Source organism: Streptomyces sp. NPDC087310, assembly GCF_044744405.1.
Taxonomy (GTDB): domain Bacteria; phylum Actinomycetota; class Actinomycetes; order Streptomycetales; family Streptomycetaceae; genus Streptomyces.
Genome location: NZ_JBIUYF010000003.1, coordinates 914,640 through 972,310, shown reverse-complemented (window position 1 = coordinate 972,310; position 57,671 = coordinate 914,640). Strand labels below are relative to the sequence as shown.

43 protein-coding genes (2 of these 43 cut by a window edge) are annotated in these 57,671 nt (G+C 72.1%); 18 read left to right on the top strand and 25 right to left on the bottom strand.

All coding sequences use genetic code 11. The features are described 5' to 3' along the window. Positions 1-606, bottom strand: the 5' portion of a protein-coding gene (locus ACIO3P_RS14800) for an alpha/beta hydrolase-fold protein (RefSeq protein WP_329822200.1). Its footprint begins 507 nt before the window's first position; the window shows 606 of its 1,113 coding nt (coding positions 1-606); it begins with the start codon at positions 604-606; its stop codon lies beyond the left edge, outside the window. Positions 607-751: 145 nt separating this feature from the next. Between ACIO3P_RS14800 and ACIO3P_RS14795 the strand changes: the two genes are divergently transcribed. From ACIO3P_RS14795 to ACIO3P_RS14770, 6 genes are all read left to right on the top strand, one after another. Then, a complete protein-coding gene (locus ACIO3P_RS14795) occupies positions 752-2,665 on the top strand; it encodes a phosphatidylglycerol lysyltransferase domain-containing protein (protein ID WP_401849492.1) in 1,914 nt (637 codons plus the stop codon). Positions 2,666-2,727: 62 nt separating this feature from the next. After that, positions 2,728-3,630 (top strand): dihydropteroate synthase, encoded by a 903-nt coding sequence (gene folP / locus ACIO3P_RS14790; RefSeq protein WP_401849491.1) that lies wholly within the window; start codon positions 2,728-2,730, stop codon positions 3,628-3,630. Positions 3,631-3,638: 8 nt separating this feature from the next. Further along, positions 3,639-4,127 carry a nuclear transport factor 2 family protein gene (locus ACIO3P_RS14785; protein WP_401792028.1) on the top strand — a complete coding sequence of 163 codons (489 nt, stop codon included), beginning with the start codon at positions 3,639-3,641 and terminating at the stop codon, positions 4,125-4,127. 193 nt (positions 4,128-4,320) lie between these two features. After that, positions 4,321-4,680, top strand: coding sequence for a dihydroneopterin aldolase (gene folB, locus ACIO3P_RS14780; protein WP_329822203.1), 360 nt, complete (start codon positions 4,321-4,323; stop codon positions 4,678-4,680). Beyond that, complete coding sequence (folK, locus tag ACIO3P_RS14775; protein ID WP_329822204.1) at positions 4,677-5,291, top strand: 2-amino-4-hydroxy-6-hydroxymethyldihydropteridine diphosphokinase; 615 nt, start codon at positions 4,677-4,679, stop codon at positions 5,289-5,291. The genes folB and folK overlap by 4 nt, the downstream gene beginning before the upstream one ends. Before the next feature lie 49 nt (positions 5,292-5,340). Beyond that, complete coding sequence (locus ACIO3P_RS14770) at positions 5,341-5,838, top strand: DUF3180 domain-containing protein (protein WP_401849490.1); 498 nt, start codon at positions 5,341-5,343, stop codon at positions 5,836-5,838. Positions 5,839-5,896: 58 nt separating this feature from the next. Here ACIO3P_RS14770 and folE read toward each other — a convergent pair whose 3' ends face one another. The 6 genes from folE to dacB form a co-directional block, all read right to left on the bottom strand. Further along, a complete protein-coding gene (gene folE / locus ACIO3P_RS14765) occupies positions 5,897-6,502 on the bottom strand; it encodes a GTP cyclohydrolase I FolE (RefSeq protein WP_329822206.1) in 606 nt (201 codons plus the stop codon). 117 nt (positions 6,503-6,619) lie between these two features. Then, positions 6,620-8,647, bottom strand: coding sequence for an ATP-dependent zinc metalloprotease FtsH (ftsH, locus tag ACIO3P_RS14760; RefSeq protein WP_329822207.1), 2,028 nt, complete (start codon positions 8,645-8,647; stop codon positions 6,620-6,622). 201 nt (positions 8,648-8,848) lie between these two features. After that, complete coding sequence (gene hpt, locus ACIO3P_RS14755; RefSeq protein ID WP_329822208.1) at positions 8,849-9,409, bottom strand: hypoxanthine phosphoribosyltransferase; 561 nt, start codon at positions 9,407-9,409, stop codon at positions 8,849-8,851. Positions 9,410-9,502: 93 nt separating this feature from the next. Beyond that, a complete protein-coding gene (tilS, locus tag ACIO3P_RS14750) occupies positions 9,503-10,555 on the bottom strand; it encodes a tRNA lysidine(34) synthetase TilS (protein ID WP_401849488.1) in 1,053 nt (350 codons plus the stop codon). A 187-nt stretch (positions 10,556-10,742) separates the two neighbouring features. Continuing rightward, positions 10,743-11,870 carry a zinc-dependent metalloprotease gene (locus ACIO3P_RS14745; protein WP_329822210.1) on the bottom strand — a complete coding sequence of 376 codons (1,128 nt, stop codon included), beginning with the start codon at positions 11,868-11,870 and terminating at the stop codon, positions 10,743-10,745. Positions 11,871-11,942: 72 nt separating this feature from the next. Further along, positions 11,943-13,409 (bottom strand): D-alanyl-D-alanine carboxypeptidase/D-alanyl-D-alanine-endopeptidase, encoded by a 1,467-nt coding sequence (gene dacB / locus ACIO3P_RS14740; protein ID WP_401849486.1) that lies wholly within the window; start codon positions 13,407-13,409, stop codon positions 11,943-11,945. A 160-nt stretch (positions 13,410-13,569) separates the two neighbouring features. Here dacB and ACIO3P_RS14735 point away from each other — a divergent pair, with 160 nt between their 5' ends. Then, positions 13,570-14,064, top strand: a complete 495-nt coding sequence (locus ACIO3P_RS14735; RefSeq protein WP_003968257.1) for an inorganic diphosphatase — start codon at positions 13,570-13,572, stop codon at positions 14,062-14,064. 266 nt (positions 14,065-14,330) lie between these two features. Next, positions 14,331-16,022, top strand: coding sequence for a threonine/serine exporter ThrE family protein (locus ACIO3P_RS14730; RefSeq protein ID WP_401849551.1), 1,692 nt, complete (start codon positions 14,331-14,333; stop codon positions 16,020-16,022). A 95-nt stretch (positions 16,023-16,117) separates the two neighbouring features. On the opposite strand, the gene ACIO3P_RS14725 is transcribed toward ACIO3P_RS14730, so the two are convergent. After that, complete coding sequence (locus tag ACIO3P_RS14725) at positions 16,118-17,395, bottom strand: DedA family protein (protein WP_401849485.1); 1,278 nt, start codon at positions 17,393-17,395, stop codon at positions 16,118-16,120. Between the two features lie 217 nt (positions 17,396-17,612). Between ACIO3P_RS14725 and ACIO3P_RS14720 the strand changes: the two genes are divergently transcribed. Then, positions 17,613-19,049 carry an ion channel protein gene (locus ACIO3P_RS14720; RefSeq protein WP_401849484.1) on the top strand — a complete coding sequence of 479 codons (1,437 nt, stop codon included), beginning with the start codon at positions 17,613-17,615 and terminating at the stop codon, positions 19,047-19,049. Between the two features lie 102 nt (positions 19,050-19,151). Then, positions 19,152-20,588: a glutamate decarboxylase gene (locus tag ACIO3P_RS14715; protein ID WP_329822214.1), complete on the top strand. Its 1,437-nt coding sequence runs from the start codon at positions 19,152-19,154 to the stop codon at positions 20,586-20,588. Between the two features lie 54 nt (positions 20,589-20,642). On the opposite strand, the gene ACIO3P_RS14710 is transcribed toward ACIO3P_RS14715, so the two are convergent. The 3 genes from ACIO3P_RS14710 to ACIO3P_RS14700 all read right to left on the bottom strand — a co-directional run bounded on the left by ACIO3P_RS14710 (position 20,643) and on the right by ACIO3P_RS14700 (position 23,754). After that, the gene (locus tag ACIO3P_RS14710; RefSeq protein WP_329822215.1) at positions 20,643-21,233 is read right to left on the bottom strand and encodes a PadR family transcriptional regulator; all 591 of its coding nucleotides are present in this window, start codon (positions 21,231-21,233) and stop codon (positions 20,643-20,645) included. Positions 21,234-21,335: 102 nt separating this feature from the next. After that, a complete protein-coding gene (locus tag ACIO3P_RS14705; RefSeq protein WP_329822216.1) occupies positions 21,336-22,802 on the bottom strand; it encodes an aldehyde dehydrogenase family protein in 1,467 nt (488 codons plus the stop codon). A gap of 70 nt (positions 22,803-22,872) precedes the next feature. After that, a complete protein-coding gene (locus ACIO3P_RS14700) occupies positions 22,873-23,754 on the bottom strand; it encodes a helix-turn-helix transcriptional regulator (protein ID WP_329822217.1) in 882 nt (293 codons plus the stop codon). Between the two features lie 317 nt (positions 23,755-24,071). Here ACIO3P_RS14700 and ACIO3P_RS14695 point away from each other — a divergent pair, with 317 nt between their 5' ends. Then, positions 24,072-24,629 carry an ATP-binding protein gene (locus ACIO3P_RS14695; RefSeq protein WP_401849483.1) on the top strand — a complete coding sequence of 186 codons (558 nt, stop codon included), beginning with the start codon at positions 24,072-24,074 and terminating at the stop codon, positions 24,627-24,629. A 219-nt stretch (positions 24,630-24,848) separates the two neighbouring features. Here ACIO3P_RS14695 and ACIO3P_RS14690 read toward each other — a convergent pair whose 3' ends face one another. From ACIO3P_RS14690 to rpmG, 4 genes are all read right to left on the bottom strand, one after another. Then, the gene (locus ACIO3P_RS14690; protein WP_329822219.1) at positions 24,849-25,091 is read right to left on the bottom strand and encodes a DUF397 domain-containing protein; all 243 of its coding nucleotides are present in this window, start codon (positions 25,089-25,091) and stop codon (positions 24,849-24,851) included. 326 nt (positions 25,092-25,417) lie between these two features. Then, positions 25,418-26,632 (bottom strand): CobW family GTP-binding protein, encoded by a 1,215-nt coding sequence (locus ACIO3P_RS14685; RefSeq protein ID WP_401849482.1) that lies wholly within the window; start codon positions 26,630-26,632, stop codon positions 25,418-25,420. Next, the gene (locus tag ACIO3P_RS14680) at positions 26,632-26,895 is read right to left on the bottom strand and encodes a type B 50S ribosomal protein L31 (protein ID WP_401849480.1); all 264 of its coding nucleotides are present in this window, start codon (positions 26,893-26,895) and stop codon (positions 26,632-26,634) included. Before ACIO3P_RS14680 ends, ACIO3P_RS14685 begins: the two co-directional genes overlap by 1 nt. Before the next feature lie 62 nt (positions 26,896-26,957). Next, positions 26,958-27,122 (bottom strand): 50S ribosomal protein L33, encoded by a 165-nt coding sequence (gene rpmG / locus ACIO3P_RS14675; protein ID WP_329822222.1) that lies wholly within the window; start codon positions 27,120-27,122, stop codon positions 26,958-26,960. A 67-nt stretch (positions 27,123-27,189) separates the two neighbouring features. On the opposite strand from rpmG, the gene rpmB reads away from it, so the two are divergent. Genes rpmB through ACIO3P_RS14660 form a run of 3 tightly spaced genes read left to right on the top strand, consistent with a single transcriptional unit; the run spans position 27,190 to position 28,305 of the window. Beyond that, complete coding sequence (gene rpmB, locus ACIO3P_RS14670; RefSeq protein WP_329822244.1) at positions 27,190-27,426, top strand: 50S ribosomal protein L28; 237 nt, start codon at positions 27,190-27,192, stop codon at positions 27,424-27,426. Then, complete coding sequence (rpsN, locus tag ACIO3P_RS14665) at positions 27,426-27,731, top strand: 30S ribosomal protein S14 (RefSeq protein WP_329822223.1); 306 nt, start codon at positions 27,426-27,428, stop codon at positions 27,729-27,731. The genes rpmB and rpsN overlap by 1 nt, the downstream gene beginning before the upstream one ends. Positions 27,732-27,786: 55 nt before the next feature. Then, positions 27,787-28,305 carry a hypothetical protein gene (locus ACIO3P_RS14660; RefSeq protein ID WP_329822224.1) on the top strand — a complete coding sequence of 173 codons (519 nt, stop codon included), beginning with the start codon at positions 27,787-27,789 and terminating at the stop codon, positions 28,303-28,305. A gap of 98 nt (positions 28,306-28,403) precedes the next feature. Here ACIO3P_RS14660 and ACIO3P_RS14655 read toward each other — a convergent pair whose 3' ends face one another. Beyond that, on the bottom strand, positions 28,404-30,668 hold the full coding sequence (locus tag ACIO3P_RS14655) for an FUSC family protein (RefSeq protein WP_401849479.1): 2,265 nt from the start codon (positions 30,666-30,668) through the stop codon (positions 28,404-28,406). Between the two features lie 79 nt (positions 30,669-30,747). Continuing rightward, positions 30,748-32,079, bottom strand: coding sequence for a DUF2786 domain-containing protein (locus ACIO3P_RS14650; protein WP_401849478.1), 1,332 nt, complete (start codon positions 32,077-32,079; stop codon positions 30,748-30,750). Positions 32,080-32,367: 288 nt separating this feature from the next. On the opposite strand from ACIO3P_RS14650, the gene ACIO3P_RS14645 reads away from it, so the two are divergent. After that, the gene (locus tag ACIO3P_RS14645; protein WP_401849477.1) at positions 32,368-32,982 is read left to right on the top strand and encodes a sugar O-acetyltransferase; all 615 of its coding nucleotides are present in this window, start codon (positions 32,368-32,370) and stop codon (positions 32,980-32,982) included. A gap of 85 nt (positions 32,983-33,067) precedes the next feature. Here ACIO3P_RS14645 and ACIO3P_RS14640 read toward each other — a convergent pair whose 3' ends face one another. After that, the gene (locus ACIO3P_RS14640) at positions 33,068-33,544 is read right to left on the bottom strand and encodes an ATP-binding protein (RefSeq protein ID WP_401791925.1); all 477 of its coding nucleotides are present in this window, start codon (positions 33,542-33,544) and stop codon (positions 33,068-33,070) included. A 138-nt stretch (positions 33,545-33,682) separates the two neighbouring features. Further along, positions 33,683-34,597: an NADP-dependent oxidoreductase gene (locus ACIO3P_RS14635; RefSeq protein ID WP_401849476.1), complete on the bottom strand. Its 915-nt coding sequence runs from the start codon at positions 34,595-34,597 to the stop codon at positions 33,683-33,685. A 297-nt stretch (positions 34,598-34,894) separates the two neighbouring features. Between ACIO3P_RS14635 and ACIO3P_RS14630 the strand changes: the two genes are divergently transcribed. Beyond that, a complete protein-coding gene (locus ACIO3P_RS14630; RefSeq protein WP_329822230.1) occupies positions 34,895-36,601 on the top strand; it encodes a bifunctional 3'-5' exonuclease/DNA polymerase in 1,707 nt (568 codons plus the stop codon). A 24-nt stretch (positions 36,602-36,625) separates the two neighbouring features. On the opposite strand, the gene ACIO3P_RS14625 is transcribed toward ACIO3P_RS14630, so the two are convergent. Further along, complete coding sequence (locus ACIO3P_RS14625) at positions 36,626-37,918, bottom strand: hypothetical protein (protein WP_401849475.1); 1,293 nt, start codon at positions 37,916-37,918, stop codon at positions 36,626-36,628. Positions 37,919-37,976: 58 nt separating this feature from the next. Then, on the bottom strand, positions 37,977-38,540 hold the full coding sequence (locus tag ACIO3P_RS14620) for a SigE family RNA polymerase sigma factor (RefSeq protein ID WP_329822232.1): 564 nt from the start codon (positions 38,538-38,540) through the stop codon (positions 37,977-37,979). Between the two features lie 297 nt (positions 38,541-38,837). Between ACIO3P_RS14620 and ACIO3P_RS14615 the strand changes: the two genes are divergently transcribed. Further along, complete coding sequence (locus ACIO3P_RS14615) at positions 38,838-39,305, top strand: cupin domain-containing protein (protein ID WP_401849474.1); 468 nt, start codon at positions 38,838-38,840, stop codon at positions 39,303-39,305. A 158-nt stretch (positions 39,306-39,463) separates the two neighbouring features. Here the strand turns inward: ACIO3P_RS14615 and ACIO3P_RS14610 are convergent, their stop codons facing one another. Continuing rightward, positions 39,464-40,201, bottom strand: a complete 738-nt coding sequence (locus tag ACIO3P_RS14610) for an NPP1 family protein (protein ID WP_401791917.1) — start codon at positions 40,199-40,201, stop codon at positions 39,464-39,466. A gap of 286 nt (positions 40,202-40,487) precedes the next feature. Here ACIO3P_RS14610 and ACIO3P_RS14605 point away from each other — a divergent pair, with 286 nt between their 5' ends. After that, on the top strand, positions 40,488-41,492 hold the full coding sequence (locus ACIO3P_RS14605) for a superoxide dismutase (protein ID WP_401849473.1): 1,005 nt from the start codon (positions 40,488-40,490) through the stop codon (positions 41,490-41,492). Between the two features lie 155 nt (positions 41,493-41,647). Here the strand turns inward: ACIO3P_RS14605 and ccrA are convergent, their stop codons facing one another. From ccrA to ACIO3P_RS14590, 3 genes are all read right to left on the bottom strand, one after another. After that, the gene (ccrA, locus tag ACIO3P_RS14600; protein WP_329822236.1) at positions 41,648-42,970 is read right to left on the bottom strand and encodes a crotonyl-CoA carboxylase/reductase; all 1,323 of its coding nucleotides are present in this window, start codon (positions 42,968-42,970) and stop codon (positions 41,648-41,650) included. Between the two features lie 101 nt (positions 42,971-43,071). Next, the gene (locus ACIO3P_RS14595; protein ID WP_329822237.1) at positions 43,072-43,287 is read right to left on the bottom strand and encodes an MbtH family protein; all 216 of its coding nucleotides are present in this window, start codon (positions 43,285-43,287) and stop codon (positions 43,072-43,074) included. Beyond that, positions 43,284-57,671, bottom strand: the 3' portion of a protein-coding gene (locus tag ACIO3P_RS14590) for an amino acid adenylation domain-containing protein (RefSeq protein WP_401849472.1). Its footprint extends 3,381 nt past the window's final position; 14,388 of the gene's 17,769 nt are visible here — the last part of the coding sequence; its start codon lies beyond the right edge, outside the window — the gene reads right to left on this strand; it ends in the stop codon at positions 43,284-43,286. The genes ACIO3P_RS14595 and ACIO3P_RS14590 overlap by 4 nt, the downstream gene beginning before the upstream one ends.

Here is a 57,671-nt window from a genome sequence, read left to right as displayed (position 1 = left end):
GGTGTCGCGCGGCGGCGCCACGGTGGGCCGCAGCATCACCAGGATCATCGGCTGCATCGCGCCGCGCCGGGCGAGCCGCCAGGCGGTCGACGGGTAGTTCAGGCCCTTGATCAGGTTCTCGGCCACCCCCGGGTAGCCGGTGAGCACCACGGCGGCCGGGAAGGTCTGCCGGGCGAACTGCGGCTGGAAGTACTCGGGCGGCAGATAGACGTACGCCGTGGAGTCGATCCCGGACGTCGTCCCCGCGACGGCGACCTTCTGGATCTGTCCCGCCGTCGCCGGCCGGCCCCCGCCGGGGACTGCCGTGCGCTGGGTGTCCATGACCGCCATGTGCGTGCCGTCCGCCGCCCGGCCGACCACGGAGCCCAGCTCCTGCTCCTGGCCGAAGAGGTCGCCCCAGGTGCCGTAGAAGAGGAAGTACTGGTTGGCCACCAGGCCCACCGCCGCGAAGATCGCCGCCTGGGTGGCGAACGTGAGTCCGATCCTGCCGAGCACGGCCCGCGCCGTACGCCGCGACAGCCGCGGCCAGAGCCAGATGGTCGCGACGAACAGGAGGACAGCCAGCAGGACGGCCAAGGCCAGGACTTTACGGCTGGTGAGACCCATGTCGACCGAGCTTTCTTCCGTGAGATTTTCCCGGATGCAGAGGAACCCTCCCCCCGAAAGCCGCGTCCTAGAGGGCGCAAAATGTCCGGCCCGCGAAGAAGAAGCGGACTCGGGCCCACACTCTCTCGCGGAGCCACGGGAAGCGATGTCTGTGACGCTAGATGGGGATAAATCGGGATCGGTTCCGGATCGTGCACGACAGTCACCCGGAACGTACTCCAACAGGTCACCGCACCGGCCGCCGTCCCTGGCCCGCCGTCTGCTCCGCGGTCCGCACCCGGAGTCCGTCCCCTCCCTCGTCGGTACGGCCTGCGCCCTCATCGGTCTCGTCGACATCGCCGCGGGCGTCTTCCCGCGCTTCCGCCACAGCCGGATGCACTCCTTCGCCGAGGTACTGCCGGGGGCGCTCGGCCCCTTCGCCGCCGCGCTCTCGCTGAGCGCCGGCGTACTCCTGCTGCTGCTCGCGCACGGGCTCAAACGGCGCAAGCGCCGCGCGTGGCGGGCCGCCGTGTTCCTGCTGCCTGCGGGCACCGTGGCCCAGTTCGCCTACCGGCACTCGGTCATCGGCGCCCTGCTCTCGCTGGGCCTGCTCGCCCTGCTGGTGCGCCACCGCGGGGAGTTCGCCGCCCTGCCCGACCCGCGCAGCCGCTGGCGGGCGCTGGCGAACTTCGTCCTCATGGGCGCGGGATCCATCGGGCTCGGCCTGGTCATCGTCAGCGCCCACCCGCACCGGACCATCGGTAACCCCAGCCTGTCGGAACGGCTCGAACATGTGCTGTACGGCCTGTTCGGCTTCGACGGCCCCATCGACTACAAGGGGATCGTCAGCGGCACCGTCGGCTACTCCCTCGGCTCGCTCGGCCTGCTCACCGCCCTCACCACCATCTACCTCGCCTTCCGCCCCGAGCACCCGGTCGCCCGGCTCACCGAGGACGACGAGCGGCGGCTGCGCGCCCTGCTCGACCGGCACGGCGGCCGCGACTCGCTGGGCCATTTCGCGCTCCGCCGCGACAAGGGCGTGGTCTTCTCCCCCAGCGGCAAGGCGGCCGTCTGCTACCGCGTCGTCTCCGGGGTGATGCTCGCCAGCGGCGACCCCATCGGCGACGTGGAGGCGTGGCCCGGCGCCATCGAACGCTTCATGGACGAGGCGAAGGCCCACTCCTGGACCCCGGCCGTGATGGGGTGCAGCGAGACCGGCGGCGAGGTCTGGACCCGCGAGACCGGGCTCGACGCGCTGGAGCTGGGCGACGAAGCGGTGGTGGACGTGCCGGATTTCTCCTTGCGCGGACGCGCGATGCGCAACGTACGCCAGATGGTGACGCGCATCGAGCGCGCCGGCTACGAAACCCGCGTACGGCGCGTCCGTGACCTCTCCGAGGGTGAGCTGGCCCGGATCCGCGACGCCGCCGACGACTGGCGCGGTACGGACACGGAGCGCGGCTTCTCCATGGCGCTCGGCCGGATCGGCGACCCCGCCGACGGTGATTCCGTGATCGCCACCGCGCACAAACCGGACGAGGCCGAACCGGGCCCGCCCGGCCCGTACGGCGACCTGAAGGCCGTCCTCCACTTCGTCCCGTGGGGGACGGACGGGATGTCCCTGGACCTGATGCGCCGCGACCGCTCCGCCGACCCGGGCATGAACGAGCTGCTGATCGTCGCCGCGCTGCACGCCGCGCCCGCGCTCGGGGTGGTGCGTGTCTCGCTCAACTTCGCGATGTTCCGCTCGGCGCTCGCCCGGGGCGAGCGGCTGGGCGCCGGCCCCGTGCTGCGCGGCTGGCGCGGAGTGCTGGTGTTCCTCTCCCGCTGGTTCCAGATCGAGTCGCTGTACCGCTTCAACGCCAAGTTCCAGCCCCGCTGGGAGCCGCGTTACGTGGTCTTCCGCTCCACCGGCGACCTGCCCCGGATCGGCTTCGCCGCGATGCAGGCGGAGGGCTTCGTCACCCTGTCGCTACCGCGCCCCCTGCGCCGCCTGGGCCGCCCCGGGCGCCACGACCGCACCGACGGCCACGCCGCCCGCACCACCGCCCCGACCGACCCCGGTGTCCGTACGGCATAGGACGCCCCCACCAGGCCCGCGAGCCCGGCGAGATCCGAACGAGAGGCCCTAGGGTGGGGCATATGAGTACGTTGCGCGGGCGGGGCACGGTTCTGGGGCTGCCGGGGTGGGACCGGTGTGCGGTCATGGGGGTCGTCAATGTGACGCCCGACTCCTTCTCCGACGGCGGTCGCTGGTTCGACACCACCGCCGCGGTCAAACGCGGCCTCGATCTCGTCGGCGCGGGCGCCGATCTGGTCGACGTCGGCGGCGAGTCGACCCGGCCCGGCGCCACACGGGTCGACGAGGACGAGGAGCTGCGGCGCGTCGTCCCCGTCGTGCGCGGCCTGGCCTCCGAGGGCGTCACCGTCTCCGTCGACACCATGCGCGCCACCGTCGCCGAGCAGGCCGTCGCCGCGGGCGCGGCCCTGGTCAACGATGTCAGCGGCGGGCTCGCCGACCCCGCGATGGTGCCCGCCGTGGCCGCCGCCGAGGTGCCGTTCGTCGTGATGCACTGGCGCGGATTCAGCCAGGACATGAACAGCCGCGCGGTCTACACGGACGTCGTCGCCGAGGTCGTCGCGGAACTGCGCGCCCGGATGGACGCCGTGATCGCCGGCGGCATCGCCCCCGAGCGCCTCGTGATCGACCCCGGTCTCGGCTTCGCCAAGCAGGCCGAGCACGACCTGGAACTCCTCGCCCACCTCCCCGAGCTGCGCTCCCTGGGCCGGCCGCTGCTGGTCGCCGCCTCCCGCAAGCGGTTCCTCGGCCATGTCCTCGCGGGCGGCGAGAGCTCCCCACCGCCCGCCCGTGAGCGCGACGCGGCCACCGCGGCGGTCTCCGCGATCGCCGCCCACCAGGGCGCCTGGGCGGTCCGGGTCCACGAGGTACGGGCGACGGCCGACGCCGTACGGGTGGCACGCGCCGTCGAGGGCGCCCGCGGCCCGGTGGAAGGCGCCCATGGCCCGGCCGGGGGAGAGCGGTGACCGCCCGGATGGAGAGCGGCGCGCCGGACGACAGCGGGCTGACGGACGGCGAGCGGGTCGAGCGGGCCAACACCACGTTCTACGAGGCGATGGAGCACGGCGACCTGGAGGCCCTGTCGGGGCTCTGGCTGGACGGCGAGGACTCCGGCGTCTCCTGCGTCCACCCGGGCTGGCCGGTGCTGAGCGGACGCGGGGAGGTGCTGCGTTCGTACGCCCTGATCATGGCGCACACGGAGTACATCCAGTTCTTCCTCACCGATGTCGAGGTCTCCGTCAGCGCCGACACCGCCCTGGTGACCTGCACCGAGAACATCCTCAGCGGCGGCCCCGCCGAGTCGGGCGGGGAGCTGGGACCGCTGGTCGGGCAGCTCGTCGTCGCGACGAACGTGTTCCGGCGTACGCCGGAGGGGTGGAAGCTCTGGTCGCACCACGGTTCCCCCGTCCTGACCGAAACCGGCGAGGAAGACACGGAAACGGACGAGGTGCCACCCACGTGAGTGGGTAATCGGTCCCTGTGGATCGGCGAAAAGAACCCGCGGGCAGGGGCGGCTGCCCGTCGCACGGCGCTCCGTCCGTCACCCCCGCGGGACAGCACTGTCGGTGCTCGCGGGTAGATTCAAATGTGGGCACCGAGCCGCCCGCGCTCGCGACCGTGTGCCCCGACGACCAACGACAGCAGGAGTGATTCGCGTGGATCGTGTCGCGCTGCGCGGCCTCAAGGCCCGCGGGCACCACGGCGTCTTCCCCCGGGAGCGCGAGGAGGGCCAGACCTTCATCGTGGATCTGGTGCTCGGCCTCGACACCCGCCCCGCGGCGGCCGACGACGACCTGGCGAAGACCGTCCATTACGGCATCGTGGCGGAAGAGGTCGTGGAGGTCGTCCAGGGCGAGCCCGTCAACCTGATCGAGACGCTGGCGGAGCGCATCGCCCGAAGCTGCCTGAAACACGACGGTGTCCAGGAGGTCGAGGTGGTCGTGCACAAACCGGACGCCCCGATCACCGTGCCCTTTGACGATGTGACCATCACCATCACCCGGAGCCGAGTATGAGTCTGTTTTCAGCGAACGGGCCGCAGAGCGACCCCACGGTCCAGCCGGTGCCCGCCTCCGTGGTCGCCCAGGTCGACGCCGCGGACAGCACGCTGTCCAACCCGCAGCGGGCCGTGGTCGCCCTCGGCTCCAATCTCGGGAACCGGCTGGAGACCATCCAGGGCGCCATCGACGCCCTGGAGGACACCCCGGGCGTCCGGGTCAAAGCGGTCTCCCCGGTGTACGAGACGGAGCCCTGGGGAGTGGACCCCGGCTCGCAGCCGTCGTACTTCAACGCGGTCGTGGTCATCAAAACGACCCTGCCGCCGTCCTCGCTGCTGGAGCGCGGCCAGGCCATCGAGGAAGCCTTCGACCGGGTCCGTGACGAGCGCTGGGGGCCGCGCACGATCGACGTGGACATCCTGGCGTACGCGGACGTCGTCTCGGACGATCCGCAGCTCACCCTCCCGCACCCCCGCGCCCACCAGCGCGCCTTCGTACTCGCCCCCTGGCACGACGTGGATCCGGAGGCCCAGGTTCCGGGCGTCGGCCCGGTGGCCGAACTGCTGACGGACGTCGGCCAGGACGGCGTACAGCCCCGGTCCGACCTGGAACTGCGCCTGCCCGAATAGTCGTTAGGCTCTGCGGATCGGTACAGCGAGGCGAAGGGCGGCTTACTCGGTGAAGCAGTTGCGGATCGGCGTCCTCGCCGGCCTGTTCGTGGTGGCAGGTGTGCTCTCCTGGGCCGCCGCCCGCCTGTGGGACTCGTTCGGGACCCTGCCGAGCGTGCCGCTCGCGGCGCCCATCGTGCTCGCCGCCATCGCCGCAGTCCTCGCCGCGACGGCCCTCTCCCTCCGCTCCCGGCTCAAGGCCCAGCGTGAGCGCCGCCCCGGCGCACAGGGCGTGGATCCGCTGATGGCGGCGCGTGCCGTGGTCTTCGGCCAGGCGAGCGCGCTGGTCGCGGCCCTGGTCTCCGGCGTGTACGGCGGTACGGGCGTCTTCCTGCTCGGCTCCCTCGACATCCCCGCCCGCCGCGACCAGGCCATCTACGCGGGCTTCTCCGTACTGGCGGGCATCGCGGTGATCGCCGCCGCGTTCTTCCTGGAGCGGGTCTGCAAGCTCCCCGAGGACGGCAACGACAACAAGAACGGCGCAGCCCCGGCCGGCCCCGCCGCCTGACGCCTGACGCCTGTCCGGCCGGGCAGGCGCCAGGCCCGTCGCGGGTCCGGGCCGGCGCTCAGCGGGACAGGATCAGGCTCATCGCCTCGGCGCGGGTCGCCGGATCGCGGAGCTGACCGCGTACGGCCGAGGTGATCGTCTTCGCCCCGGGCTTCCGCACCCCGCGCATCGACATGCACATGTGCTCGCACTCGATGACCACGATCACCCCGCGCGGCTCCAGGATCTCCATCACGGACTCGGCGATCTGCGTCGTCAGCCGCTCCTGGACCTGCGGCCGGCGGGCGTAGACGTCCACGAGGCGGGCCAGCTTCGACAGCCCGGTGATCTTTCCGTCCGTGGAGGGGATGTAGCCGACGTGCGCGACCCCGACGAACGGGACCAGATGGTGTTCACAGGTCGAGGTCACCTCGATGTCCTTCACCATGACCATTTCGTCGTGGCCCAGGTCGAACGTCGTGGTCAGCACGTCCTCCGGGTTCTGCCACAGGCCGGCGAATATCTCCCTGTACGCGCGCGCCACCCGGCCCGGCGTCGCCCGCAGCCCCTCGCGGTCCGGGTCCTCCCCGACCGCGATCAGCAGCTCGCGCACGGCATTCTCGGCCCGCTTCTCGTCGAATTCGCGGATCGGGCTCTCCCCGTCCAGCGTCACCGGGTCGGTCATGTGTGCCTCGTTCCTGTGCCGTTCTCGTGTGCGGGCATACGAATGCCGCGTCCCCCAGGCTAAAACCTGGGGGACGCGGCATCCATTCCGGGCCCTCGGAGGGGACCCGGCCCGCTGTCAGCTCTCCGGACGGTCCTCGGGAACCGCCTCGGTGGGCGTCTCGCCGGAGGTCACGGAGGGGAGCCCCCCGTTGGCACCGGCGGCGCCGTTGGTCAGCGCCAGCTCCTTGGGCGAGAGAACCGGCGGACGCGTCGACGGGGTACGGCGCGACGAGCCGGTCCACGCCGGACGGGACGGGCGCCTCACGATGGTCGAGAAGATCTCCGCGATCTGCTCCTTGTTGAGCGTCTCCTTCTCCAGGAGCGCCAGGACCAGATTGTCGAGTACGTCACGGTTCTCGACCAGGATCTCCCACGCCTCGTTGTGCGCGGTCTCGATGAGCTTCTTGACCTCTTCGTCGACCAGCGCGGCGACCTCTTCCGAGTAGTCACGCTGGTGCGCCATCTCCCGGCCGAGGAACGGTTCGGTGTTGTCGCCACCGAACTTGATCGCTCCGAGCCGCTCGGTCATGCCGTACTGCGTGACCATCGCCCGCGCCGTGGCCGTGGCCTTCTCGATGTCGTTGGCAGCGCCGGTGGTCGGGTCGTGGAAGACCAGTTCCTCCGCCGCGCGTCCGCCCATCATGTAGGCGAGCTGGTCGAGCATCTCGTTGCGCGTGGTCGAGTACTTGTCCTCGTCGGGCAGGACCATGGTGTACCCCAGGGCCCGGCCACGGGACAGGATCGTGATCTTGTGCACCGGGTCGGAGTTCGGAGACGCCGCGGCGACCAGGGCGTGACCGCCCTCGTGGTACGCGGTGATCTTCTTTTCCTTCTCGGACATGATCCGGGTCCGCTTCTGCGGGCCCGCCACGACGCGGTCGATCGCCTCGTCCAGGGCGTGGTTGTCGACGAGCTTCCCGTCGCCGCGCGCCGTCAGGAGCGCGGCCTCGTTCAGCACGTTCGCCAGGTCGGCACCGGTGAAGCCGGGCGTACGACGGGCGACGGCGCCCAGATCGACGTCCGGGGCGACCGGCTTGCCCTTCTGGTGGACCTTGAGGATCTCCAGACGGCCCTGCATGTCGGGACGGTCGACGGCGATCTGCCGGTCGAACCGGCCCGGGCGCAGCAGCGCCGGGTCGAGGATGTCCGGCCGGTTGGTGGCGGCGATCAGGATGACGCCGCCCTTCACGTCGAAGCCGTCCATCTCCACCAGGAGCTGGTTCAGCGTCTGCTCGCGCTCGTCGTGTCCGCCGCCGAGGCCCGCGCCGCGGTGCCGGCCGACGGCGTCGATCTCGTCGACGAAGACGATCGCCGGGGCGTTCGCCTTGGCCTGCTCGAAGAGGTCACGCACCCGGGAGGCACCGACACCGACGAACATCTCGACGAAGTCGGAGCCCGAGATCGAGTAGAACGGCACCCCGGCCTCGCCCGCGACGGCGCGGGCCAGCAGCGTCTTGCCCGTACCGGGCGGGCCGTAGAGCAGCACACCCTTCGGGATCTTGGCGCCGACGGCCTGGAACTTCGCCGGCTCCTGGAGGAATTCCTTGATCTCGTGGAGTTCCTCGACGGCCTCGTCGGACCCCGCCACATCGGCGAAGGTCGTCTTCGGGGTGTCCTTGGTGATGAGCTTGGCCTTGGACTTCCCGAACTGCATGACGCGGGATCCGCCGCCCTGCATCTGATTCATCAGGAACAGGAAGACCACGACGATCAGTACGAAGGGCAGCAGCGAGAACAGCACCGAGAGGAACGGGCTCTGCTTCGAAGGCGAGACCGTATAGCCCTTGGTGATGTCACCGTTCTGGAACTTCGTTTGGAGCGTTGTGGCCAGCGAGGATCCCTGAGTGCCGATGTAGCTGGCCTGGATCTTGTCGCTGCCCTTGACCTTCAGGCCGTCCTTGAGGTCGACCTTGATGATCTGGTCATCGCCGGTGGTCAGTTTGACCTGCTCGGCCTGGTTCTTGTCGATCGCCTGGACGACCTCACCGGTGTCCACCGTCTTGTAGCCGCCCGACGAGCCGACGACCTGCATCAACACGACCACGGCGAGGACGGCCAGCACGATCCACATGACCGGCCCACGGAAGTATCGCTTCACGTCCATCCATACGGAGCGAAGTCGCCCCGTCCCTCCTGCCCGTAGGTAAATGCTGCTGTGAGAAAAGACTGTTCCTGGGAAGGTACCCCAGCATCATGGCCCGCGACCGCACGGGACGGCTGACGAACCCGTCTTCCCCTGCTCCAACGGCGCGAGCCGGGCTGAGGTTCCCGTCGGCGGGCGCGGCGCCCCGGACCAGGTCCTCGGCTAACCCCCGTAGACATGGGGCGCGAGGGTACCGACAAAGGGAATGTTGCGGTACTTCTCCGCGTAATCCAGCCCGTATCCGACGACGAACTCATTGGGAATGTCGAAGCCGATCCATTTGACGTCGATCGCGACCTTTGCGGCATCCGGCTTACGGAGCAGGGTGCAGACCTCCAGCGAGGCCGGCTCCCGCGAACCGAGGTTGGACAGCAGCCACGACAGCGTCAGCCCCGAGTCGATGATGTCCTCGACGATCAGGACGTGCTTGCCCTTGATGTCCGTGTCCAGGTCCTTGAGGATCCGGACCACGCCCGAGGACTGGGTGCCCGCCCCGTACGAGGAGACGGCCATCCAGTCCATCGTCACCGGGGTGGACAGGGCGCGCGCCAGGTCCGCCATGACCATCACGGCGCCCTTGAGGACACCGACGAGAAGCAGATCCTTGCCTGCGTACTCCGCGTCGATCTTCGCGGCCAGTTCGGCCAGCTTCGCGTCGATCTCTTCCTTGGTGATGAGCACCGACTGGAGGTCGTTGCCCAAGTCCTTGTCGTCCACCCGCATCACTTTCGTTGTCGGCCAGCGGTCCGGGGCCGGACGGGACTGTTCGAACACGTCCTGGCGGCCCGGGAGACACAGCCGTAGTGCATCAGCGCTTCAGCCCTGCCGGATGACCAGTCTGCCACCCTGCCTCCTGGCCTCCACGCGGCCGGGCAGATTGATGGCTCCCTGGCCGCGCCAGCCCGTGATCAGGCGGTCGACCTCTTCGATGTGACGGGCGAACAGCGAACCGGCGGGGGCGCCCGCGGCGATGACGGCCCGGCGCAGCACCCTGCGGCGGACTGCGGGCGGCAGCGCGTACAGCCGGACGCAGGCGAGTTGCCCCGACTCGTCCCGTACGGTCGGCTCCGCGTCGGCGGCCCAGGCGTCCAGGGCGTCGGCGTCGTCGCGGGAGAGCTGTGCCGTACGGGCGAGGGCCTCGACGACGCCCTTGCCGAGAGCTTTCTCCAGGGCCGGCAGCCCTTCGTGGCGCAGCCGTGAGCGGGTGTAGGCGGGGTCGGTGTTGTGGGGGTCGTCCCAGACGGGGATGCACTGGACGAGGCATGCCTTGCGGGCGGTCTGCCGGTCGAGCTGGAGGAAGGGCCGCCGGTAGCGTCCGGCCGCCCCCGAGACGGCCGCCATGCCGGACAGCGAGCGGGTGCCGGAGCCCCGGGCGAGGCCGAGGAGGACCGTCTCCGCCTGGTCGTCGCGGGTGTGGCCGAGGAGGACGGCGGCGGCGCGGTGGCGTTCGGCCGCGGCGTCGAGGGCGGCGTAGCGCGCGTCCCTGGCGGCGGCCTCGGGTCCGCCGTCGCGCCCTACGGTGACGGCGACGGATTCGACGGGGTCGAGGCGCATGGCGCCGAGCCGGGCGACGACCTCGGCCGCGCGGAGGTCGGAGCCTGTCTGGAGGCCGTGGTCGACGGTGACGGCGCCCGCCCGTACGGAGAGCTTTGGCGCCTCGAAGGCGAGGGCGGAGGCGAGCGCCATGGAGTCGGCGCCGCCGGAGCAGGCGACGAGGACGAGCGGGGGCTCGTCGGCGGGGAGGGGGGTGTGAGCGGCGGGGGTGGTGTGCGGGGTGGTGGCGAGGAGGTCGGCGTGGTCGGTGAGGACCTCGTGGAGTACGCGGCGGACCGCCAGGCGTATCGCCGCGACCGCAGGATGGGGACCCATATCCGGTGCCCTTCGTGATGTTATTTGGGGGGTGCCTCGGTCGGAGTAAGGACGGAGAGCGTCACTCAGAGTGCGTCGATGGTGACAGAACCGAGCCATTACCCGAGCATTGCACGCCTATCCCTCACCCACGGTCCCTCGGATGGGTGATACCTGAGGCGTCCTCCTGCCAGACGTCACCTTCGGCTCATGAATCCGCCTTACGGTGCACCCGCGCGACCCAATCCGCCGGTTTGGCGATCTCCGCCTTGGTGGGGAGGGTGTTCGGCGAGGTCCAGACGCGGTTGAAGCCGTCCATCCCGACCTGGTCGACCACGGCGCGTACGAACCGCTCCCCGTCGCGGTACTGGCGCAGCTTGGCGTCGAGGCCGAGCAGCTTGCGCAGCGCGAGGTCGAGTCGGCTGGCGCCGCGGGCCCGGCGCTGCTGGAACTTCTCGCGGATCTCGGCGACGGAGGGCACGACCTGCGGTCCGACGCCGTCCATCACGAAGTCGGCGTGGCCCTCCAGGAGGGACATCACGGCGGTGAGCCGGCCCAGGATCTCCCGCTGCTCCGGGGTCTGCACCAGCTCGACGATGCTCCTGCCCTCTTCGTCCCGCTCGCCCTCGGGGCGTCCGCCCGCGAGGGACTGGGCGGCCTCGCGCAGCCGCTCGACGACGGTCATGGGGTCGACGTCGGTCTGGTCGAGGAACGACTGGATCTCGCTCTGGAGGTGGTCGCGCAGCCAGGGCACGCCGGTGAACTGCGTGCGGTGGGTCTCCTCGTGGAGCGCGACCCAGAGCCTGAAGTCGTGCGGGTCGACGTCCAGTTCCCGTTCGACGTGGACGATGTTGGGGGCGACGAGCAGCAGCCGGCCGCCGTCGGCGGCCGCCGGGAGATCGCGGGTGGCGGGCGCGAACGTCTCGTACTGGCCGAGGACCCGGGAGGACATGAAGGAGAGCAGCATGCCCACCTCGACGCCGGTGACCTTGCCGCCGACCGCGCCGATGACGGCGCCGCCGGGGCCGCCCGGGCGGCGCTCCTGCATCTTCTCGAACAGCGGCTTCAGCAGCTCGCGGAAGCCGGCCACGTTGGCCTTGACCCAGCCGGCGCGGTCGACGACCAGGACCGGGGTGTCCGGTGGCTCGTGGTCCTCGGGGATCATCCTCGTGTAGCCGCGGACGTGCTCCTCCGCCGCCTTGGCGTGCCGTCGCAGCTCGGCGACGATCTCGCGCGCCTCGTCGCGGGTGACCTCGGGTCCCGGCCGCGCGAGGCGGGTCGCGGTCGCCACCGCGAGGTTCCAGTCGACCATCTCTGCACCACCGATGCTCGTCATGCGTCAACCGTACGTGCTCGGCCCGGGGTGCGGTGAGGTGTGGGGCGCCCGGTTCTTCCCTTGGTTCGTCCCCTAGGGGGTGGCCGAGCCCCTGGCCGGGAGCGGCGCCGGGGGCGGTGCGGAGGGCGTGCGCGGGACCAGTGCGGCGGAGAGCGCGTCCAGGGCCGTACGGGCGGTGTCGGGGGCTTTCGTCGCGCCGGCCAGGAACGCGAAGGCGAGGAGCCGGCCCTCGCCGTCGACGACGGTGCCGGCCAGGGCGTCCACGCCGGTGAGCGTGCCGGTCTTGGCCCGGATGAGCCCGGCGGCGGGCGGGGCGTCCCCGTACCGGCCCCTGAGGGTGCCGGTGAACCCGGCGACGGGCAGGCCGGTGAGGACGGGGCGCAGCTCCGGGCGGTCCGGGTCGGCGGCGCGGGTCAGCAGGGCGGTCAGCAGGGCGGCGCTGGCCTTGTCCTTGCGGTTGAGTCCGCTGCCGTCGGCGAACCGCGTCCCCTTGAGGGGCAGTCGGAGCTTGGCGAGTTCCGCGCCGACGGCCCGGCCCGCGCCCGCGAAGCTCGCCGGTTCGCCCGCGGCGATCGCGGTCTGCCGGGCGAGGGACTCCGCGATGTCGTTGTCGCTCTCGGTCAGCGCGCGTTCGACCAGGTCGGCCAGGGGTGCGGAGTAGGTGCGCGCGAGCGGTTCCGCGCTCTTGGCGGGCTTGCCCGCGGCAGGGGGGTGCGCGGTGCGTACGCCGCGTTCGCGCAGCAGATGGGCGAAGGTACGGGCGGCGTCGCCCGCGGGGTTGCCGCTGCGCGGCGCGGGGCCGGTCGTGGACTTGTCGAGCCGCCCCTGTCCGGCCATCAGGGGGACCACGGGGGCGATGTTGTCGTTGGGGCCGATGGGGTGTTCCCGGGGGCCCGAGTAGAGGGAGGTGTCGTAGTGCAGCTCGACCTTGGTGATGCCGCTGTCGCGGAGCGCGCGGGCGGTGTCGCCGGCCAGGGCGCCCAGCCGTTTCCGGTCGAGGGTGGCGTCCCCGCCGCCGACCAGGGTGAGCTTCCGCTGGTCCGGGGTGGCCATGACGGTGGTGGCGATGCGGTGGTCGGGGCCGAGCGCGGAGAGCGCGGCGACCATGGTCGCGATCTTGACGGTGGAGGCCGGGGTCATCGGGGTGGCGGCGCCCTTGCCGTACAGGACCTCGCCGGTGGCCGTGTCGACGACGGACGCCGTACGGGAGGGGCCGAGCGCGTCCGCGTCGAGCAGTTTGCCGAGCGTCCGGCCGAGATCGGCGGGGTGCGCCCCGCCGGGTTCGGCCCGGGTACGCGTGGTGTCCGCGGCGGCGAGCGCGCTGAGCACCCCGGCGGCGCTGGGGGCGGGCGCGGGCGTGCGCGGCGCGGACGGATCGTGATGTGCGCCACCCGCGCGGTTCTGCGCGACCGCCCACTCCCTCTCGGCCTTACGCTGACCGGAGTCCCACGGGCCCGCCGCCACCACCGCCACGGCGGCGAGGGCGAGGCCGAGCGCGGCGGAACCCGCCGTGACCTGCCACGCTTTCGGCTCAACCACGGCTGACCAGCCCCTTTCGCGATCACACTGCTGCGTGGGGGACACTTAACCACTGCGCCTTGCCCCGAGCATGGCACCCCGGCCAGTAACGGCCTGTCAGGCCGGGGGCCGACAACGGCAGCATCACCCGGACATTGTGTTGATCATGGAGGAGCCACCCGTGGAGTTCGACGTCACCATCGAGATCCCTAAGGGTTCGCGGAACAAGTACGAGGTGGACCACGAGACCGGTCGGATCCGCCTTGACCGTCGTCTCTTCACCTCGACCAGCTACCCCGCGGACTACGGATTCGTCGAGAACACCCTGGGCGAGGACGGCGACCCGCTGGACGCGCTGGTCATCCTGGACGAGCCGACCTTCCCCGGGTGTCTCATCAAGTGCCGCGCCATCGGCATGTTCCGGATGACGGACGAGGCCGGCGGCGACGACAAGCTGCTGTGCGTCCCGGCCTCCGACCCCCGGGTGGAGCACCTGCGCGACATCCACCACGTCTCGGAGTTCGACCGCCTGGAGATCCAGCACTTCTTCGAGGTCTACAAGGACCTGGAGCCCGGCAAGTCCGTCGAGGGCGCCGACTGGGTCGGCCGCGCCGAGGCCGAGGCCGAGATCGAAGCCTCGTACAAGCGCCTTGAGGCGCAGGGCGGCGCGCACTGACGCGCGCCTCAACCGTGTGACCGGCGGACGGCCGCCGGGCGGACGACGGGCGGCGTACCCCTCGTGGGTGCGCCGCCCGTCCGCGTGTGCCCGCCCCTTTCCCGTGCACATACTGAGCGGACGGCGGACGCGGACGTGACGGGTCGTACGCCGGGGACCGTATGCCGGGACATAGGGCACGGCGACGAGCGGTACGGCGACGAGCGGGTACGAGACAGCAGCGATACGACCAAGAGCGGTTACGACAGGGAGTGAGGACGCAGACCGTGGTGGCCGAGCCGGACGGGTCCGAGGACCGAAAGCCTCCGTCGGACGAGGCACGCAGCGCCTTCACCCCACCGCTCGGGGTGGAACAGCCGCCGCTCCCCGAGGACGACCATCCGACGTCGGAGTTCGCGCTCCCCGACGGGACCAGCACGGAGCCGCCGCCCGAGCCCGAGGGCTCGGCCTTCGATCTGCCGGACGGCGCCCGCGTACCGTCGGGAACCGGTCCGGGGGCGAGCGCCGGAGGGAGCTCGGCGTTCACGCCCGCGCACGGCATCCCGCGGCTGGCGCTGAGCAAGGAGGCGCCCTGGCAGGACCGGATGCGGACGCTGCTGCGGATGCCGGTCGGGGACCGTCCCGTACCGGACATCGTGCAGCGCCACGACGACCAGGGGCCCGCCGTCCCGCGCGTCCTGGACCTGACGCTGCGCATCGGCGAGCTGCTGCTCGCGGGCGGCGAGGGCGCCGAGGACGTCGAGGCCGCGATGTTCGCGGTGAGCCGGGCGTACGGGCTCGACCGCTGCGAGCCGACCGTCACCTTCACCCTGCTGTCGATCTCCCATCAGCCGTCGCTGGTGGACGACCCGGTGACGGCCAGCAGGACGGTACGGCGGCGGGGCACCGACTACACGCGGCTGTCCGCCGTCTACACGCTCATCGACGACATCACCACCGAGGACACGGACACCACGCTGGAGGAGGCGTACCGGCGGCTCGCGGAGATCCGCCGTAACCGGCACCCGTACCCCGGCTGGGCGCTGACCGCGGCGAGCGGGCTGCTGGCCGGTTCGGCCTCGGTGCTGGTCGGCGGCAGCGTGCTGGTCTTCGTGGTCGCGGCGCTCGGCGCGATGCTCGGCGACCGGCTGGCGTGGCTCTGCGCGGGGCGCGGGCTGCCGGAGTTCTACCAGTTCGTGGTGGCGGCGATGCCGCCCGCCGCGATGGGGGTGGCGCTGACGCTGCTGGGGCCGCACCTGTCCTGGGAGGGCCGCCCCTCGGCGGTGATCACCGGTGGGCTCTTCGCGCTGCTGCCGGGGCGGGCGCTGGTGGCCGGGGTGCAGGACGGTCTGACGGGGTACTACATCACGGCGGGTGCGCGGCTGCTGGAGGTCATGTACTTCTTCATCGCGATCGTCGTCGGCGTGCTGATCGTGCTCTACCTGGGGGTCCAGCTCCACGCCGAGCTGAACCCGGAGGCGGCCCTGCACGCGGACGTACGGCCGGTGGCGCAGACCCTGGCGGCGGTGACGCTGAGTCTCGCCTTCGCGATCCTGCTCCAGCAGGAACGTTCCACCGTGCTGATGGTGTCGCTCAACGGCGGCGTCGCCTGGGTCGTCTACGCGGCGATGCACGACATCGGCAGGATCTCGCCGGTGGCCTCCACGGCGGTCGCCGCGGGGGTGGTGGGCCTGTTCGGGCAGCTCTTCTCGCGCTACCAGTTCGCGTCGGCGCTGCCGTACGTCACGGCGGCGATCGGGCCGCTGCTGCCGGGTTCCGCGACGTACTTCGGGCTGCTGGGCTTCGCGCAGAACGAGCTGGACCGCGGGCTCGCCTATCTCTCCCAGGCGGTGGCGCTGGCGCTGGCGATCGCGGTGGGGGTGAACCTCGGTGGGGAGATCTCCCGGCTGTTCCTCAAGGTGCCCGGCTCGGGACGGGCGTCGAGCCGCCGCGCGGCCAAGCGGACGCGCGGGTTCTAGGGCGGGACACGGCCTGGAACGCGAGGCACACGACTCGGCCCCGCACCGTGCAGGTGCGGGGCCGAGTCCGGGTCCGGGATCGCGGGGCGGGAGAGTCAGTGCCTGCCGTGCCGGCCATGCCGGCCGTGCGGGTCATCGGGACCGTCGGGCGCGTCGTCGGACGCGCTGGGCCCCCGGTGCGGATGCGGCGCCTGGTACGGGCCGGGGTCCTGGTAGGCACCGGGGTCGGCCTGGTACGGGCCGGGGGCCTGACCGTAACCGCCCTGCGGCGCCTGCTGTCCCTGCGGCGCCTGCTGTCCCTGTGGCGCCTGCTGCCACTGCTGGCCCTGCTGGTACGGGCCGGGGGTCTGGTTCGGGTTCTGGGCGCCCTGGTACCCACCGGGGCCCTGGTATCCGCCCTGCTGCTCCTGGTATCCGCCGGGCGCCTGGTACGGGTTGGGGTGCTGCTGGGCGGCGGGGGCCTGGTACGGGCCGGGGGCCTGGCCGTAGCCGCCCTGGGCCTGGTGGCCACCGGTCTCCGGATACGCGCCGGCCTCCTGATACGGCCCCGGAGCCTGGCCGTAACCACCCGGCGCCCGGTGCGCGCCTTCCGGGCCGGAGGCGCCGGTGATCTTCGGGAACCGCATGGTCTCCGTGCCGGGCGCACCGGGGGCGGGCGCACCGGCGGCGACGGGGGCGCCGTACCCCTCCATGGCCTCCGTTCCGGGGCCGACCAGGCCGTCGTCGACCGCGGGCTCCTGACCGGCCGACTTCTTCGACTTGGAGCGCGCCCGCAGGACCTCGATCACGATCGGCAGCACCGAGATCAGCACGATCAGGATGAGGATCATCTCGATGTGCTCGTGCACGAAGTCGATCTTGCCGAGCGCCGCGCCCAGCAGCGTGACGCCCGCGCCCCAGAGGACGCCGCCGATGATGTTGAAGGTGATGAACGAGCGGTAGTTCATCCGGCTCACACCGGCGATGATCGGCGTGAACGTACGGACGACGGGCACGAAGCGCGCCAGGACCAGCGACTTGGGGCCGTACTTCTCGAAGAAGTCGTGCGCCTTCTCCACGTTCTCCTGCTTGAAGAACTTGGAGTCCGGCCGTTTGAAGAGCGCGGGTCCGACCTTGCGGCCGAAGAGATATCCGACCTGGTCACCGGCGATCGCGGCGAGCACGATCAGCCCGCAGACGATCCAGAGCGGCGTCTTCAGGGTGCCGGCCGTGACCAGCAGGCCCGTGGTGAAGAGCAGCGAGTCACCGGGCAGGAAGAAGCCGATGAGAAGACCGGACTCGGCGAAAACGATGACCAGGACACCGATCAGCCCGAAGGTCCCGATCAGATAGTCCGGGTCCAGCCAGCTTGGTCCGAGCGCAAGGGTGGTCACGGTTTCCGGACTCCTGAGTCTTTGGTCGGTCGATCGTCGATTCGGCGTGGTCGGCCGCGCACAAGCTATCAACGGACCGGCGCTCCCCCAGGTTCCACCCATCCTCCGGCACCTGCGCTCGGGATGCACACCGGGCAGAGGGGGACAAAGCTGTGCCTGACACGGAACCGCACGGGGTCCGGGACGGAAACAGAGGGCGGAGAGGGCGGTACGCGCGATGGGCATCGGGCGCATGGCCAAGGGCACCCCGTCCGACCCCGAACCCGACCCCGACCACAGCCCCGGCTCCGGCTCCGGCTCCGGCTCCGGCTCCGACCACAATCACGACCGCGACCGCGACCAAGGCTCCGACCCCGACCACAGCCCCGAACCCGGCTCCGGCCGAGGCGCCCTCCCCGCCCCGCCCGCCTCCCTCTCCGCCCGCGCCCTGCTGCCCCTGGTCGTGCCCTCCCTGGTGATCGGGGTGGTCTCGGCGCTGGTGCTGCTCGGGGTGAGCGAGGCCGCCGGGCAACTAAAGAAGGTGCTGTGGGGGACGCTGCCCGGCGCCCTCGGCATCGGGCCGTACTCGGCGCTCTGGACGATCGTCATGCTCACGGCGACCGGACTGGCGGTGGGGATCGTCGTACGACAGGTGTACGGGCACGCCGGCCCCGACCCGGCGACCACCGGGCTGGTCGACGCCCCGATGGCGCCCGGGATCGTGCCGGGGCTGCTGGTCGTCACGGGGCTCGCGCTGGCCGGCGGGGTCAGCCTCGGCCCGGAGAACCCGATCACCGCCGCCAACATCGCCCTGGCCTACTGGCTCGGCCGCAAGGCGGCGCCGCGCGCCCCGGCCGCGCTCTGGATCTCCCTCGGCGCCGCGGGCACCATCGGGGCGCTCTTCGGCACGCCCGTGGCCGCCGCGCTGATCCTCACCGAGACGCTGGCCGCGCGGCCTGGTCCCGGCTCGCTCTGGGACAAGCTGTTCGGCCCGCTGGTCGCGGCCGGCGCGGGCGGGCTGACCACCGTACTGATCGCGCGTCCGACCTTCGACCTGGACCTGCCGCCGTACTCGGAGACCCACTGGAGCGACCTCCTGGCCGCTCTGGTGATCGCCCCGCTGGCCGCGGCGCTGGGCATGGCGGCGGTGCGGGCCTTCCCGTACGTCCACGCCCTCTTCCGGCGGATCGGGCACCCCGTGCTCGCCCTGACCGCCGGCGGGCTGGTGCTGGGGCTGCTGGGGGCGCTCGGCGGGCCTCTCACGCTCTTCAAGGGGCTGGACGAGGTGAAGACCCTGGCGAGCGACCCGGACGGCTGGTCGGCCGGTTCGTTCGCGCTGATGACGGTGGTGAAGCTGGCCGCCCTGGTCACCGCCGCCGCCTGCGGCTTCCGGGGCGGCCGGATCTTCCCCGCCGTCTTCGTCGGGGCCGCGCTCGGCCTGTGCGCGCACGCCCTCGTCCCGGCCGTCCACCCCACCGTGGGGGTGGTCTGCGGCGTGCTGGGGCTGCTGCTCGCCGTCACCCGGCAGGGCTGGCTGAGCCTGTTCACCGCGGCGGTCATGGTCTCCGACGTCACCGTGCTGCCGCTGCTCTGCGTGGCCGTGCTCCCCGCCTGGCTGCTGGTCACCGGCCGCCCGCAGATGCAGCTCCACGAGGACGGCACGTCGCTGCGGTGACGCCGGGCCACCTCCGTACCACCCGGCGGGCGGTACACGGCTTTCGTCCGTATTCTCGCGGAGGGGGCCGTCCGCACGTACCCACCCCGAGGAGATCCGCCGATGCCACTCCACCAAGGCGCGGACAGGGCAGCCGACATTCCCGAGGAGGACCGCGCCGAACTGCGGCGGCTGTCGCTCAACCCCTTCTACGGGGAGGCGGATCCGGTCAGCGAGATGACCTCGGCGCCGCCCACCCAGCGGCTTCCCGAAGGGCCGACCCCGCCGCACACCGCCTATCAGCTCGTCCACGACGAGCTGATGCTCGACGGCAACTCACGGCTCAACCTGGCGACCTTCGTCACCACCTGGATGGAGCCGCAGGCCGGGGTGCTGATGGCGGAGTGCCAGGACAAGAACATGATCGACAAGGACGAGTACCCGCGCACCGCCGAACTGGAGCGGCGCTGCGTGGCGATGCTCGCCGACCTGTGGAACGCCCCTGACCCGGCGACCGCCGTCGGCTGCTCGACCACCGGGTCCAGCGAGGCGTGCATGCTCGCCGGGCTGGCGCTCAAGCGCCGCTGGGCCAAGCGGAACGCGGCGCGCTATCCGGCGACCGCCCGGCCCAATCTGGTCATGGGCGTCAACGTCCAGGTCTGCTGGGAGAAGTTCTGCACCTTCTGGGAGGTGGAGGCGCGGCTCGTCCCCATGGAGGGCGACCGCTTCCACCTCGACCCGCAGGCCGCCGCCGACCTCTGCGACGAGGACACCATCGGGGTCGTGGCCGTCCTGGGCTCCACCTTCGACGGCTCGTACGAACCGGTCGCCGAGCTGTGCGCGGTGCTGGACGCCCTCCAGGAACGTACGGGGCTCGATGTCCCCGTCCATGTCGACGGGGCGTCGGGCGCCATGATCGCGCCCTTCCTCGACGAGGACCTCGTCTGGGACTTCCGGCTGCCGCGCGTCTCCTCCATCAACACCTCGGGCCACAAGTACGGGCTGGTGTACCCGGGCGTCGGCTGGGCGCTGTGGCGGTCGCCCGCCGAACTCCCCGAAGAGCTGGTCTTCCGCGTCAACTACCTGGGCGGCGACATGCCCACCTTCGCGCTGAACTTCTCCCGGCCGGGCGCCCAGGTCGTCGCGCAGTACTACACCTTCCTGCGGCTGGGCAGGGACGGCTACCGCGCCGTCCAGCAGACCGCGCGGGACATCGCCACGACCCTCTCCGCGCGCATCGAGCGGCTGGGCGGCTTCCGGCTGCTCACCCGCGGGGACCAACTGCCCGTGTTCGCCTTCACCACCGCCTCCGATGTGACGAACTTCGATGTCTTCGACGTCTCGCGGCGGCTGCGCGAACACGGCTGGCTGGTGCCCGCGTACACCTTCCCCGCCCACCGCGAGGACCTGTCCGTCCTGCGCGTGGTCTGCCGCAACGGCTTCTCGGCGGACCTGGCCGCGATGCTGGTGGCCGACCTGAAGCGGGTGCTGCCCGAACTGCGCGCCCAGGAGCGCCCCATGGACCGCGATCCGTCGGCCGCCACCGCCTTCCACCACTGAACGGCGCGCTGAAACGGCGCACTGAAGCGGCGCACTGAACGGCGCGGTACGCGCTCAGCCGCCGAGCACCCCCACGAAGGGCTCGCCCTCCCCCGCGAAGGTGTACGCCCCGCCCTCGACCCGCTCGATCAGGCCCCGTGTCCACTCCGCGCCCGAGTCCGCCGAGTGGACCCAGAAGTTCATGATCTCGCCGATGTGACCGAGCTGCTCGGGGCCCTCCTCGGGCACATAGGTCTCGGTCACCGCCGCCCGCCACGCCTCGATCGCGCGGACCCGCTCCTTCAGCAGCTCGACCACCTCGGCGCGCGGCAGGTCGAGCATGCAGCCGAGCCCGGCCGACAGGATGTCCATCTTCTGGTCGTACGAGGTCAGCGCGGCGCGCAGCAGCGTGAAGTACTCCGCCTGGCCGGCCTCCGTGATCTCGTACTCCGTCCGCGGCGGCCCGCCCGCCGTGCTCGGCGCGACCTCGTGCGCGAGCAGGACGCCCTGCTTCGCCAGTTGCTTCAGCGCGTGGTAGATCGAGCCCGGCTTGGCGTTGGACCACTCGTGGGCGCCCCAGTACTCCAGGTCGTTGCGGACCTGATAGCCGTGGGCCCGCCCGTGCTGACGGACCGCGGCGAGCACGAGCAAACGGATCGCTGACATGGGGCCAGGCTATGACCCCGGGGCGGCGCGCCCCCGGCGGGCCCCGCGCCGCCACCGTACGGGGGCCCGTAAGGACGGCTCAGCGGGGCCCGTACGGACCGCTCAGAGGAGGTACTCCGTGCGGCCGTGCTGCACCGAGATCCACTTCTGGGTGGTGAACGCCTCCACCGTCGAGTCCCCGTTGAGCCTGCCGAGCCCCGAGGACTTCTCCCCGCCGAAGGCCACCATCGGATCGTCCTGCACGGTCGAGCCGTTGACGTGCATCATGCCCGTGACGATCCGCTGCGCGAAGGAGACGCCCCGCTCCACGTTCGCCGTGTGCACGGCGCCGCTCAGCCCGTACGGGGTGTTGTTGGCGATCCGTACCGCCTCCTCCTCCCCGTCGAACGGGATCAGCAGCGCCACCGGGCCGAAGATCTCCTGCCCCAGCAGCGCCGAGTCGTCCGGCAGCCCGGTCAGCACGGTCGGCTCCACGAGATTGCCCCGCGTGCGCCCCCGTACGAGCGCCGTCGCGCCCTCCGCGAGGGCCTGGTCGACCAGCGCCGTCAGGGCGTCCGCCTGGAAGGTGTTGATCACCGGGCCGATCTGGGTCTCCGGATCGCGCGGGTCGCCGGTCCTGAGCGCCGACACCCGTGCCACGAACTTCTCGGTGAACGCCGCCTCCACGCTGCGGTCCACCAGGATCCGGTTGGCGGCCATGCAGACCTGGCCCTGGTAGGAGAACCGGCTGGCGACCGCCGCGTCCACCGCGTGGTCGAGACCGGCCTCGTCCAGGTCGTCGAGGACGACGAGGGCGCTGTTGCCGCTCAGTTCGAGCACGGTCCGCTTGAAGTGACCGGCCGCGACGGCGCTGATGTGGCGGCCCACCCGGTCCGAGCCCGCGAACGAGATCACCTTCGGGACGGGGTGCTCGATCAGCGCGTCGCCGATCTCCGCGATGTCCGTCACGAGGACGTTGAGCAGTCCGGCCGGCAGCTCCGCGTCCTCGAAGAGCTTGGCCAGCAGACCGCCCCCGGTGACCGGCGCGTTCTGGTTCGGCTTGATCACCACGGCGTTGCCGAGCGCGAGCGCGGGCGCCACCGACCTGATCGTTATCAGGAAGGGGAAGTTGAAGGGGCTGATCACACCGACGACGCCCACCGGCAGCCGGTAGACGCGGTTCTCCCTGCCCTCGACCGGGGACGGCAGGATCCGGCCCTCCGGGCGCAGCGAGAGCTGGATCGCCTCGCGCAGGAACTCCCGGGCCGCGCTGACCTCGTACCGCGCCTTGAGGCGGGTACCGCCCAGCTCGTCGACGATCGCCTCGACGATGTCGTCCTCGCGCTCCTCGACCAGTCTGAGCACCCGCTCGAAGACCGGCCTGCGCTGGTACGGGTTGGTCGCGGCCCACAGCCGCTGCGCGCGCTCGGCGGCGCGGTACGCCTCGTCGACCTCGCGGGCCGTCGCGACCGTGATGGCGGCGAGCTTCTCCCCGTTGTACGGGTTGAAGTCGATGATGTCCCACGAGCCGCTGCCGGTCCGCCACTCGCCGTCGATGTACTGGTGGGCCAGGTCGGTGAAGTAGGACATGCGATCCCTTACGGTGCGATCCCTTACGACGGGTGCGTACTCCTGATGCGATGTCATCGTACTGATGTCGTCAGATCAGTTGGAGCAGTCCGCGAAGGACATCGCGGCTCTCTTCGGGACCCGGGCTGTCCGACTGCAGTCGTTCCATCACCCGTTCGTACTGCGCGACCTCCTCGCCCTTGTCCAGATAGAGCGCGCTGGTGAGCTGCTCCAGGAAGACGACGTCGGAGAGGTCGGACTCGGGGAAGCTCAGCATGGTGAAGGCGCCGCTCTCGCCGGCGTGGCCGCCGAAGCTGAACGGCATCACCTGGAGCGTGATGTTCGGCTGCTCGGAGATCTCGATGAGGTGCTTGAGCTGCCCCTGCATGACGGCGCGGTCGCCGTAGGGCCGTCTCAGCGCCGCCTCGTCGAGCACGGCGTGGAAGCGGGGCGCGCGCTCGGAGACGAGGGCCTTCTGCCGCTCCAGCCTCAGGGCGACCCGGCGCTCGACCTCGGCGCAGGGGGCGTCGGGCTGGCCACGGGTGACGACGGCGTGCGCGTACGCCTCCGTCTGGAGCAGCCCGTGCACGAACTGCACCTCGTAGATACGGATGAGGGAGGCGGCGCCTTCGAGACCGATGTACGTCTGGAACCAGCCGGGCAGCACATCGCCGAAGCTGTGCCACCATCCCGCGACATTGGCCTCCCGGGCGAGGCCGAGCAGGGCGGCGCGCTCGCCCTCTTCGGCGACTCCGTAGAGAGTCAGCAGGTCCTCGATGTCCCTGGCCTTGAAGCTCACCCGTCCCAACTCCATACGGCTGATCTTGGACTCGGATGCGCGGATCGAGTAGCCCGCTGCCTCACGTGTGATGCCGCGCGACTCGCGCAGGCGTCTCAGTTGTGAGCCCAGCAGGATGCGCCGCACCACGGAACCGCCCGATTCGGCTGCGGTCACGTCTCCAACCCTCCCCATCGCATGTGGTTCTCCTCGGAGCACCCCCGAACTCCAAGTGCCGGATTCTGCCATCAAAACGCTTCGCCCCGTACTCATTCGATTACGGAAATAAGAAGGCTTTGCGGAGAGGGCGAAACTGGTCACAGGAAGAAATGGGCCAGAACCGGTACGGGAACGGTGAAGGCGGGCGCGTGCACGTGCATCTGCCCTTGCATCTGCCGTACGCATTCGGAACCATGGGCCCCGCGCACCTGCGTGCTGGATCGTGTGTGACGTGTTGTGCCGCCTGAACCACCCGCAGTATCGCTACGGCCGCGAACCCCGGGAGTGCTCGCATGGGGATGAATGGATCGACCATGCTTGAGCCTTTAAGGCAAGGGCTTCCCCCGATCGATCCCGCAGGGGCTGCGGGCTCGGCCTCGTGCGCCCTGCCCGCCCGTTACGAGGCGGTGCGCGGGGCCCGGCAGTTCACCCGGACCACGCTCTCCCAGTGGGAGCTGAGCGAGCGGTTCGACGATGTCGCGCTGGTCGTCTCCGAACTGGTCACGAACGCGCTGCGGCACGCCCTGCCGGCCGATACCCCGCGCGAGCCGCACGAGCCCCCCGTACGCCTGCATCTGATGCGGTGGTCGTCACGGCTGGTGTGCGCGGTACGGGACCCGAGCGTCACGAGCCCGGCGACCCGGGAGGCGGACGAGGACTGCGCGGCGGAGTCCGGCCGGGGGCTGTTCCTGGTGGAGTCGTTCAGCGACACGTGGGGGTGGCACCCGCTGGCCGGGTCGCTGCACGGCAAGGTCGTCTGGGCGCTGTTCCACCTGCCGACCGACCGGGCGCGCCGGGTCGACGACGGACCGGCCGACGGGACGACGGCGGACCGGCCGACGGGACGGTGACAGGGCGCCCGGGTGTCGACCGGGCGTGGAGCGCGAGGGCCTGCCGACTGGCCGGAAAACGTCGTCGGTAGGCCCTTTTCCCCGAAGAACGCGCCGATTGGTCTGGACCTTGTCCATGATTTTTCGGCCATGACAGAGCCAAATTTGGCGCGTTCTCATCGCACTGAGGTGCGAATCACCGTCGGTCAGGGGTGCGACCGTCGGTAACAAGCCATGCCTTCAGGCGCCCGCCACGAGATGGTCGAACTCGCCCGCCTTGGCGCCGATGAGCATCGACTCGATCTCGGCGAGGGTGTAGACGAGCGCGGGCCCGTCGGGGTGGCGTGAGTTGCGTACCGCCACGTCACCGCTCGGCAGCTTGGCGAACTCCACGCAGGACCCCTGGGAGTTGCTGTGCCGGCTCTTCTGCCAGACGACTCCGTGAAGCTCTGTGGCCGCTATGCCGTTGTACACGTGGTGCACAGGTCGCTCCCCGAGTTGCAAGGTGCAGGTGTCAACTGTCTCGGATCATAGCTGTGTTTCATGTGCCGATGCATGAGCAGATGCACGTGCACGCGGGGTGGTTCTTTGGTTACAGGTGTCCTTCCGGATACCCGCGCCCGCGTGCGGAGACGTGAATCCCCGCTCTACGGAAAGAGACGCGGAACTGGGCCCTGAGGATCCCTGTCAGGCCCAGTCTCCACATATTGGTCCAGTCCGCGACGACGGGGTCACGTCTCGCGGCTACCCCCGCGCGGACGAGCGACTCCCCCGGCCCGGACCCGAAGTGGCCGAACAGGGGCTGGACATCAGACCTCCAGGAAGGTGTCGAAGACGGGCGGCAGGCGCTTCCAGGCGGCGGGGCCGGCGCCGTACTCGGCATCGGTCAGCAGACAGGAGTCGAGCAGCCGCTCGATCCCGTCCCGGTCCAGGGCGGGCGAGACGAAGACCAGGTGCTGGCAGCGGTCACCGTGGCGCGGGTCCCAGTCCAGGGCGGCGGCGGCCCGGCGCAGCGGCGGTACGCCCTCCCAGTCGGCGTCGGCGAGCGACGCGAGCCAGGGCCCCGCGCTCTCCACGCAGAGCGCGCCGCCCGCGGCGTCCCAGGCCAGCAGGGTGTCGGGCCGGTCGGCGAGCCAGAACCGGCCGCGGCTGCGGACCGCGGCGCAGCACAGCTCCTCCAGCGCCTCGTAGAGCCGGCCGGGGTGGAAGGGGCGGCGGCGGTGCCAGACGTACGTGGCGACGCCGCGGTCGTCGGCCTCCTGCGGCAGCAGGGCGCAGGCCGGGTGCTGACGGGCGGCGGCGGCCTCGACGTCGAACCCGGCGAGGGCCGCGGCGGCGAGCGCGCCGGAACCGTCGCGGGCACCTGTGCCGGTGCTTGTACCTGTGCCGGTGCCGGTGCCCGCGCCCTCGCCGCCTTCCTCGATCGTCACGTGCTGCGCGGTCGGATGCAGTTGGGCGAGGAGCGCCCGGTCCTCGTCGTCCGCCAGCGGGCTGTGGGCGAGGGCGAGCACCGGCGCGTACTCCATCTGCCGCGCCCAGGTGTCGGCGATCGTCCGCCGGTCCGAGGCCGCGGCGGCGAGCCCGGCGTCCGCGAGGTCGTCGCCGTTGCCGAGGTAGGGCAGCACCAGCGCCGGGTCGACCGCCGTGATCACCGCGCTGACGACCAGCCCCTCCCCGTGCGCGGCCACGACCTCCGCCATCGCCCGGGGCTCGACGGAGTCCCAGAGTTCGACGATCGCGAGCCGGGTCGACCCGGCGTCCGCGAGGCGCTCCAGCTCCGGTACGAGATCCTCGCGCAGGGCGCAGCAGGCACAGTCGTTGACCAGGGGCGCATCCCCGTGGGACAGCGTCCCGGTGGCGTCGCGGACGGTCCGTACGACCGTGCCGCGCCCGGCCGTGGACAGGTCGTGGTGGAGCGCGACGCTGCCGGGCACGGTGTCCAGCAGCCGCCGCACGGCCGCCTTGCGCGCGTCGCTGTGCAGTCCGCCGACGATCGCGACGGGCAGGTCGGCCCCGCCCGCCATCAGCGGGCCCCTGGACGGCCGCGACCGTAACGGCGCTCGAAGCGCTCGACCCGGCCGGCGGTGTCCATGACGCGGGCGGTGCCCGTGTAGAAGGGGTGGCTCGCCGAGGAGATCTCCACGTCGATCACGGGGTAGATGGTGCCGTCCTCCCATACGACCGTTCTGCCGCTGCCGACGGCGGTCGACCGGGTCAGGAAGGCGAAGCCGGCCGCCTTGTCGCGGAAGACGACGTGCCGGTACGCGGGGTGGATTCCGGGCTTCATCTCAGTCGGTCCTCATGTCGTGGTGGTGAGCGTGCGGGGGGGGGGCGTGGACGCGTCGGGCGTCAGCGCTCTTCGCGGAAGTCGACGTGCCGGCGCAGGAGCGGGTCGTACTTGCGCAGCGTCATGCGGTCGGGGTCGTTACGGCGGTTCTTGCGGGTGACGTACGTGTAGCCGGTCCCGGCGGTGGAGCGGAGCTTGACGATCGGGCGGAGTTCGTTGCGGGCCATGGGGCTAGTATATGGAAATGGTTTCCATTTCCAAACAGCTCATCTCCCACGAGAGAGGGGTGTGACGTTGTCCGCCCACTGCCAGCTCACCGGGGCCAAGCCCGGCTTCGGCAACCAGATCTCCCACTCGCACCGGCGCACCTCCCGCCGCTTCGACCCCAACATCCAGCGCAAGCGCTACTGGCTCCCGAGCGAGGGCAGGCATGTCCGGCTCACGCTGAGCACGAAAGCGATCAAGACCGTCGACACGATCGGTATCGAGGCGGCCGTCGCCCGGATCCGTGCCCGCGGGGTGAAGGTCTGATGGCGAAGAAGAGCAAGATCGTCCGCAATGAGCGGCGCAAGCTGACCGTCGAGCGCTACGCCGTACGGCGGGCCGAACTGAAGGAGATCCTGCGGCACCCCGGCACCACCGCGGAGCAACGGATCGCGGCGGAGCGCGAGTTGCGGCGTCAGCCGCGCGACGCCAGCGCGACACGGGTGAGGAACCGCGACAGCGTGGACGGCCGGCCGCGCGGACACCTGCGGAAATTCGGCCTCTCCAGGGTCCGGCTGCGCGAACAGGCGCACGCCGGATTCCTTCCTGGCGTGCGCAAGTCGTCCTGGTAGCTTGGCGCGGTCTGGCCAACGGCCAGGCCCGACCACCGACCAGGGGGAGAAGAACGTGCAGAAGCTCGTACGGAACGGCGCCACCGCGGCCGGTCTCGTCGTCGCGCTCTCACTCGCGCTCACAGGGTGCGGCAGTGACAGCGGCAGCGGCGACGCGGGCAAGGACACCGGCGCCACCGCGCCGAGCGGTGACGCCTCGGGATCGGGCGCGGGCTCCGGCGCGGACGCCGCGAGCGTCGAGGGAACGTGGGCCGGGCTGACGGACGGCAAGTCGGTGGCGCTGGCCGTCTCCTCGGGGAAGGTCGCGCTCGTGGCCGCCGAGCACGTCTGCCAGGGCGCGGTGGAGGACATGAGCGGCGAGCCGATGCTCACGCTGAAGTGCGGCGACGGCAACACCGAGCGCACGATGGGCTCGATCGAGTCCAACGACGGCAAGACCCTGGTGATCTCCTGGACCGGCGGCACGAAGGACACCCTGAAGAAGACCGCGGCCGACTCGCTGCCGACCGGCCTTCCGACGGACCTTCCGACCGGCCTGCCCACGGATCTCCCGACGGACCTTCCGACCGGCTGACGTTCTCCCACCGGCTGACGTTTCCACCGGACGCTGGTCCTCACCGGCTGACGTTCCTCCGCCGGCCGCCGGTCACCGCGCGTGTCGCGCATGTCGCGTCAGGCCGACGGGCCCTGTTCCGGTGCGCGGGCCGCGGATCCCTTCGGGGGCCGCGGCCCGCCGCCGTTCCCGGCGCGGTCCTTGTCCGCGCCTTCGTCCGCGCCTCCCTCCAGGGCCTCCGACAGCTCCTCCAGCGCGTCGAGGAGCAGGCCGGCCCCGCCCCGTACGACCTGGTCGGGGACGCCTTCGCCGTCCCAGCGCGCCAGTTCCTCGCGGACCGCGTCCCAGCGCGGAACGCGTCGTTCCCGTACGTCCTTCGCGCCCTGTTCCGTGGCTTCCCGCAGCGTCTCGGCGAGCCCGGCCGCCGCCGGTACGGGCGTGGCGCCGCGCTCCGGAAGGTGCGCCTCCATCAGCATCGCGACCCGGGCGAGTTGGGCGAGCGCGTGCTCCGCGTGGTCGGCGGCGGTACGTGACAGGCCCCGGTGCCGCACCGGTTCGTGCGTGGCCCGCTCCTCGGAGGTGTGCCAGGCGACCCGCGCCGTACGGGTCGCGAGCAGGGACTCGCGCACCTCGCGCGCGTCAGGGCCGCCGCGGTCGCCGGGCCGGGCGTAGTGGCCGACGACCGCGGCGGCGTACCGCCCGTCCGCGAGCAGCCAGTCGGCGAGGCGGGCGCGCAGCCTCGGGGTCTCCCAGGCGGGGAAGACGGCGTACGCGATCATCGCGAGCAGCCCGCCGAGAAGGGTGAGCAGGGCCCGGTCCCGTACGGTCTGCGAGACCCCGGCCCCCGCCATGCCGAGCAGGAAGACGACATAGGCGGAGACGAAGATCTGGCTGATCGCATAGCCGGTGCGCAGCAGCAGATACATCAGGCCCGCGCTGACGACGGCGAGTGCGGCGGAGACGTAACCGCCGGGATGGGCGGCCTGGACGATGCCGGTGGCCAGCGCGACCCCGACGAGGGTGCCGCCGAAGCGGGCCACGGAGCGGCCGTACGTCTGGAGGAAGTCGGGGCGCATCACCATGACGACGGTCATGGGCGCCCAGTAGCCGTGGCCCAGCGGCAACGCGGCGCCGAGGACATACCCCGCGCAGGTGACGGCCGTGACGCGTACGGCGTGGCGCAGGATCGGGGAGTCGCGGTGGAGTTCGCCCCGTATGTCGCGCAGGACGACGGGGAGAAGGCGCAGCAGACTGGGGCGGTCGCGGTGGGTGGCCGGGCGGGGCGCCGGGCGGCCGTCGCCTGGCGGGCCGGTGTCCGTGTCGGTGTCCGTGTCGGTGTCCGCGTTCGTGTTCCCGTCCGTGTCCGCGTCCGTTTCGGTGTCCGTGTCCGTGGCGACGACGTCCGTCTCGACCACGTCGTCCAGCAGGTCGAGCAGCGAGACGAGCCGGGTGGCGGCGCGGTGGGCCGGGCCGGTGAGCAGCGTCTCCGTGTCGGGGGTCCGCAGGGCGGCGACCGCGGCGGGGGCGAGATGGACCGGCGTGCCGTGGCGGACGGCGCGCGCGGTGGAGTCCAGTACGGAACCGGCCGCGGCGAGGAGTTCCCGTACCCGGTCCCGCTCCGGGCCCTCCGCCTCGGCGCCCACCTCCGGATCGGCGAGCGAGGCGAGTACCGGCCTGATCCGCTCGGCGAGCCCGCGCGCGCCGTGCAGTTCGGCCGGGCGCCTGCGCGCCTGCCACGGGGTGACGGCGGCGGCGCTGCGGGCCGTCATCAGGGGCTCCGGGTCGAACGGGGCGGTCGGGTCGTGCCGCAGCCGGCGGGCGTAGTCGCCCAGCGCGGCGAGGGCGTCGGCGAGCGCGTCGCGCTGGAGCCCCCAGCGTCTGACGGGGAAGAGCACGATCATCCCGGCCTGGACGAGGCCACCGGCGGCGATCACGGCCGCGTGGCCGGCGGCGGTCGCGACGGAGGTCGGGAGGGTGATCGTCACCAGCATGATCGCGACATTGGACGACGCGATCACCCCCGCGGTCGGCCCGGCCGTCCAGGCGAGCCCGGCGAGGAAGGTCCAGAGCGCGAGGAGGGCGAGGAACAGCGCGAAGTGGGCGCCGGTGAGATAGCCGAGGAACGTACTGAGGGCGAGGCTCGCACCTGAGGCGAGCGCGAGCACCGGCCGGGGGCGCCAACTGCGCTGAAAGGTGGCGATCCCCGCCTGGAACGCGCCGAACGCGGCGCTGGCGGCGACGGTCGGGCCGAAGAGCGCGAGCGTGCCGCACACGACCACGGCGAGACCGGCGGCCCCGCGCAGCGCGACGAGCGGTTCGAGCCGCCGCCGCTCGATACTGAACCCGGAACGGGCGGTCTCCTTCAACGCCCGGAGCCAGCTCATGGGGTGAGGGTAGCGATTTCTCCCGGAATGGGGCGCTAAGAGGGAAGCGGCGTGGGAGGGATCGCAGGAGGAGTCCGGGTCAGGCGGGGCGGATGCGGCCGCGTCGGTCCGCGCCGCTCCTGCCGTCCTTACCGCCTCCGTCGCTCTTACCGCCTCCGCCGCTCTTACCGCTCTTGCCGCTCTTGCCGCTCTTGCCGCCTCCGTTGCCGGGCACGTGGGCCGCGTCCGCCGCCGAGACGCCGTGGCTCCAGCCCTCGGCGTCCGTCACGCCGCGCACGCGCGTCGCGACCGTCTCCGGGAACATCCGGTCCGCACGGTCGGTCACCGCGGCTTCCCGTGCCGCGAGGACCGGGAGCAGCCCGGAGCCGCCGCGCGCCGCTCCGTCGCCCGCCGCTCCTTCGCCCTCCGTCAGTTGCTCCGTGGCCTCGCCCGTCGCCTGTTCCGTCGCCGCCGCCAGGCGTTCGCCGAGGCGGTACGCGTACGCCATCAGGAACGACTGCCGGAAGGTCTTCGTCCGCTTGCGGCCGCCCGCGCGCTGGGCCGCCTCGGCGCGGGTCATCGCCGAGGTGCCCTGCACCAGCAGGGAGGTGTGGAGCAGTTCGACCGCCTCCAGGTCCGGCTCGAACCCGACGACCGTCGAGAAGCCGTACGCGCTGTTCCAGACCGCGCGGCAGCGGTTCGCCGAGGCGACCGCGTCGAGCAGGATCGCCTTCGCCGTCTCGTACGGGGCGTCCACGCCGATCCGGCACGCGCCGGGCACATCACCGCGGTGCGTACGGTCCGCGAGCAGCGCCTCGTCGATGCTGTGGCGCGCCATCAGCTCCTGCGCCTTGGCGGTGAGCGCCTCGGCCTCCTGCGGGAAACCGGTCGCCTCCGCCTTGGCGAGCAGCGCGCGGATCCGGGTGAGCATGCGCGGTTCGCCGTCGGCGGGCGGCAGATGGAGGGGCGTACCGGGCACCGGGCCGACCGGCTCGATCGCGGGCAGCCGGGCGAGCAGCAGATACAGCTCCAGGACGGTGGTGGCGTACGAGAAACGGTCCGCCCGGTACGGCCCGGCACCGCCCGCGCCGGGCCCCGACTCCTGGTCGAGGTCGGCGAGCTGGGCCGCCCAGCGCGGCGGCAGCCGCTCGTACCGCCGCGCCTCCCCTGCCGCCAGTTCGGCGAGGAGCCGTAGATGAGGTCCGTGCAGATCGCGGCGGACGAGGCGGGCCACGTCGGCGGGCTGCCAGCCGCGTTCCCAGGCCAGGCGCAGGAACTGCTCGCCGCGCCGCCGGAGTTCGGCGTCGGCGTCCGGGGCGGCGGCGAGGAGGGAGGCGCCGGTGTCGATGCCGTCGGGGCCCGTGGCGAGCATCGCGGCGACGGCGCGCTCGACCGTGCGCACGGGGTCGCCGGTGGCATGCTTCTCACTCATGCCGCGGCCTCGCGGTGCTCCATGGCCATGGGTTTCTCCTCCGACGACGTGCCGCGTGCCTCTCGTTCCCGATGGTCGCAGGTCCGGGGCCCGGGACCGTACCCGGCCGGGGGTGGGGGCCGTACCCGGCCGGGGGTGGGGGCCGCCCCGTCCCGCCTCGCCTTGCCTCGCCCCACCTTGTCCACAGCCTGTGGATATCCAACTGGCTGTCGGTGCCGCCGATTAGTCTGGGGGCTCCTGTCGACCGAGGGCTTTCATCCGAGGGCTCTCATCCGCGGAGGAGCATCCATGGGCGAGAACAAGCGACGCATGCTGGACGGCGAGTGGTACCTCCCCGACGACGAGGAGTTGGGGGCGGAGACCGAGCGCCGCTTCGCGCTCTGCGCGGCGTACAACGCGAACGGCGGCGCCGCGCCCGGCGAGCGCGCCAAGATCCTCGAGGAGCTGCTGGGTTCGGTGGGCGAGGACGTCCGGATCCGGCCGCCGTTCCAGTGCGACTACGGGACGTACATCACCGTGGGGGCCCGTACGTTCGTCAACTTCAACGCGGTCTTCCTGGACGCCGCGCCGATCACCATCGGCTCCGACGTCCAGATAGGCCCGAACGTCCAGCTCCTCACGCCCACCCATGAACTGGACACGGAGCGCCGCCGGGCGGGCTGGGAGAAGGCGTCACCGGTGACGATCGGGGACAACGTCTGGCTGGGCGGCGGGGTCATCGTCTGCCCCGGGGTCACCATCGGCGCGAACACGGTGGTCGGCGCGGGGTCGGTCGTCACGAAGGACCTGCCGGCGGGCGTCCTGGCCGTGGGGAACCCGGCGCGGGTCATACGCGAGCTGACCGGATCGGACGAGCACCCCGGCGTACGGCCCGGAGTACGGCCGGACGAGCGGCGGGACTGAGCCCGCCCCTCCCCACCTCCACGCCCGCGTCCACCACATCCGGGCGCCCTGTCCCTCCCCAGACACCCCGCGTCTCCCCGGGCGCCTACCTCTCCCCCGGTGCGAACTCGCACCACACCACCTTCCCCCGCGTGGGGCCGGTGTGGTCGCCCCAGTCCGAGGCCAGGGCGGTGACCAGGAGCAGCCCCCTGCCTTCGGTCGCCTCCGCGTCGACCGACTCGACGCCCGTCGGCCATCTCGGCGGCGTACGCGAGGGGTCGGCGACCTCGACGCGCAGGCAGCCGCCGTCCGGCGACCGCAGCAGGGCGAGGGTGACGGCGCCGCGTGTGCAGCCGCAGACGCAGACGCCGTGTTGCACGGCGTTGGTGACGAGTTCGCTGACCGCCAGTTCGACGGTGGCCGCGGCCTCACCGCCCACCCGGCGCAGGGCGAGCACCTCGCGGGTGTGGCGGCGGGCCCGTCCGGCCGCCTCCGGCTGGTGCCGGAGGGGGATCCGGGTGAGGGAGAGCCACGGCCGGCCGGAGTCGTAGACGTCGTGCGCAGGTCCACTGTCAGTGAGCATCGCTACCCTCGGACATCAATAGATCACAGAGGGCAACCTATCGTGCATGAGAGGAGCGCCGCCGTGCCACATCACCGCTTCCGGGCCCTGTCGGGCCGGGCGATCCGACGCGCCCGGCCCGACGACCGGCTCCGTCCCTCAGGGCGTGATCACGAGCTTTCCGCCCGCGTGCCCCTCCTCGCTCGCCTCCTGCGCCTTCGCGGCCTCCTCAAGGGGGAAGGTCCCCGCGATCCGCACGCGCAGCGCGCCCTCCGTCGCCAGCCGGGCGTTCTCCGCCAGGCCGGCGCGCTGCTCCTCGGGCGGCGTGCCGCCGGAGGAGAAGGTCACCCCCAGCTCCTGCGCGGCCATGTCGGCGATGGTGACGATCCGGTCCGTGGTGCCGCCGCGCAGTTCGATCGAGGCGGGCAGCGCCCCCTTCCCCGACACGTCGAAGACGGCGTCGATCCCCTGGGGCGCCGCCGCGCGGACCCGCTCGACCAGGCCGTCTCCGTACTCCACGGGTACGGCGCCGAGCGAGCGTACGTAGTCGTGGTTGGCCGGGGAGGCCGTGCCGATCACGGTGGCGCCGCGCGCCACCGCGAGCTGGGCGGCCACGGCGCCGACACTGCCCGCCGCGCCGTGCAGCAGCAGGGTCTCGCCGTCCCGGACCCCGAGCGCGTCGAGGACGCGCAGCGCGGTCTCCCCCGCCACGGGGAGCGCCGCGGCCTCGTCCCAGCTCAGTCCCGCGGGCTTGGCGACGACGATGCCGGCCAGGGCGTACGGGGCGTAGGCGCCGGTGGCGGACCAGCCCAGCACCTCGTCGCCGACGGCGAAGTCGGTCACCCCTTCCCCGGTCTCGTCCACGATCCCGGCGAACTCCACGCCGGGGACGGCGGGGAGCTGGGTGGGAAAGGCCGCTTCCATCCATCCGTGGCGGATCTTGTAGTCCACCGGGTTGACGCCGGCGGCCCGTACGGCCACCCGGACCTCACCGGGGCCCGCGTGCGGCTCGTCCACCTCCTGGACGTGCAGCACCTCGGGCCCGCCGAACTCCTCGAAAACGACCGCGCGCATCTGAACCTCCACAGATCTCATGTGCTCTACATGTCCTGCGTGCTCTACGTGCTCTACATGTCCTGCGTGCTCTACATGTCTTGCGTGCTCTGCATGCTCTGTGTGCTGTACGTGCTCTGCGTGATGTGCGGGCCCCGTGGGCCCGTCGGAGCTGTCAACACCCGGTCCGGTGCCCGTGTTCCGACTTCAGGACCGATCTTCCCGGTGACCGGACGCGTCCGCCTCCCGGGCGGCCGGCGCGCGGTGCCGGGCCGGTGCCGAAGGCCGTTGTCAGACCCTCCTGCGAGACTCGCTCCCATGACCGGACGATGGGCGGTGGCTCCGACGGACGGCGGCGGCGCGCTGCTCGTCCCGCTGGGCGAGGACGGCCGGGCGGCCGGCCCCGTACTGCGGGAGCCGGATCTCGTCACGGCGGTCGGGGCGCGCCTGCCCGAGGTGGAGCGCTGGGTGTGGCGGGCCACCTCGCTGGTGTATCCGCGGCTGCTGGCGGCGGGGGTTCGGGTCGAGCGGTGTTACGACATCGAGGCGAGCGAGTCGCTGTTGCTGGCCCACGAGGGGCGGCTCGGGGAGCCCCGGTCGGCGGCGGCCGCCTGGGCGCGGTTGCGGAACGGGCCGGTGCCGCCCGACCCGCCGCCCCGCTCGGCGGAGCCGGGCTCGCAGTCCTCGCTCTTCGAGCCGCGCGCGGGGGCGGAGATCCCGTTCGAGGCGCTGGTGGAGGTGTACGCGGAGCAGCAGCGGCGGCACTCGGCGGCCGAGCACCCCGGGCGGATGCGGCTGCTCACCGCGTCCGAGTCGGCGGGCATGCTGGTGGCCGCCGAGATGCACAGGGCGGGGCTGCCCTGGCGGGCGGACGTGCACCGGGAGGTGCTGCGCGAGCTGCTCGGCGAGCGGTACGCGGGCGGGGGCGAGCCGCGGCGGCTGGCGGAGCTGGCGGACGCGGTGTCGGAGGCGTTCGGCCGGCGGGTGCGGCCGGACCTGCCGGCGGACGTGGTGAAGGCGTTCGCCCAGGCGGGCATCCGGGTGAAGTCGACGCGGCGCTGGGAGCTGGCGGAGATCGGCCATCCGGCGGTGGAGCCGCTGATCGAGTACAAGAAGCTGTACCGGATCTGGACGGCGCACGGCTGGAGCTGGCTCCAGGACTGGGTACGGGACGGCCGGTTCCGCCCGGAGTACCAGCCGGGCGGTACGGTCTCGGGTCGCTGGACCACCAACGGCGGCGGGGCGCTCCAGATCCCCCGGGTGATCCGCCGGGCGGTCGTCGCCGACGAGGGGTGGCGTCTGGTGGTGGCGGACGCCGACCAGATGGAGCCGCGCGTCCTGGCGGCGATCTCCCGCGACCCGGGGCTGATGGAGGTGGCGGGCCATCCCGGCGATCTGTACACGGCCCTGTCCGACCGGGGGTTCTCGGGCGACCGGGAGCACGCGAAGCTCGCCCTGCTGGGAGCGATCTACGGCCAGACGTCCGGCGACGGGCTGAAGAATCTGGCGGCGCTGCGCCGGAGGTTCCCGCTCGCCGTGGCGTATGTGGACGACGCGGCCAGGGCGGGCGAGGAAGGCAGGATCGTACGGACCTGGCTCGGGCGGACGAGTCCGCGCGCGGCCGGGGCGGAGGACGACGAGGCCGGGATTCCGCAGGAGATACCGGAGCCGGCCGGCCCGGCGTCCGCCGACTCCTCCGGCGGTGACTTCACCCCCGGGTACGCCTCGTCGAACGGCCGGGCCCGTGGCCGCTTCACCCGTAACTTCGTCGTGCAGGGCAGCGCGGCCGACTGGGCGCTGCTGATGCTGGCGGCGCTGCGCCGGGCGATCACGGGGATGCGCGCCGAGCTGGTCTTCTTCCAGCACGACGAGGTGATCGTGCACTGCCCGGCGGAGGAGGCCGAGGCGGTGGCGGAGGCGATCGACGCGGCCGGGGCGCTGGCCGGGAGGATCGCCTTCGGCGAGACGCCGGTGCGGTTCACGTTCACGACGGCGACGGTGGAGCGGTACTCCGACGCGAAGTGAGCGGTGAACCGCCGGCGTTCCGTCTCAGCCGAGCCACTTCTCGCTGGTCGCGATCGCGGTGAGCTGTTCGAGGGTGAGCGCGGGCGTCGCGCGGGTGGCCGGGGTGTTCTGGGCACCGGAGTTGAAGGCGGAGACGACGACCCGCAGCCCGTCGGGCCTGATGGTGTCGACGGTCCACTGCACGACACCGGCGCCGCCCTTCTCGCCCCTCTGCTTCGTCGCCTTCACCTGCGTACCGTCCGGCAGGGTCGTGGCACCGCCGAACAACTCGCCCACGGTGCCCGACATGCCGGGCTGCACATTGATCTGGACGAGGCCGCGCCCCTTGCCGTCGTCGACCACGGCGTACGCGAATTCGTTCTCCTGCCGGCCCTGGTCGTACACCTTCAGCCCGGTGGGCAGCAGGGAGGTGAACACCGTACCGACCTGTACGTCGCCCCGCCCGGCCGAACCGCCGTCGTCACCACCACCACCGCCGGGCCCCCTGCCGCGCGGCGGCGCGGGCAGCCGGGCCGCCGTTCCGCGCCACTCGTCCGAGGTGACCAGCGCCTTCAGCCGCGCCCGGTCCAGCGGCGGATCCGGCCGGCTGATCTCCGCACCCTTCTCCGCCGGGGCGTTGTACTCGCTCGCGTCGACCAGGAACCCGTCCGAGGTCAGCAGCACGGCCCGCCAGTTCTTGGTGTCCTCGCGCCGGTCCGGATACACGTATCCCTGGAGGATCATGAGCTGGGAGCCGTCGGTCAGTTCGGTGGTGTCGCAGGAGTCGTACGGCGTGTAGGCGCGGGCCGGACAGGTGACCTGGTCGCCGGCCTCCGTGGCGTTCACGCGGGAGAGCCCGACCGAGACCTCGGCCCTGCCCTCGCCGTCGTCGAAGACGCCGCGCACCGCCGCCCCGCCGTTCCGGCTCTCCGCCGCGTCGCTCAGCTCACCCTCGGGGAGCAGGCGCGCCAGCGCCCCGGTCAGGCCCCCGCCCGAGGCCGCCCGGGCCCCGGTGACCAGCGCCCGGGGCCCGGCGGTCGCGGTCGCGGTCGCGGCCCCGGACGCGGTGGTGCTGTCCGCCGCCGTACCGCCGGGCAGCCGGTCCCCGTACATCCCGCCCAACCCGACCGTGCCCAGCACGAGCGCGCCGCCCGTCACCACGGCGATGCGCCGCCGGGCCAGTCTGCGGCGGCCCCGGCGCAGCCCGGCGTCGACCAGGGCCGCCCGGTCGACGGGCGTGAAGCCGCTGCCCGTACGGTGCAGCGCCTCGCCGAGTTCGCCCTCGAACGGTGCTGTTTCCGACGTTTCACATGGTTTGTGCGCATGTTCCGAGGGCATGGTCGACCCCACTTCTCTCTCGTTTCCCACTGGACAGGATCAGTTGCCGGAGATCTCGTCAGGCCGCGAACTCGGCGTAGTGACCACCGAGTTGCTCCCGGAGTTTCGCGAGGGCGCGCACCGACCGGGTGCGTACGGCGGCGGAGCTGACGTTCATGGCCTCGGCCGTCTCCTCGACGCTGCGGTCCTCCCAGTACCGCAGCACCACCACCGCGCGGTCCTTGGGCGCGAGTCGCCCGAGCGCGCCGAGCAGGGCGATCCGCAGCGCCGGATCGTCGTCCGGGCCGCCGGAACCACCGGGTCCGCCTGTCCCCGGGGCGGGCTCGGGGATCTCCCCGAGCGGTCTCTCACCGGCCGAACGGCGCCGCTGGTGGGTGAGGAACGTACGGACGAGGACGGTCTGGGCGTACGCCGCCGGGTTGTCGATCCGGGAGACGCGTCCCCACAGCGCGTACATCCGGCCGAGCGTCTCCTGCACCAGGTCCTCGGCCAGGTAGGTGTCACCGCCGGCCAACAGGCAGGCGGAGCGGAAGAGTTGGTTCGTACGACCGGCCGCGAACTCCCGGAAGTCCTCCTCCCGGGAGGTACGGGCCGCACGAGCGGTCCCTCTGCCCGTACGCACCGCACCTCCCGTCCACCCCGTCCACGCCGTGCGCCGCATCGACTCCCCCGTCTCCCCCGTGGCGCCCGGTTCCCCCGCGTCCGCCCCGCCTTCCACCTCATTGACGCGATGGCCCGGCGGAAATGTTTCAGCGGCCGGAGAAAAAGCCGAAGGCCCACTCGGCGACCCCGTCCGACCTGCGGAAACCATCGGCTGCGGACACGGTGGTATCGCTGCTCCCACCGTCAGGGCTGGCGGTCACCGGGCTCCGGCGAGGATCATCACGCACGCGGCACTCCCCCCGAACCGGAGGCAGTCATGACCATGCCCTACCTCGCACAACCCGATCAGCAGCAGAAGCTCGAATGGCTGGACGGCGGGCAGTTCGCCGTCCTCCTGGACAGCGCGGCCACCGACGGGCAGCTCACCGTCGGGCGGTTCACGGTCAGCAAGGGCGAAGCGCCGCCGTACCACCTGCACACCCGTGAGGACGAGGTCTTCATGCTCATCAAGGGCAGTGCGCTGCTGTGGTGCGACGACGAGGAGATGGAGCTGACGGAGGGCGGCATCGTCTTCCTGCCCCGGAACGTCCCCCACGGCTACCGGATCACGTCGGACACCGCCGACCTGCTGATGATGGCCACGCCCGCGGGCATCGAAGGCATGTTCCGGCACGCCGGACGTGACATGGCGACGCCCCGGCCCGAGGGGTACGAGATCTCGACGGACCTGATGGCGGAGGCCGCGGACCTGTACGGCCAGATCGTCGTCGGCCCGCCGCGCTGACCGCGGCGGCCGTCACCGTCGCGGACCGGGGTGGCGCCCGGTGCGCCGGGCGCCTAAGCGGGGAGGAGCCCCCACGTCCGCGAGGCGCGAGGCGTGAGACGTGAGACGTGAGGGCTCCTGTCGGGCGTCGGAATGCCTGTCCGGCGTCGGAATGCCCGTCAGGCGTTCGGGTCGAACGGGATGGCGGCCGGCTTGGCCTTCTCCAGGTGGCTGTTGAAGCTGCCGTCCTTGAGGCCGAAGTTGGCGCTGCCGAAATTGGCCTGGCTGAGCTTGTCGCGCAGGCCCGCGGGGTAGCCGTTCCAGCCGACGAGGCTGGGGTACTGCCAGGCGCGGTAGTGGTTCTCCGGCGGCTCGTCGTTGGCGTTGGCGGCGCGGAAGGCGTGCGTGCTCAGGCCGTCCTTGTGGTAAACGATCTTGGGGTGCGCGCCGTCCCAGCGGATCTGGTCGCGGTTGTGGACGGTGAATCCGCCGTGCGCGGAGGTGGAGACGTACTGGGCCTGGTTGTTCTGCACCCACACCACGACGTGCTCCCAGTCGTGGCGGTGCCCGCCGATCGACGCCTGGTCCTTCTCGAAGTAGAGGCCGTACATGATCGCGCACCAGCCGTTGTTGCACTTGGAGCGCGCGTACCCGTTGGTGTTGTCGAGGTCCGCCTGGTCGCGGCACTCGCCCTGGGGCGCGCCCGACGGGTTGAGGCCGCCGTTGAGGGTGCCGTCGGGCCCGATGGCCGGGGTGGGGTAGCAGCCGTCGGTGTCGTAGTCGTAGGCGGGCTGGTACGCGCGCTCCAGCTCGTCCGCGTTGGCGGACAGGGCCGCCGGAGGGGCGGCGAAAGCGCTGCCCGGGAGGGCGATGACCAGCGCGACGGCGCTGCCGAGGGTGAGGGCGGCCTTAACCATGGGCGAGCTTCTCTTCACTGCGTCCTCCTGATGGACCGCGACGTGGGGCCGACGGCCTTACTGACATGCCCACTTCATACACGGGAACTCCGGCACATGACAGCTCGTTACGAACGAAACAGAGCCTTGGGCAGAGCAACGAACAGCAGCAGAAGCCGAGTTGACGTCGAACCGACGTCGAGCTGAAGCCGGTTCGGAGCCCCGCCGGCCGAGTTCTCCCCTGAGTCACCGAGTCCGCAGCGTTCCCCGCTTCCCCCCACCCCACGTCTCACGGAGGCCCTGAACCATGACCCGGAACCACCCCCACCAACACCCCCAGCAGCCCCGCACCGCGTCCGCGCCGTCCCGGCGCGCCGTGCTCGGCGGCACCGCCCTCGCGGCGCTCGCCCTGACGGCCGGCACCGGCCCGGCGAGCGCCGCCACCGGCGCCCCGGCCGCCGCGTGGCCGACCGAGTTCCCGCTGCCCGACGGCTTCCTCCCCGAGGGGATCACCATCGGGAGCAGGCCGTACGCGTACATGGGCTCGCGCGCCAACGGCGCCGTGTACCGCACCGATCTGCGCACCGGCGAGGGCGCGGTCCTCTACCCGGGCGAGACGGGCACGGCGGCCGTCGGGGTCGAACTGGACGAGGACGGGCTGCTCTACGTCGCCGGAGGCGGCGGCGGATCGGCGAGGGTCCTCGACACCCGTACCGGCCGCCTCGTGGCCACGTACCAGCCGACGCCCGCGACCGGACACTTCATCAACGATGTGATCCTGCTCGGCGACCGCGCCTGGTTCACCGACTCACGCGACAGCGTGCTGTACGGCGTCCCGCGCGGCCGGGCGCGAGCGGCCGGGGGCAGGGGAGAGATCCGCAGCCTTCCCCTCGGCGGCGACTGGGTGCAGACACCCGAGGTGAACAACGCCAACGGCATCGTCACCGCCCCCGGCGGCCGAGGGCTGATCGTCGTCAGCAGCCAGCCCGGCAGGCTCTACCACGTGGAGCTGACGACCGGCCACGCGACGGAGATAGCCCTGAAGGGCGCGGCGGACGTCGCCAACGGCGACGGTCTCCTCCGGCTCGGCCGCACGCTGTACGTCGTACAGAACCGGCTGAACCTCATCAGCGTGTTCACACTCGACGCGGGGCTCCGCTCCGCCACCCTGCGCCGCACGATCACCGACCCGCGCTTCGACGTCCCCACCACCGTCGCCCGCTGGGACGACCGCCTCTACCTGGTCAACGCCCGCTTCACCACGCCGCAGACGCCCGAGACGACGTTCAACGGCGTCGCCGTTCCGCTCTGACGCGTCCTGCTCCGACGCGTCCCGACCAGTCCGGTCCAATCCAGTCCGGTGCCGGCCCGTGGCGCCCCGGCCCCCGATGTACGGGGCCGGCGCCACGGCCGTCTCCGCGGTCTTCCACCGTCCGCGCCGTCCTCAGTGCGTACGGAACAGCATGCTCAGTGCGTACGGAACAGCCCGAGCCGCTGTTCGCCGACCCGGGCGCGCAGCGCGGGGTCCTCCACCCCGAGGCCGTCCTTGGGTGCCAGGCAGCGGATGCCGACCTTGCCGGCGTGCCTGCCGAGCTGGACGGCCCTGGTCGCCTCGCCCGCCTCGGTGAGCGGATAGGTGACCGACAGCGTCGGCACGATCATCCCCAGGCTGAGCAGGCGGTTGGCCTCATGTGCCTCGGCCGTGTTCGCGCCGTGGCTGCCGACGATGCGCTTGACCTTCATCCACAGGTAGCGGTTGTCGTAGTCGTGCTGATACCCGCTGCTGGAACCGCAGGTCACGACGGTGCCGCCGCGCCGCGCGAGATAGACGGACGCGCCGAACGTCTCCTGGCCGGTGTGCTCGAACACGATGTGCGGGTCCTCGCCGACGAGCCCGCGGATCGCCTCGCCCATCCGCCGCAGCACCTTCGGGTTCTTGAGGCCGCCCGGCGCGTTCATGAACTCCTGCCGGTTGATGACCGCTTCGCAGCCGAGTTCCCGCAGGAGGCCGACGCGCTCCTCGGAGCCGACCATGGCGACCGGTATCCCGCCGCCGTTCTTCACCATCTGCACGGCGTAGCCGCCGAGGCCGCCCGCGGCGCCCCAGATGAGCACGATGTCGCCCTGTTTCATCTGCGCGCCGTTGGGGCTGACCAGCATCCGGTACGCGGTCATCCCGCACAGCATGTTGGCCGCGGACTCCTCCCACGTCAGATGCGCGGGCTTGCGCAGGAGCTGATTCGCCTTCACCACGGCGAAATCGGCCATCCCGCCGAAGTTCGTCTCGTACCCCCAGGCGAGGATGTCGTCGGCGATCATGCCGTCACCGGATCCTGAGGTCACCTGGCCGCTGGTGTAGGTCGGGCTGACGACCACCCGGTCACCCGGCACCCAGTTCTCCACGGCCGCCCCTGTCCGTACGATCACGCCCGACGCGTCGGAGCCGATCACCTGCTCGGGGCGGTCGTGGCGCGCGGCGCGCGCGTTCTGCCGGCCGATGCGCTCCAGGAAGGCGAAGGTCGGGACCGGCCTGAACGTGGCCGACCACACGGTGTTGAAGTTGACCGCCGAGGCCATCACCGCCATCAGCACCTCGTCGGGCGCGAGTTCGGGCATGGCGACCTCGCCCACGTGGACGGACCGGCGGACGTCGGGATTCCGCTCGTCGGCACCGAACATGCTGACGTCCTGCTTACGGATGTAGGCCGCCCGGTAGCGGTCCGGCACCGGGAGCCCGGCGAGCCGCTCGCCGGGAGCGTCGGCCAGCACGGCCTCGATGAGTTCGGACATGGGGCACCCTCCAGGGGATTCGGTCAGCGGCTTCCGAAAGTGGGGTTCATCAGCGGCTCGTGTCGGTGGCTTCCGTCAGCGGCTCTGGTCGGCGGCCTCCGTCAGCGGGCCTCGTCCATGGCGCGGACCAGGCTCGCCGGCCGCAGGTCGGTCCAGTGCTGCTCCACGTACTCCAGGCAGGCCGCGCGCGTGTCCTCGCCGTACGCCACCGTCCATCCGGCGGGCACCTCCGCGAAGGCGGGCCACAGCGAGTGCTGGCCCTCGTCGTTGACCAGCACCTTGAAGGAGCCGTCGGCGTCGTCGAACGGATTCGTCATGAGTTGTTCCTTTCTTGTCGGTTCCGCGCCACTGCGCGCAGCTTTCGTTCCAGCGCCGGGCCGATGACCGCCAGCGATTCCGGCAGCGTCATGCCGATGTGGTCGCAGGGCACCGGATGCACCTCGACCTCCCGCTTGAGGTAATCGGCCCAGACATCGGCGGTGAGCGGCTCGGGCTCGTCCGCCGCCACGAACAGCAGGGTGTCGACCGCGACCGGCTCGTGGCGGAGCCTGCCGATGATGTCGGCGTTGTTCCGCATCACCCGCATCAGCGCGGTGACGTGGTCCTCCTCCAGGCTCGCCAGCACGATGTTCCGTTCGCGGGCGATCTCCTGGAACCGTTCGTGGGTCAGGCTCTCCCCGGCCAGGCCCTCGGCGTTGATACCGAACGCGGCGAGCATCCGCGTATAGGCGCCGGTACGGTCCATGTCGCGGGCGACCGTGAGTTCGTCGGACGTCCACGGCTTCGCCGGGCTCGCGTCGAGCATCACGAGCAGCGCGACCTCCTCGCCACGGCGTTGCAGCTCCGCGGCGATCGCGTGGGCCACCATCCCGCCGAACGACCAGCCCAGCAGGTGGTACGGCCCGTCCGGCTGGACGCGGGTGAGTTCGTCCACGTAGTCCTGTGTGACCTCCTCCACCGAGCGCGGCAGTTCGCCGCCGTCGGCGAGGCCGCGCGACTGGAGTCCGTACACCGGGAATTCGGGGCTCAGGTGCCGCAGCAGCCCGGAATAGGTCCAGCTCAGTCCGCTGATCGGGTGCACGCAGAACAGCGGGGGCCGGGTCCCGCCGCGCCGCAGCGGCAGGACGACATCGAACGCGGTGTCCTCGCCGCCGTCCTGGATGCGCCGGCCCAGACCGGCCACGGTGGCCGCCTCGAAGAGGGCGCGGACCGGCAGGTCGACGCCGAGGACCGCCCGGATCCGGCTGACCAGCCGGGTCGCGAGGAGCGAGTGCCCGCCCAGGTCGAAGAAGCTGTCGTCCACACCGACCGTGGCCCGGCCGAGTATCTCGGCGAACAGTCCGCACAGGACCTCCTCGACCGGGGTCCTCGGCGCGCGATCGGTGGTCGCGGGCAGCCCGTCCGGCAGGGCGTCCCGGTCCACCTTCCCGTTGGCGGTCAGCGGGATCGCGTCGATGGCGAGGACCGCCGACGGCACCAGGTGGACGGGCAGCCGTGCGGCGAGCCGGTCGCGCAGGCCGGCCAGCAGCCTGCCCGTGAAGCGCGACCCGACCGGGTTGCTGGCCAGCGCGGACAGCGGGCGTCCGGTCGGCGCACGGTGGACACCGGTCAGCCGGTCGGTGTTCCCCGCGGGGAGTACCACCGCCTCGTACGTGGCGGGGTCGTCGGGTGACCAGGTGGCCACCACGCGGTGGCCGGCCCGCTCGCCCCAGGCGTGCAGCTCCTCCGGGTCCAGTCCCGTCCCGGTGTGGAGGTGCGCGCGGATGTCGTCGAGCAACGCGTGCCGGGTGAGGGCCCGGGACGCGGCCAGCTCTCCGGTCAGACGAGGGTTGGGGATGCCCGTGATCCGTACGGGACTTTCGATGACGGGCAGCTCGTCCAGGCCGGTGAAGCTCAGCTCCGGTACGTCCGCCACCGACGCCGCCCGCGCCGGATCGCGGTGGAGGACGACCTCGTACCGGTGCCGCGTCAGCTCGTTGTGCGGGCCGCCCCGCTTCAGCCGGATGTCGACGCCGACGTTCCTCTCCTCGGCCCAGGAGGCGAAGAACCCGGGATCCAGGACCAGTTCCTTCTCCAGCAGTACCGCCTGCTCGACGGAGCCCCGGAGCCGTTCGACCGACTCGGCGCGTCGGGCGTGCACCGCCGTGTGCAGGGCACGAACGGTGCGCTGATGCCGTACGTCACCGATGAAGATCCGGCCGCCGGGCGCCAACAGCCCCAGCGCCCCGTCCAGGACACGGGCCAGATACGCGCCGTCCGGGAAGTACTGGACGATCGAGTTCAGCACCACGGTGTCGAAGTACTCCACCGGCAGCCCCGTCACGTCATCTGCCGGTTGGCACCGCAGCTCCACATGTTCCGCACCACCGACCTGGCCGCGCAGCCGCTCGATCACGGGAGCGGAGAAGTCCGTCGCCCAGTACGCGTCGACCTGCTCCAGCAGCGGGCCGAGCAACAGCCCGGAGCCGACACCGATCTCCAGGATCCGGCGCGGAGCCGACTCCCGGATCCGGTCCACCGCAGCGGCCCGCCAGGACTCCATCTCCGCCAGCGGAATCGGCTCACCGGTGTACGAACTGTTCCACCCCGTGAAGTCCCCACCCAGCGAACCGACATCGTCCGACCCGTACATCGTGTCGTACACATCACGCCACTCGTCCACCTGCTCCTCCCCCACCTCGGGGACGGTCGTGGCTTCCGGGACGACATAGGCGACCAGACGGTCGGCCCTGGCGAGGACGACGGCGCGGGCGACCTCGGGCTCGGCGAGCAGCATGGCCTCGACCTCGCCGGGCTCGACGCGGAAGCCCCGGACCTTGACCTGATCGTCGGCCCGGCCCATGAACTCCAGCTCGCCACGGCGGTTCCACCGGACGCGGTCGCCGGTGCGGTACATCCGGGACCCCGGTATGCCGTACGGATCGGGCAGGAATCGCGGGGCGGTCAGATCGGGCCGGCCGAGGTAGCCACGGGCGACCCCGGCCCCGGCCGCGTACAGCTCACCGACGACGCCGGGGGGTACGAGGCGCAGCCGTTCATCGAGGACGTAGGCCCGCATGGCCTCCATCGGGACGCCGATCGGGACCGTCGCCTGCGGGGCGTTCTCCCTCGTCATCACATGACGGGTCGCGAACGTCGTCGTCTCCGTCGGACCGTAACCGTCCACCACCGAGAGTCCGGGGTACGCATCGAAGAGCCGGCGGACCGCCTCCGGCGACACCACATCGCCCCCGGTCCACACCTGCTCCACCCCGGCGAAGCAGTCCAGATGCTGTTCCGTCATCAGGGTGAACAGCCCGGCCGTCAGCCACAGTCCGGTGACGCGCCCGTCGGTGACGGTCCGTGCCAGCACCGCCGCGTCGAACTCCCCGGACGGCGCGAGGACCAGCGCCCCGCCACGCGTCAGCGGAACCCACAGCTCGTACGTCGACGCGTCGAACACATGCGGCGAATGCACCAACACCCGACGCTGCGCCTCACCCCAGCAACCGTCCGAGACCAGGCCCACCACATCCGCCTGCGTCACCGCGACACCCTTCGGCGTCCCCGTGGACCCGGAAGTGAACATCACGTACGCCAGGCTCTCCGGCCGTACGGCGATGCCCGGATCGGACGCGGACTGGCCCGTCACGTCCGGCAGTTCACGGAGGACGAGCACAGGGTCCACATCATCGAGGAGTACGGCGATCCGCTCCTCCGGATACGACGGATCCACCGGCACATACGCACCACCCGCCTTCACCACCGCCAGAATCGCGACGACCAGATCCACCGACCGCTCCAGCAGCAACACCACCCGGCCCTCCGGCCCGACTCCCTCACCGACCAGCCAGTGGGCCAGGCGATTGGCCCGCTCATCCACCTCCCGGTACGACAGCTCCGTACCCCCGGCCACCACCGCGACCGCCCCCGGATCCCGTTCCACCCGCGCCCGGAACAACTCCGGCAGAGTCCGGGCGGGGGCGGGTTCCTGGGGCGCCGGCAGCAGCCGGGTGCGTTCGGCCGGGAAGAGGATCTCGGCTGCGCCGATCGGGCGGGCCGGGTGCGCGACGAGGGACCGCAGCAGGCCGACGAAACGGTGGGACAGCTCTTCCACGGTCTCCCGGTCGAACAGTTCCGTCGCGTACTCGACCATCGCCGTGATGCCCGCCGGGGCACCGGAGGCGTCGAACTTCTCGGTGAGGCTGAAGAAGAGGTCGAAGCGGGAGGTGTAGGTGGGCGCGAGTTCCAGTCGTGCGTGGAGGCCCGGGAAGTCGAAGTGGGCCTCTTCGTTGTTCTGGAGGGCCAGGGCGATCTGGAACAGCGGATGGTGGGCCGACGAACGGCGCGGGTTCAACCGCTCGACCAGCAGCTCGAACGGCACATCCTGATGCTCGTACGCACCCAGACTCGCCTCACGAACCCGCCCCACCAACTCCTCGAACGACGGATCCCCCGACACATCCGTCCGCAACACCCACGTATTCACGAAGAACCCGACCAGATCGTCCAGGCCGCTGTCCGTCCGCCCCGCGATCGGCGAACCGACCGCGACGTCCCCCTCGCTCCCGCCGCCCAATCGCGACACGAGCACCGCCAGCCCCGCCTGCAACACCATGAACAGTGATGCCCCCACCGACCGGGCCACCGCCCCCAACGCACCGCACAACCCCGCGTCCACCTCGAACCACACCGTGTCGCCCTCGTACGAGGCGACAGCCGGGCGCGGCCGGTCGAGGGGCACGGTGGACTCGTCGGGCAGCCCGGCGAGGCGCTCGGTCCAGTAGGCGACCTGCTGGTTGAACAGGCTCTCCGCGTCGGACTCGTCGCCGAGCAGGGTGCGTTGCCAGAGCGTGTAATCGGCGTACTGCACCGGCAGCGGCGCCCACGCGGGTACGACGCCGTTGCGCCGGGCGGTGTACGCCGCGACGAGATCGCGGGCCAGCGGCCCCATCGACCAGCCGTCACCCGCGATGTGATGCACCAGCACCAACAGCACCGATGTCGACGGCGACGGTGACGTGGACGGCGACGCCGACTCGTCCACCTCGAACAGCGTCGTCCTTACGGGGATCTCCCCCGCCAGATCGAACGCGTACCGCGCCGCCGCCCCCAGCACCTGGGGCAGTTCGCCCTCGGACGCCCGGTCGAGATGCAGGGTCGGACGGTCCTCGGTGACGAGCTGGCGCGGATGGCCGTCGATCTCGGGGAACACGGTCCGCAGGGTCTCGTGCCGTCCGACGACATCACCGAGCGCCGCCTCCAGGGCCACACGGTCCAGGTCGCCGGTGAGCCGCAGGGCGAGCGCGATGTTGTACGTCGCCGACGGCCCCTCCAGCTTGTGCAGGAACCACAGCCGCTGCTGCGCGAACGACAGCGGCAGCACCTCGGGGCGCTCCTGCCGCGCCAGCGCGGGCCGGTCGGAGCCGCCGTGGACGCGCGCGGCGAGCCGGGCCACGGTGGCCGCCTCGAAGAGCGCGCGGACCGGCAGGTCGACCCCGAGGACCGCCCGGATCCGGCTGACCAGCCGGGTCGCGAGGAGCGAGTGCCCGCCCAGGTCGAAGAAGCTGTCGTCCACACCGACCGTCGGCCGCCCCAGGATCTCCGCGAAGAGTCCGCACAGCACCTCTTCCTGCGGGGTTCGCGGGGCGCGGCCGGTGACCTGGTGGTGGCCGGGTTCGGGCAGCGCCGCCCGGTCCACCTTGCCGTTGCCGGTCAGCGGGATCGCGTCGACGGCGAGGAAGGTGGTCGGGACGAGGTAGTCCGGCAGCCGCCCGGCGAGCCGGTCCCGCAGCCGGGCCAGCAGGTGGCCGGTGGTCCGGGAGCCGAGCGGGTTGTTCACCAGCGCGGACCGGGGGCGTCGGCCCTCCGGGGAGCGGTACACGCCGGTCAGCCGGTCGGTGTTCCCCGCAGGGAGGAGTACGGCGTCGTACGTGGCGGGGTCGTCGGGTGACCAGGTGGTCACCACGCGGTGGCCGGCCCGCTCGCCCCAGGCGTGCAGCTCTTCCGGGTCCAGTCCCGTCCCGGTGCGGAGGTGCGCGCGGATGTCGTCGAGCGACGCGTGCCGGGTCAGGGCCCGGGACGCGGCCAGCTCCCCGGTCAGGCGAGGGTTGGGGATGCCGGTGATCCGTACGGGACCGTCGATGACGGGCAGCTCGTCCAGGCCGGTGAAGCTCAGCTCCGGTACGTCGGCGAACGATGTCGCCGCCTCGGGATCGCGGTGGACGACGACCTCGTACCGGTGCCTGGTCAGCTCGTTGTGCGGCTCACCCCGCTTCAGCCGGATGTCGACACCGACGTTCCTCTCCTCGGCCCAGGAGGCGAAGAACCCGGGATCCAGGACCAGTTCCTTCTCCAGCAGCACCGCCTGCTCGACCGCCGTCCGCAATCCCTCGACGGACTCGGCCCGCTCCGCCCGTATCGCGGTGTGCAGGGCACGGACCGTGCGCTGATGCCGTACGTCACCGATGAAGATCCGGCCGCCGGGCGCCAGCAGCCCCAAGGCGCCGTCGAGGACGCGGGCCAGATACGCGCCGTCCGGGAAGTACTGGACGATCGAGTTCAGCACCACGGTGTCGAAGTACTCCACCGGCAGCCCCGTCACGTCATCTGCCGGCCGGCACCGCAGCTCCACCTGTTCCGCATCGCCGGCCTGGTGACGCAGCCGCTCGATCACCGGCGCCGAGAAGTCCGTCGCCCAGTAGGACTCGACCTCGTTCAGCAGCGGCCCCAGGAGCAGTCCGGAGCCGACGCCGATCTCCAGGATCCGGCGCGGAGCCGATTCCCGGATCCGGTCCACCGCAGCGGCCCGCCACGACTCCATCTCCGACAGCGGAATCGGCTCACCGGTGTACGAGCTGTTCCACCCCGTGAAGTCACCGCCCAACGGCGCGACCTCGTCCGACCCGTACATCGTGTCGTACACATCACGCCACTCGTCGACCTGCTCCTCCCCCACCTCGGGGGCCGCGTCGGGCGCCTGGACGACATAGGCGACGAGGCGGTTCTCCCGCGCGACGACCACGGCGCCCGCGACCTCGGGCTGTTCGCGCAGCGCGGCCTCGACCTCGCCGGGCTCGACGCGGAAGCCCCGGACCTTGACCTGATCGTCGGCCCGGCCCACGAACTCCAGCTCGCCACCACGGTTCCACCGCACCACATCCCCGGTGCGGTACATCCGGGACCCGGGCGCGCCGAACGGATCGGCCACGAACCGGTCCGCCGTGGGGCCGGGGCGGCCGAGGTAGCCGCGCGCGACCCCGGCGCCGGTCACATACAGCTCGCCGGGGACGCCCGGCGCGGTCAGGCGCAGCCGTTCGTCCAGGACGTAGGCCCGCATGGCCTCCATCGGAACGCCGATCGGGACCGTCGCCTGCGGGGCGTTCTCCCTCGTCATGACATGACGGGTCGCGAAGGTGGTCGTCTCGGTGGGGCCGTAACCGTCCACGACCGAGAGTCCCGGGTACGCCTCGAAGAGCCGGCGGACCGCCTCGGGCGACACCACATCGCCTCCGGTCCACACCTGCTCCACCCGCGCGAAGCAGTCCAGGTGGTGCTCGGTCATCAGGGTGAACAGCCCGGCGGTGAGCCACAGTCCGGTGACACCGTGGTCGACCACCGTCCGCGCCAGCACCGCGGCGTCGAACTCGCCCGGAGGCGCGAGAACGAGCGCCCCGCCACGCGTCAGCGGAACCCACAGCTCGTACGTCGACGCGTCGAACACATGCGGCGAATGCACCAGCACCCGACGCTGCGCGTGACCCCAGCAACCGTCCGACGCCAGGCCCACCACATCCGCCTGCGTCACCGCGACACCCTTCGGCGTCCCCGTGGACCCGGAAGTGAACATCACGTACGCCAGATTCCCGGGTCGTACGGCGATGCCCGGACCGGACGCGGGCTGGTCCGTCACGTCCGGCAGTTCACGGAGGACGAGCACAGGGTCCACATGATCGAGGAGTACGGCGATCCGCTCCTCCGGATACGACGGATCCACCGGCACATACGCACCACCGGCCTTCACCACCGCCAGAATCGCGACGACCAGATCCACCGACCGCTCCAGCAGCAACACCACCCGGACCTCCGGGCCGACCCCCTCACCGATCAGCCAGTGAGCGAGACGGTTCGCCCGCTCGTCCACCTCCCGGTACGAGAGCTCCGTACACCCGGCCACCACCGCGACCGCCCCCGGGTCCTGCTCCACCCGTGCCCGGAACAGCTCCGGCAGCGTGCGGGCGGGGGCGGGCAGTGCGGGGGCGGCGGTGAGCGGTGCGCTTTCCTCGGGCGTCAGGATGCCGATGTCGTTGATCGAGCGGTCGGGGTGCTCGACCATGGCCCGCAGGACGCGGAGCCAGCGTTCGGTGAAGTCGGCGACGGTGTCCCGGTCGAACAGCTCCGTCGCGTATTCGACGGCGCCCGCGAGGCCGCCGTCGGGCCGTTCCGCCAGGTTCAGGAACAGGTCGAAGCGCGCGGTGTCCAGGAGCGCGGTCTCGGGGCGGACGTCCAGCCCCGGCAGGGTGAAGCGTGGTTCCTCGTTGTTCTGGAGGGCCAGGGCGATCTGGAACAGCGGGTGGTGCGCCGACGAACGGCGCGGGTTCAGCCGCTCGACCAGCAACTCGAACGGCACATCCTGATGCTCGTACGCACCCAGACTCGCCTCACGAACCCGTCCCACCAGCTCCGCGAACGACGGATCCCCCGACACATCGGTCCGTAGCACCCACGTATTCACGAAGAACCCGACCAGGTCGTCCAGCCCGCTGTCGGTCCGCCCCGCGATCGGCGATCCGACCGCGATGTCGCTTCCCCCACCCAACCGCGAGACCAGCACCGCCAGCCCCGCCTGCAACACCATGAACAGTGATGCCCCCACCGACCGGGCCACCGCCCCCAACGCACCGCACAACCCCGCGTCCACCTCGAACCAGGTGACATCACCGGAGTACGAGGCCACGGCGGGCCGGGGCCGGTCCAGGGGGATGGTCACCTGGTCGGGCAGGCCGGCGAGGCGGTCGGTCCAGTAGGCGACCTGCCGCGCGAACAGGCTCTCCGCGTCGGACTCCTCGCCGAGCAGCGCCCGCTGCCAGAGCGTGTAGTCCGCGTACTGCACCGGCAGCGGCGCCCACGCGGGCGCGGCGCCCTCGCACCGGGCCGTGTACGCCGCGACCAGGTCGCGAGCCAGGGGCCCCATCGACCAGCCGTCACCCGCGATGTGATGTACCAACACCAACAACACCGATGTCGACTCATCGACCTCGAACAATGTCGTCCTTACGGGGATCTCACCCGCCAGATCGAACGCGTACCGCGCCGCCGCCCCCAGCGCCTCGGGGAGCCCGTCCGCGCCGACCCGTTCGATCCGCAGCGACAGCTCCGCCTCCAGGACGCGCTGCCCCGGGCGGCCGTCCCGCTCGGGGAAGACGGTGCGCAGCGATTCATGGCGGGTGACGACGTCGTTCAGCGCCGCTTCGAGCGCGCCCCGGTTCACCTCCCCGGTCAGGCGCAGCGCCAGCGGGATGTTGTACGTCGCCGAAGGGCCCTCGAACTTGTGCAGGAACCAGAGCCGTTGCTGTGCGAAGGAGAGTGGCAGCGCCTCGGTACGTTCCTGGCGCGTCAGCGCGGGCCGGGCCGCGCCACCCGCCGAGAGGTGTTCGGCGAGCCCCGCCGGGGTCGGCGTCTCGAAGAGCGCCCGCACCGGGAGTTCGACCGCGAGCGCGGCGCGGATCCGGCTGACCAGCCGGGTCGCGAGGAGCGAGTGCCCGCCCAGGTCGAAGAAGTCGTCGTCGGGGCCGGCCGCCGGCACGCCGAGCACCTCGGCGAACAGCCCGGTCAGGATCTCCTCCTGCGGCGTCATCGGCGCACGCCCGGCCGCTGCCCGTTCCGACGGCACCGACGGGACCGGCGCCGGGAGCGCCGCGCGGTCCAGCTTGCCGTTCGCGGTCAACGGGATCTCGGGTACGGGCACCACCACCGACGGCACCAGGTGGTCCGGGAGCCGGGTGCGCGCGTACCGCCGCAGGGCGCCTATGTCGTCCCCGGTGTCCTGGTCGCCGGGGACGACGTAGGCGACGAGCCGGTTGTCGCCCGCGACCACCACCGCCTGCGCGACGGCGGGGTGCGCGCGCAGGACGGCCTCGACCTCACCCGGCTCGATCCGGAAGCCGCGTACCGTGACCTGGTCGTCGGCCCGGCCGGCGAACTCCAGACCCCCGCTCCGGTTCCAGCGCGCCACGTCCCCTGTGCGGTACATCCGGGACCCGGGTGCGCCGAAGGGGTCCGCCACGAACCGGCCCGAGGTGAGGCCGGGGCGGCCGAGGTAGCCCCGGGCGAGCCCGGCGCCCGCCACGTACAGCTCGCCGGTGACGCCGGGCGGCACGGGGCGCAGCCGGGCGTCGAGCACATAGGCCGTCAGGTCGGGCAGGGGTGCGCCGATCGCGCCCGCCGCCGCCTCGGCGGCGGAGCGGCGGTCCAGCTCCAGGAGGGTGACGTGGACGGTGGTCTCGGTGATCCCGTACATGTTGACCAGCAGCGGGGCCCGGTCGTCGTGGCGCTCGTACCAGGCGGCGAGCCGGGAGGTGTCCAGCGCCTCCCCGCCGAAGACGACCGTGCGCAGGGCCAGTGGGCGCGGGCGCTCGCGGTCGGCGTCGATCAACTGGGAGAAGGCCGACGGCGTCTGGTTGAGGATCGTGACCCGCTCGTCGGCGAGCAGCCCGACGAATTTCTCCGGGGACCGGCTGACCTCGTAGGGCACCACGACGACCGAGCCGCCCCGGGCCAGCGCGCCCCACAGCTCCCAGACGGAGAAGTCGAAGGACGCCGAGTGGAACATCGTCCAGATGTCCTCGGGGCCGAACCGGAAGGACCGCTGCGCGGTCTCCAGCAGCCGTACGACATTGCGGTGGGGCACCACCACGCCCTTGGGCGCCCCGGTCGAGCCGGACGTGTAGATCACGTACGCGGCCTGCCCGGGGTCGCCCGGCACGCGCGGGTCCGTGCCGGGGTACGCCTCCAGCGCCGCCCGTACCTCCGGTGCGTCGAGGACGAGGGCCCCGGCGACGGGCGTCGCGGTGTCCGTCAGGGCCGCCACGGCCGCCGTCGTCGCCAGGACGCGGCTCGGGCCCGCGTCGCCGAGGAGGTACGCGATGCGCTCGGCGGGATAGTCCGGGTCGACGGGCACGTACGCGGCGCCCGCCTTGAGCACGCCCAGGATCGCCGCGACGAGTCCGGCCGAGCGGGGCAGCAGCAGCGCCACCCGGTCCTCCCGGCCGACGCCTTCGTCACGCAGCAGCCGGGCCACGCGGTTGGCGTGCGCGTTGAGCTCCGCGTACGTCCAGCGGGTGTCCCCGGACACGACGGCGACGGCGTCCGGCCGCTCCCGTACGTGTTCCTCGAAGAGGTCCGGCAGCAGGCGGTCGACGGTGACCGGCTCGGGCGCGGCGAGCAGGGCGGCCCGTTCCTCCGGGGCGAGGAGGTCGGCGCCGCCGATGGCCGCGCCGGGGTCGGCGGCGACGGCGCGCAGCAGCCGCTCCCAGCGGGCCACGAGGGCCGAGACCGTTCCGGCGTCGAAGAGGGCGGTGGCGTACTCGACCAGGACGGACACGCCGGCGGGTGCGCCGTCCGGTCCGGTCTCCTCGGTGACGCTGAAGAACAGGTCGAAGCGTGCGGTCCGGGTGGCGGCGACGTCGAGGCGTGCGGTGAGGCCCGGCAGTTCGAACCGGCCCTGTTCGTTGTTCTGGAGCGCCAGGGCCACCTGGAAGAGCGGGTGGTGGGCGGTGGACCGCTGCGGGTTGAGCAGTTCCACCAGGTACTCGAACGGCACGTCCTGGTGGGCGTAGGCCGCCAGGCTCGTCTCCCGGACCCGGGCGAGCAGTTCGGTGAACGACGGATCGCCGGAGGTGTCCGCGCGCAGTACCAGTGTGTTGACGAAGAAGCCGATCAGGTCGTCGAGCGCGTCGTCGGTCCGGCCCGCCACCGGTGCGCCGAGCGGGATGTCCGTCCCCGCGCCGAGCCGGGTGAACAGGGCGGCCAGCGCGGCCTGCAACACCATGAACACGGTGGCGTCGCCGGTGCGCGCGAGGTCGACCAGCCGCCGGTGCAGCTCGGCGTCGAGGGTGAACCGGGCCAGGTCGCCCGCGTACGAGGCCACCGCGGGGCGCGGCCGGTCGAACGGCAGGTCGAGCTGGTCGGGGAGGCCGGCCAGCCGCTCCGTCCAGTGGGCGACCTGGTCGGCCAGGAGGTTTCCGCCCTCGTCGAGGAGGCCGCGCTGCCAGAGCGTGTAGTCGGCGTACTGCACGGGCAGCGGCTGCCACGACGGTCGCACGCCGGCGCGGCGGGCCGCGTACGCGGTGGTGAGGTCGCGCGCCAGCGGCCCGACGGACCAGCCGTCGCCCGCGATGTGATGCACCACCACGACCAGCACGGACGCGCCCGGCGCGTACGGGAGGAGCCGTACCCGTACGGGGATCTCGGTGGCCAGGTCGAAACCGAGGGACGCCACCGCGGCCACCGTCTCCTCGACGGTGTCCTCGGTGGTCGCGACGACGTCGAAGTCGAGGGAGACGGCGGCGGGGTCGAGGATCCTCTGGTGCGGGCGGCCGTCGACGTCCGGGAAGACCGTGCGCAGGCTCTCGTGGCGTTCCACGATGTCGTCGAGCGCCTGCCGGAGCGGCACCGGGTCGACCTCGCCGGTCAGCCGCAGCACGAGCGGGATGTTGTACGTCGCCGAGGGGCCCTCCAGCGCGTACAGGAACCAGAGCCGCTGCTGCGCGAACGACAGCGGTACGACGTCCGGCCGTTCCATCGGCACCAGCGCGGCCCGGCGGCGGTCCTGGCCGCCGAGGCGGGCGGCGAGACCGGCGACGCTGGGGGTGTCGAACAGGGCGCGTACGGGGATCTCGGTGTCGAGCACGCTGCGGATCCGGCTGACGAGCCGGGTCGCGAGGAGCGAGTGCCCGCCCAGGTCGAAGAACCCGTCGTCGACGTTCACCCAGGTCAGGCCGAGGAGTTCGGCGAAGAGCCCGCACAGCAGCTCCTCGCGCGCCGTGCCCGGCGGGCGCTCCCCCGCCGGGGCGTGCTCGGGGAGGGGGAGCCGGGTCGCCGCCGTCGTCACCACGGCGTCCGGGCTCAGGTAGGCGGGCAGTTCGGCGTGGAGCGCGGCGAGGGCGGCGTCGCTCTCGACGGTCACGTACGCCGCCATCCGGCCGTGCTCCCTCGGTACGGTGACGGCCTGGGTCACCCCGGGGCGGCGCCGCAGCCACTCGGCGGCGGTGTCGAGGGGTTCCCGGCCGTCCCACTCGCCGGTCCCGGTCGGCCGCGCGACGCTCCGGCGGGGCCTGGGCACCAGCCCGCGCAGCACCACCGGGAGTTCGCCGGAGACGGCGCGGTCCCGCAGCGCGGCCCGGTCGACCTCGACCGGGGCGACCAGGGGGCCGGCCGCGCCCAGGGCGCGGTCGAAGAGCGCCAGCCCCGTCTCCTCCGTCATCGCCGTGATGCCGGACCGGTTCAGTTGCGCCAGGTCCGCCGGGGTGAGACCGCCCGCGGTGACGGTGCGCCAGAGCCCCCAGGCCAGGGAGAGCGCGGGCAGGCCGAGGGAGCGGCGGTGGCTCGCGAGCGCGTCGAGGAAGGTGTTGGCCGCCGCGTAGCCCGCCTGGCCCGCGTTGCCCATGAGCCCGGAGAACGAGGAGAAGAGGACGAACGCCGACAGGCCGCGGTCCGCGGTGAGTTCGTGCAGGTGCCAGGCCGCTCCGGCCTTCGCGGCGAAGACACCGGCGAGCCGGTCCGGGGTGATGTCGGCCAGGGGCGCGTCGTCGATGAGACCGGCGGTGTGGACGACGCCGGCCAGATCGGGGACGGACGCCACCGTCTCGGTCAGCGCGGCGCGGTCGGAGACGTCGCACGCGGCGATCCGTACCCGCGCGCCCAGCGCGGTCAGTCCGTCCCGCAGCTCCCGCGCGCCGTCGGCGGCGGGCCCCCGCCGGCTCACCAGGACGAGGCTCCGTACGCCGTGCCGCTCCACGAGCCGGCGCGCCACCAGCGAGCCGAGCGCCCCGGTGCCACCGGTGACCAGGACGGTTCCCTCCGTGGGAAAGGCGGGTGCGGTGGGGGGTACGAGACCCTCCGCCTCCTCCGTCACACGTGGCACGTACCGACGCCCTGCCCGGACCGCGATCTGCGGCTCGTCCCGCTCCAGCGCGACCGCGACCGCCCGGCGGACGTCCTCGGCCCCGGTCTCCCGGTCGACGTCGACCAGCAGGAACCGCCCGGGGTACTCCGAGGCCGCCGAGCGCACCAGCCCCCACAGCGGGGACATCGCCGGATCGTCCACCACGCCGTCCGGGGCGGCGACGGCTCCCCGGGTCACCACGACGAGCCGGGCCCGCTCGTCCGCGAGGGTTTCCTGCGCCAGCCGCAGCACGCGCAGGGCGGCCTCGTACGCCTGACCGGGCACGGTGGCCCCGTCCCGTACACCGACACACGGCACGACCGTGACCGGCGGCGCGGTGACGGGTGCCGGGACCGGCGCGGTGACCGGCTCCGCGCCCGGCCCGCCCTCGTCCACGTCCACGTCCCCGTATCCGTATCCGTCCCGGGCCAGGTCCCACGGGTCGGCCCCGAGGGCCAGGACCCGCCACCGTCCGGCCTCGGGAGCGCGGCCCGACAGCCGCATCCAGCCGAGCCGGAAGAGCGAACCGCTCGCGGCGGGCGGGGCCGGGGAGCGCGG

Bases quoted from the DNA above. Each gene is read 5' to 3' on its own strand.
- ACIO3P_RS14795 (WP_401849492.1), top strand. From the start codon at position 752: ATGTCTGTGACGCTAGATGGGGATAAATCGGGATCGGTTCCGGATCGT.
- folP (WP_401849491.1), top strand. From the start codon at position 2,728: ATGAGTACGTTGCGCGGGCGGGGCACGGTTCTGGGGCTGCCGGGGTGG.
- ACIO3P_RS14785 (WP_401792028.1), top strand. From the start codon at position 3,639: ATGGAGAGCGGCGCGCCGGACGACAGCGGGCTGACGGACGGCGAGCGG.
- folK (WP_329822204.1), top strand. From the start codon at position 4,677: ATGAGTCTGTTTTCAGCGAACGGGCCGCAGAGCGACCCCACGGTCCAG.
- folE (WP_329822206.1), bottom strand. From the start codon at position 6,502: ATGACCGACCCGGTGACGCTGGACGGGGAGAGCCCGATCCGCGAATTC.
- ftsH (WP_329822207.1), bottom strand. From the start codon at position 8,647: ATGGACGTGAAGCGATACTTCCGTGGGCCGGTCATGTGGATCGTGCTG.
- hpt (WP_329822208.1), bottom strand. From the start codon at position 9,409: ATGCGGGTGGACGACAAGGACTTGGGCAACGACCTCCAGTCGGTGCTC.
- tilS (WP_401849488.1), bottom strand. From the start codon at position 10,555: ATGGGTCCCCATCCTGCGGTCGCGGCGATACGCCTGGCGGTCCGCCGC.
- ACIO3P_RS14745 (WP_329822210.1), bottom strand. From the start codon at position 11,870: ATGACGAGCATCGGTGGTGCAGAGATGGTCGACTGGAACCTCGCGGTG.
- ACIO3P_RS14720 (WP_401849484.1), top strand. From the start codon at position 17,613: ATGGGCATCGGGCGCATGGCCAAGGGCACCCCGTCCGACCCCGAACCC.
- ACIO3P_RS14715 (WP_329822214.1), top strand. From the start codon at position 19,152: ATGCCACTCCACCAAGGCGCGGACAGGGCAGCCGACATTCCCGAGGAG.
- ACIO3P_RS14710 (WP_329822215.1), bottom strand. From the start codon at position 21,233: ATGTCAGCGATCCGTTTGCTCGTGCTCGCCGCGGTCCGTCAGCACGGG.
- ACIO3P_RS14705 (WP_329822216.1), bottom strand. From the start codon at position 22,802: ATGTCCTACTTCACCGACCTGGCCCACCAGTACATCGACGGCGAGTGG.
- ACIO3P_RS14700 (WP_329822217.1), bottom strand. From the start codon at position 23,754: ATGGGGAGGGTTGGAGACGTGACCGCAGCCGAATCGGGCGGTTCCGTG.
- ACIO3P_RS14695 (WP_401849483.1), top strand. From the start codon at position 24,072: ATGGGGATGAATGGATCGACCATGCTTGAGCCTTTAAGGCAAGGGCTT.
- ACIO3P_RS14685 (WP_401849482.1), bottom strand. From the start codon at position 26,632: ATGGCGGGCGGGGCCGACCTGCCCGTCGCGATCGTCGGCGGACTGCAC.
- ACIO3P_RS14680 (WP_401849480.1), bottom strand. From the start codon at position 26,895: ATGAAGCCCGGAATCCACCCCGCGTACCGGCACGTCGTCTTCCGCGAC.
- rpmG (WP_329822222.1), bottom strand. From the start codon at position 27,122: ATGGCCCGCAACGAACTCCGCCCGATCGTCAAGCTCCGCTCCACCGCC.
- rpsN (WP_329822223.1), top strand. From the start codon at position 27,426: ATGGCGAAGAAGAGCAAGATCGTCCGCAATGAGCGGCGCAAGCTGACC.
- ACIO3P_RS14655 (WP_401849479.1), bottom strand. From the start codon at position 30,668: ATGAGCTGGCTCCGGGCGTTGAAGGAGACCGCCCGTTCCGGGTTCAGT.
- ACIO3P_RS14650 (WP_401849478.1), bottom strand. From the start codon at position 32,079: ATGAGTGAGAAGCATGCCACCGGCGACCCCGTGCGCACGGTCGAGCGC.
- ACIO3P_RS14645 (WP_401849477.1), top strand. From the start codon at position 32,368: ATGGGCGAGAACAAGCGACGCATGCTGGACGGCGAGTGGTACCTCCCC.
- ACIO3P_RS14640 (WP_401791925.1), bottom strand. From the start codon at position 33,544: ATGCTCACTGACAGTGGACCTGCGCACGACGTCTACGACTCCGGCCGG.
- ACIO3P_RS14635 (WP_401849476.1), bottom strand. From the start codon at position 34,597: ATGCGCGCGGTCGTTTTCGAGGAGTTCGGCGGGCCCGAGGTGCTGCAC.
- ACIO3P_RS14630 (WP_329822230.1), top strand. From the start codon at position 34,895: ATGACCGGACGATGGGCGGTGGCTCCGACGGACGGCGGCGGCGCGCTG.
- ACIO3P_RS14625 (WP_401849475.1), bottom strand. From the start codon at position 37,918: ATGCCCTCGGAACATGCGCACAAACCATGTGAAACGTCGGAAACAGCA.
- ACIO3P_RS14615 (WP_401849474.1), top strand. From the start codon at position 38,838: ATGACCATGCCCTACCTCGCACAACCCGATCAGCAGCAGAAGCTCGAA.
- ACIO3P_RS14610 (WP_401791917.1), bottom strand. From the start codon at position 40,201: ATGGTTAAGGCCGCCCTCACCCTCGGCAGCGCCGTCGCGCTGGTCATC.
- ACIO3P_RS14605 (WP_401849473.1), top strand. From the start codon at position 40,488: ATGACCCGGAACCACCCCCACCAACACCCCCAGCAGCCCCGCACCGCG.
- ccrA (WP_329822236.1), bottom strand. From the start codon at position 42,970: ATGTCCGAACTCATCGAGGCCGTGCTGGCCGACGCTCCCGGCGAGCGG.
- ACIO3P_RS14595 (WP_329822237.1), bottom strand. From the start codon at position 43,287: ATGACGAATCCGTTCGACGACGCCGACGGCTCCTTCAAGGTGCTGGTC.